This is a genomic window from Mesorhizobium sp. Mes31 (assembly GCF_024519675.1).
Taxonomy (GTDB): domain Bacteria; phylum Pseudomonadota; class Alphaproteobacteria; order Rhizobiales; family Rhizobiaceae; genus Mesorhizobium.
Genome location: NZ_JALJRL010000030.1, coordinates 1 through 54,974, shown reverse-complemented (window position 1 = coordinate 54,974; position 54,974 = coordinate 1). Strand labels below are relative to the sequence as shown.

Below are 54,974 nucleotides of genomic sequence, written 5' to 3'. Positions count from 1 at the left end.
GATGGCCTCCGTCTGCGAAAAACTCCTCGATTGCGTTCAGGTTCCGGCTGCACAAAAGCAGCGCCAACCTCGAATAATTTTGTTGGATCGCATGAGAAATTCAAGCGGGAAAATTCCACGCTCCAACAAAATAGCTGCATGATAACAGTCGGTTGGCACTCCTGATGCGTGAGTGCCAAAATTTTTGCGTCAACCTCTTGAAACCAAAAAAGGGCAAAACTAGCTCGATATGCACGCGCGATGCCTGACCAAGGGTCGCAGCGTTCCGCACCGGTTCGGAATTGCCGGTCCGGTGTGGAGGAACCTCAAAAATCTGTTTGTCCAAGAGGAGAACGAAATGGCGTTCCGTCCATTGCATGACCGTATCCTGGTCCGCCGCATCGAAGCCGAGGAAAAGACCTCCGGCGGCATCATCATCCCCGACACCGCCAAGGAGAAACCGCAGGAAGGCGAAGTGCTCGCCGTCGGTCCCGGCGCGCGAGACGACAGCGGCAAACTGACCGAACTCGACGTGAGGGTCGGCGACCGCATCCTGTTCGGCAAATGGTCCGGCACCGAGATCCGGCTCGACGGCCAGGAACTGCTCATCATGAAGGAAAGCGACGTGATGGGCGTGATCGAACAGGCCGCGCAAGTGAAGAAGGCCGCCTGACGGCTTCTTCGAAATCCAACCAGTCAACGAATGCTGCCTAGATGACGGAGTGATCCAATGGCTGCCAAAGAGGTGAAATTCCATACAGAAGCGCGCGAGAAGATGCTGCGCGGCGTCGACATCCTTGCCAATGCGGTGAAGGTGACGCTCGGCCCCAAGGGCCGCAACGTGGTCATCGACAAGTCGTTCGGCGCGCCGCGTGTTACAAAGGACGGCGTAACCGTCGCCAAGGAAATCGAGCTGGAGGACAAGTTCGAGAACATGGGCGCGCAGATGGTGCGCGAAGTGGCGTCAAGGACCAATGATCTTGCCGGTGACGGCACCACGACGGCGACCGTCCTTGCCCAGGCCATCGTCAAGGAAGGCGCCAAGGCGGTTGCCTCGGGCATGAATCCAATGGACCTGAAGCGCGGCATCGACAAGGCGGTGGAGGCCGTGGTTGCCGAGCTCAAGGCCAGGGCCCGCAAGGTAACCAGGAACGACGAGATCGCACAGGTTGGCACCATCTCGGCCAATGGCGACGCCGAGATCGGCCGCTTCCTCGCCGAGGCGATGGAGAAGGTTGGCAATGAGGGCGTCATCACGGTCGAGGAAGCCAAGACCGCCGAGACGGAACTCGAAGTCGTCGAAGGCATGCAGTTCGATCGCGGCTATCTCTCGCCCTATTTCATCACCAACCAGGACAAGATGCGCGTCGAGCTCGAAGAGCCCTATGTGCTGATCCACGAGAAGAAACTTTCGAACCTGCAGGCGCTGCTTCCGGTGCTCGAAGCCGTGGTGCAATCTAGCAAGCCGCTGCTGATCATCGCCGAGGACGTCGAGGGCGAAGCGCTCGCCACGCTGGTCGTCAACAAGCTGCGCGGCGGGCTGCGGGTCGCGGCCGTCAAGGCGCCGGGCTTCGGGGATCGACGGAAGGCCATGCTGGAGGACATTGCCGTCCTCACCGGCGGCACCGCCATTTCGGAAGATCTCGGCATCAAGCTGGAGAATGTTACGCTGCAGATGCTTGGCCGCGCCAAGAAGGTGGTGATCGAGAAGGAAAACACCACCATCGTCGACGGTGTCGGCCGCAAGGAAGAGATCCAGGGCCGCGTCGCCCAGATCAAGGCCCAGATCGAGGAAACCACCTCGGACTACGACCGCGAGAAGCTCCAGGAACGCCTGGCCAAGCTGGGCGGTGGCGTCGCCGTGATCCGGGTCGGCGGTTCGACCGAGGTCGAGGTCAAGGAGCGCAAGGACCGCGTCGACGATGCCCTTCATGCCACGAGGGCGGCCGTCGAAGAGGGCGTGCTGCCCGGTGGCGGCGTCGCGCTGCTGCGAGCCGCCAAGGCGCTCGATGCCGTGCAGGTCGACAATGCCGACCAGAAGACCGGCGTCGAGATCGTGCGCCGGGCGATCGAAACGCCTGTTCGCCAGATCGCCGAGAATGCCGGCGCCGAGGGTTCGATCATCGTCGGCAAGCTGCGTGAGAAAAGCGAGTTTGGCTGGGGCTGGAACGCCCAGACAAACGAATTCGGCGATCTCTATGGTCAGGGCGTGATCGATCCGGCCAAGGTGGTGCGCACGGCTCTTCAGGATGCGGCATCCGTTGCCGGCCTGCTGGTCACCACCGAGGCGATGGTGGCCGAGAAGCCGAAGAAGGAAGCCGCCCCGGCCATGCCCGCTGGCGCCGGCATGGATTTCTGACGTCTCGACCAGTCCGCCCGCTCCCCGACGGGGAGCGGGCATCAGTTGAAAGAATGGAGGCAAACATGGATGCAAAGGCTGGCTTCCGGCCCTTGCCCGCGCCGACACATGAGGCAAAGGAGTTCATGGCCTACGAAAGCGAATGCCGTAGCGTGATGATGCCGCTACTGACAGAGCTGCTCGAGAGGGCCGTAGCCGCTGGCTGGAACCCGCGCACGGTGGCGTCAACACTGATGTTCCTCTCCGCCCAGCAGGTATCGGCGGCCTCCGAGGCATCCGCTGGTGGCTGAACCGCGAACACTGTTCGACGATCCATTGCCATGTGATGGAAGACATTGTTGTTTTGGAGGTGGAGACATGATCGCGGGCCGGTTGCGCGAATGCCTGAAAATTCTGAGATGGGAGACGGGCGACCTCGCGGCCGAACTTGGTCGCCCGCGAGGCGAGATCGCTGCGTGGCTCGACGGCCGCAGCCCGGCGCCGCTTGCCGTTGCCGCCTGGCTCGAGGCACTGGTGAAGGCGCACAGGGCGTTGCCGGCGCCGGGCCGAAGCGTTCCGGCGCTGCAGCCTGCCAGGATAGAGCCGGACGCGATCAGCATCAGCTACCCGGCGGCTCAGTTTACAGTGCAACGAATTCACTCCCTTTCACCCTATCCGCGGCGGGCCGCGCTCTCTGATGCTCGTTCCGCTCCAGGTCCTGCACAATCGAGAGGAGGCAAAAGCCATGAATCGCAGGCAGTTTGAAGAACCGGTCACCCTCCTGATCGGAATGGGTTTTCCGGCGAGGATCGAGAGCGTGGTGGAGGCATATGCCCTGCTTCAGGATTGGCCGGCCTGCAGCCGCAACGGCGCCCATGCCGTCGCACTCAACGCTTGCAAAGCCGGCATCGCAGGCGAGATCGACCCGGAAACCGTCCGCGCAACCCTGATTGCCTTCGCCCGCCGCCAGGATATCCTCGTTCCGGACATGGTTTCGCTGGCGCCCGCGGCTTTGGCTCGCGGCGCTTCCAGGACAAGCAACACCGTCTGAACGATTGATCATCCGACGCGACCTCGTGCGGAGACCAAGCTGAAAACACAGGAACGTGAGATGACGATAGACACGAAGGCGAAAGAAACCAGGGCGTTCGAGGCGGATGTTTCGCGGCTGCTGCACATGATGGTGCACTCGGTCTATTCCGATAAGGACGTGTTCCTGCGCGAGCTGATTTCGAACGCGGCCGACGCCTGCGAGAAGCTGCGCTTCGAGGCCGTCGGCCGCCCTGAACTGTTGGCCGACGACCCCAAGCCGCGCATCTCGATATCAGCTGACGCGGACAACAAGCAGATCACCGTCGAAGACAACGGTATCGGCATGAGCCGTGACGATATGGCCGAAGCATTGGGCACGATCGCCCGCTCGGGCACGCGCGCCTTCGTCGAACGCGTCGGCGCGGGCGGCACGACCGAGGACACGCAGCTCATCGGCCAGTTCGGTATAGGCTTCTATTCCGCCTTCATGGTCGCCAACCGGGTCGACGTCATCAGCCGGCTGGCGGGAAGCGAGGAGGCCTGGCGCTGGTCATCCGATGGCAAGGGTTCCTACGAGATCGCGCCGACCCCGCTTGAAGCAGCACCCAGGCGCGGCACCCGCGTCGTGCTGCATCTCATGGACGACGCCATCTCCTACACCGGATCCTACCGGCTCGAGCAGTTGGCCAAGTCGCAGTCGGGCCATGTGCCCGTGCCGATAACGTTCATCGAGAAACCCGGCGCCGAGGCGCGCGACATTGCCGACGGCACGGCGCTCTGGGTCAAGCCGAAGAGCGAGATCAAGCCCGAGGAATACACGGACTTCTACCGCAGCGTCGCTGGCCAGTATGACGAGCCGGCCGCCACGATCCATTTCCGCGCCGAAGGAAGGCAGGAATACAGCGTGCTCGCCTTCGTGCCCGGCTCGCGCCCCTTCGATCTGTTCGACCAGGACCGCAAGGGCCGCATGAAGCTCTATGTGCGCCGCGTTTTCATCACTGACGATGCCGACCTTCTGCCACGCTACCTGCGCTTCGTTCGCGGGCTGGTCGATTCCGCCGACCTGCCGCTCAACGTCTCGCGCGAGATGATCCAGGAAAGCCCGCTGCTGGCCTCGATCCGCAGGGGCCTGACCAATCGCGTGCTCGGCGATCTCGGCAAGCTGGCGGAAAACGAAGCCGAGGCCTATGCCAAGATCTGGGAGAATTTCGGCGTTGTCCTCAAGGAAGGACTCTATGAGGACTATGAGCGGCGCGAGCAGTTGCTGAAACTCGCCCGCTTCCGATCGACCGCTTCGGGCGAAGGCTGGCGCGGCCTCGCCGACTATGTCGCCGCGATGAAGGAAGGCCAGAAGGCGATCTTCTTCATGGCCGGCGACGACCGCGCCCGGCTCGAAGCCTCGCCGCAGCTCGAAGGGTTCAAGGCGCGCGGCATCGAGGTGCTGCTGCTCACCGATCCGGTCGACAGTTTCTGGGTGACGATGGCGCCGGACTTCGACGGCAAGCCCTTCAAGTCGGTGACGCAGGGCGTGGCGGAGCTATCGGACATTCCGCTGCTCGACGACACGAAAAAACTGGACACGGCGGCAACGCCTGAGGTCGATGGCTTCCTTGCTTTCGTGAAGTCGGCTCTCGGCGACGCCGTCTCGGACGTCAAGGCCTCCGACCGTCTGACCGAAAGTGCGGTCTGCCTTGTCGCGCCCGAGCATGGTCCCGACCGCCAGTTCGAGCGGCTGATGAACGCCGCCGGCCGCCTCGACAAGGCAGCCAAGCCCATCCTGGAAATCAATCCAGGGCATGAGCGCGTGCTGGCGCTCGCCAGCCTCGGCGAAGACGAGCAGGCCTTCAAGGAGGATGCGGCCCATCTTCTCTACGACGAGGCCCGCGTGCTCGACGGCGACAAGCCAGCGGACGCCAGGGCGTTTTCGCAGCGTCTGGCGCGGCTGATCGCGCGCGGCCTGACCAAGTGATAGTCGCTGCAACCGAAGGAACGTCGCTGCTTCTCGCGAGCGACAGAAACTCAAGTTAGGCCGGGCATCAGTGAGCGCCGAGAGTTCCTCTTGGCCCGAGGAGTGTCTTCGGCCGGGGGCCGCTCCTGTAAGCGCTTCCTACGCTTGTTATGTGTAAGCGTTTCCTATGTTAGTTACTACTTGTAGTAAATAAAGGACACCTAGGAAACGCTTACATATCCTATCCCCCCGCGGCCCATCACGCCACGGCGGCGCGATGTAGGGTTACCGGATAACGCAGGCGGTCCGCAATACGGATGGCATCCGGGCAGGGTCCCGGCTCTTCAATAACCAACGACCACTAGCGCCCGAGCAATCTTATAAGCACAAGAGCGGATTGCCGCTGAAGAAGCCGCGATGCGCGACCAAGCGGTGGCAGAACTTGAGCGAGTGGTGACGAGATCGAAGCGCTCGAAGCGAGCAAGGAACAGCCCGACGCGTTCCTTGGTCTAAACGAAACGTCGCAGAGAGCCGGACATGGGCAGATTCTGCAACTTTGTCTTCGAGCAGTTTCAGAAAGCTCGCGACCTCTATCGTCTGCCGAAGTCAAAGACATGCTCGAAAGGGAGAATCCGGCGATGAAGTTGACGCCTGTCCCAGGGACACTCAGCCGACTGGTAACACAAGGTCGAATGCGAAGAGATGAATTCGGGCGCTATTTGATGGCGTGGACATGCCCAAGCACCTGCGGCGAAACCAACGTCCTTAGTCGTTACGGTCGGGGCGCAAAAAGCCGGGCTCTCACGCTGCGGCAAGAAGATTCTAGCGAGCACCCCGAAGTGCGCTGGGGAGGGCGGGGAGTGCAGTCCGCAGTTCGCAGTCGAGTTTCCTGGTCGATCACAACGTGGTGGCCCTGTCCTCCAACGCCTTGCCCCACGTCAGAATCTTGAAACTCCGAAATTCGGGGTGGTAGTAAGGGTCGTTCTCGACCAGCTTGACAACCTCGTCTCGGCCGTCGGCCTCAACAACCCAGAGCCCGCCTACGAACGGCTCCCCGGGAGCTTTTCTCAAGCCGCCACCGATCAGGATCCTGGCTGAATTGGCCCGCAGGTAGTCGAGGTGCTGCGCTCCGAACTTCCGCCTGACATCGAGCATTTCCAGGTTGTCATCGAAGATCACTACCCATCGGGTCATGCTCAATCTCCTCACTTAAGCTACAGCCCGGCATCCTGGGCCTATCCGATCCGATCGGGCGCGGCCAGACAGCTCTCGCCGGGCGCAGCGGATGGGCGCCGGTCGGTTGTTTCAATTTTCCCTCACGGCCGATGGCACAATGCGCCTGTCTTGGGTGGGGCTCGTCGCCAGTCGGATCCCGGCGCCGGTCAAAACGACCCCTGCAATCAGCGAAACGCCGATTGGTTCGCCGAGAGTCAGGGCAGAGATCAGGATGCCAAGACTCGGGGCCGCCAGCAGCGTCATCGACATTGTGCTCGCCCGAAAATGACGACCGGCTTCCACGACCGCCCAATAAGCGAATGCCGTCGCAACCGGACCAACATAGACAAGCGACGCAACCCCGCTCTTACCGATCGTCGGTGGGGAACCCTCGACCAGAATTGCCAGCGGAAACAGCAACCCCGCTGCGATAAGTGTCTGCCAAGGGGCCAGCGCAAGAGCGGACACTGTGAAGCGATGCGAGCGCACGAAGACGATCGAAATCGCCCATGCGGCAGCCGCACCCATCAGCATGACGTAAGCCAAGACCTGGCCTATTCGATCCGGATGAAGCGAGGGGAGAGCGATCGCCAACACACCCAAAATCCCAAGGCCAACGCCAAACATGGCCAGCCTCGAAACATGCTCATGAAGCCACCATCCCGCGAGCGGGACGACCCAGATTGGCGTCGAAAAGGCCAGGACGGAAGCACGGCCGGGCGGAAGAACCGTCAAGGCAAGACCGGTCAGGGCCGAATAGGCGGCCATCTGTAACGCCCCGGAAACAACGACGAGCGGCCAATCTGGTCGTGGCGGAAAGACAAGTTCACGCCGCGCAGCCACAAGGCCAAAGAGGCAGCAGGCTGCGATGATGTAACGAAAACAGCCATACCAGATCGGCGGGACGGTTGTGACCCCGACCTTGATGACAGGCCAACTTATGGCCCAGGTCAAAACAAGCAAAACCAGGAGCCATCGATGGCCGATACCGCTCGCTTCGGCTCTTTGAGCAACCATGCTTGTCGATTCCTAGAGATGGACATGAGCCTACCGATCAGCGCTTGGGAGATGGTGGCACAGGAAGACGCGATCAGAATTTTTCACCGGCAGGCCGCAAATCAAGCTCGTGTGTCCAGGCGCTACGCTGCTGGCGGTGGAGTTGATAGTAAACTTCCGCGATAGCCGTCGGCGCCAGGCCGTCTCCCGATCCTGCTTCGCCGTCCTCGTTGATCATGCCATCGATAATGACATGGGCTACGTGAACGCCTTTTGGGCCGAGTTCACGCGCCATACTCTGGGCCAGGGCGCGAAGGCCGAACTTGGGAACCGCGAAGGCCGCAAAACCAGCGCCGCCACGGATAGACCCGGTGGCACCGGTAAAAGCAATCGTGCCTCGGCCAAGCAGCAACATCGACGCTGCTGCCGCCCGGCCGACCAGGAATCCGCCAAAGCAACCGGTGCGCCATGCCTCTTCGAAGAGCTTGTCGGAGATGTCCAGAATGCCTGCGCGATCCCACGTTCCGACATTGAACACCACAAGATTGGGTTGACCGAGGTCTTTCGTCACCTGCGCGAACATCGCAGTGACCTGGTCGCCGATCGTGGCGTCACATGCGTAACCGTGAACAAGGTCGCAGTATCCCGGCGCCTCAGGGGTGTGGCTGCCCTTGCGGGTGACCGCGGCCACGCTCATGCCCGCTTCGGCAAAGCGCCGGACCAAAGCGTTCCCAAGTCCCGGCCCGGCTCCAACCACGATGGCGACTTCTCTGTCGGTCATCGATCTTCTCCCTTCGACGTCAAGAACGGTCATTTGTGGGATTTGACGTAGCGAACGAAGCCCGCGACATCGTCGGCGACAAGCCTGCCAATGGCTCCGCTGGAATACACTGCGGTGAGAACCTTGCCGCCTGGATCCAGGACGAAACCGGTGGACTGCAGGTAGCGCGGACTGTCATTGGTGTATGCACCGGTGGCCGCGGCGATTTCGTCCGCATCCGCGCCGTATCCGATCGGAAATCCAAGGCGGTGCTTTTCGACAAGGATCAGAGAGTCGGCCTCGTCATCGACCGACAGGGCAACGACCTTGACGCCGAGTTCGGCGAGCGTGTTGGCGGCGCGCGAAAACGCCGCGAGTTGCGCGTTGCAATATGGGCACCAGGAACCGCGGTAGAACAGCACGACTCCGAAAGACCCCGCAAGATCGCCGGGCAAGGAGATCGTGCCGCCGCCGACGGCATTAATCGCGAGAGCGGGGAAGATATCGCCGTTGGAAAGCACAGGCATGGGTTCTCCTAAAGAGTGGACTAATTAGTCCAGTCCTAGTTGCTAAATCTCCGCCTGTCAATTAGGATACCGATCATGGCAAGCATCGAAATCGGACAGCCTCTGACCGCCCGGGGGAAAGCGACGCGCGCTCGCATCGTCGAGGCAGCGACCGAGCTGGTGCGTGCCCACGGTGTCGCCAACACCAGCCTCGACGCGGTGCTGGCGGCAAGTGACACGAGCAAGTCGCAACTCTATCACTACTTCGCGGATAAGGACGATCTGGTGCTCGCGGTCATCCAGCGTCAGACCGAGTGTGTTCTCGCAACGCACGAGTCTCATCTGCGTAAGTTGCACTCATTGGCGGGACTGCGCCGCTGGCGGGATGCAGTGGTCGAGTTGTCTCGGCAGACCGACTGCGCGGGCGGCTGCCCGCTTGGTTCGTTGGTTTCCGAACTGGCCGAGTCACCGCGCCCTCGCGAACTGCTGGCTGAAAGCTTCGCACGGTGGGAAGCGCTTCTGGTGGCGGGGTTCGGGGCAATACAAGCGCGATCGGGGACGAGGCGGGACTGCGACCTGACCGAACTTGCCACCGTGGTGCTGGCGGCGCTGCAGGGCGGCCTGCTGCTCGCCCAGACCACCCGTTCCACCCGTGCCCTCGAACTCGCCCTCGACATGGCCATCGACCGTGTAGAGGCACAATTGGCCTGACACATTCTAGCCAGCGGCGCGAGAAGGTCGGTGGCGGCGTCTGGATGTTGTGCTGGCGGTCGTCGACAGCGTGACGAGAAGCCGGTTGACTCAGGCCTTGGCAGCTTGGCAGCGCTGGGGATTGCGTGCTCTATCCGGGCATCGCAGGGCTGCGTCGTGCGGTCACAAGATCGGCTCCGGACAGATTGCCTGACCCCAGCATTGGCAGGAGCAGCCCAAAACCAGAAATCGAAAGTATTGACCTGTGTTTCCACCACTTCGATTTTGCCGGCCGATTGCCGCGGCCGCTTTCTTATTCTTGGTTCAGAACGAGGCGCATGGCGCAACGTCGGCTTGCTGGCATTCCGTGTTCGACCTCTCGGCGCAGCACCTGGCGAACCCGCTCTCCCGCTAGCGCATCGTCCAGCATCAGAAACCCCAGCTTCTGGTAGAACGGAGCGTTCCAGATCACATCCCGGAACGTCGTCAGGGTGAGCGCGGCAAGGCGGCGCTCCCTCGCATGCTCTATTGCCTTTTCGAGCAAGGCGCGTCCGATACCGGAGCGCTGGCGATCAAGGCGCACGGCAAGTTCCCAGATGTGTAATGTGTCGTCGTGGAGCTCCGCGCTCAGGAACGCGACGGGCTGGTCGTCATGCTCCACTGCGACCCAGCATGTGCCCTTGGCGATCAACTCGCGGTGGCGCTCAACGGTCTGGTTGTCGTCATCGGCAATCCAGGCCAGCTCTGCAATCCCACGGTAGGCTTCACCTGCCGACTGCTCGATATCGGGCAGTGCTTCGGCGTCAGCTTCTTGCGCAATTCGAATGGTGGTCATGGAGTTGCAGTCTTGGCTTCCAGGGTTCTGCAGAGAATGACGTTGGAGTGTCCCTCGGGCCAATCTGCAAACTCAGCTACGCGCACGAAACCGGCTTTTTCATACATCCCTGGCGCCTGGAAATCATGGCTCTGCACCCAAATCCGCCGAACGCCTCGCATTGCAGCTTCGGCAGCGAAAGCGTTCAACAGCTCTCGCGCATAGCCGCGTCCCCGATACGCCTCATCGATCCACATCTGTTTGAGTTCGGAAGTGCCTGCCCAGGAATATCCTGTCGCAACACCGACGATGCGTCCAACCTCGTCGCGGATCACAAAGCCAAGGCCCTGGGCGTCATCACGCCCTACCGCATCCCGGTTGTAGGCGTAGATCCTGTCCTCGATGGCGTCGATTTCAATCGCCGAAAGGTCGTGCTGGGGTTGGGCAAGGTTGGTCATCTCGGTCGCTCGATTTCCTTGGGTCGAGGCAAGACCGTCTCAAGCGATAAACGGCCAGGACCGCCGACTGCGAGCGTTGCAAGACCGGCCAGGTAGAGCAGGATGATTTCGTAGCCGACGGGGCCGAATCGGACCCCTGCTGACGTCACTTCGGCAAACTTCACCGAGAAAAATCCATATTGGGAATGGACTGTGAACAATGCGGTCAAAAGCACGATCGCCATCGGCACACTGACGAGCGGAATGAATGCGCCCACCAGCACGGCACCGCCGCCGACAAGTTCAACCAGCGTCGTCAGCCATGCCAGCAATTGCGGCACGGGAACTCCCAGCGTCTGAAGCACGACGCCAAAGCTTTCCGGTCCCCTGCTGAGTTTGGCGTAACCATGGGCCAGAAAGCCAAAACCTACGATCAACCTTATCGGCAATGGCGCCCATCCGGCAGCAGCGCTGGATGCGGAGAGTGTGGTTCTCGAGACCAGTCTGCGGAATTGCATTGCCGGCATACCCTCTTCTATGTGCGGTGTGCCTGAAGTTGAGCACCACCTGAAAAAGCCCGACATGACGGACCGAGCGACAGTCTTTTATTCGTCCATGGTGACTGCCTGTTACGGGATCACAGCAACGTTACCGCCATTTGGGGATGGCTCGGCGAGAGCAGAACCGAAATCGCCCGGCCAACCTCACGCGGTAGACCGGGCGTAGCGGTGGAAGCGCGGTTGATCAGGCGGCTTCGGCGGCGCGAACGACGGGAAAGTCGATATCGGTCTCGGCAACATTGTTGATGAGGTTGGTCAGGAAGTTCTCGGCCACGACGGCGACGATCTCGACGACTTGAGCCTCGGTGAAGCCAGCCAGTTTCACGGCGGCAATGTCGGCGTCCTTTACCTTGCCGCGGGTCTCCGCCACTCTGGCCGCGAAACGCACCGCCGCGTCAGCCTTCGCATCGCCCGACGCGCCCTTGCGGTTGAGCGCGATCTCCTCGGCACTGATCTTTGCCAGGTTGAGGCCGAGATAGCTATGAGCAGACAGGCAGTAATCGCAGCCGTTCACCTGGGCAACGGCCAATGCAATGCGCTCTCGGGTCTTTACGTCCAATGCTCTGGTCAGCGCACCGGACAAGCTGGTCATGCCCGCCAGAGCAGCCGGACTTGTCGAAACGAGACGGAAAAGATTGGGAACGACGCCAAGCTGCTTGTTCACGGCGTCGAGAATGGGTTGCGAGGCGACCGGGGCTGCTTCGCGGGTTGGGATGGCAATGCGGGACATTCATATCTCTCCTGTTCGATGATGTCGGTGCGACAGGAAGCTATCTATTATCTTCCAAATGGCGAGAGTATCGGATACCTATAAGATATAACCTCTCAATATCCGGAAGGTAATGCCTCGTGGATCGGCTCGAAGCCATGTCAATTTTGATCGCCGCCGTCGAAACCGGCAGTCTGTCGGCGGCGGGGCGCAAACTCGGAACACCCCTTCCAACCATCAGTCGCAAGGTTGCGGAATTGGAGGCCTATCTCCACACCCGCTTGCTCGTCCGATCGACACGCCGACTTATCCTGACCGATAGCGGAGCCGCCTATGTCGCCGCCTGCAAGCGAATCCTGGAGCAGGTGGGCGAGGCGGAGCGAACCGCATCCGGCGAATACAACGCGCCAAAGGGCGATCTGATCATTGCGGCACCCGTCGTATTCGGACGACTGCATGTGCTGCCGGCGATAAATGATTTCCTCTCGCATTTTCCCGACATCAACGTGCGGTTGGTGCTGTCAGACCGCAATGTGAATCTCATCGACGATCATGTCGATATGGCCGTTCGAATTGGCCCTTTGCCGGACAGCAGCATGGTGGCGACGCGGGTAGGATCCGTTCGCCGTGTTGTTTGCGGCAGTCCGGCCTACTTTGCTGGCCATGGGGTGCCGACGGCGCCGGCCGATCTTTCCGCGGTCTCTTGCGTCACCTTCGATATCCTGGCGTCCGCCACATCCTGGAGTTTTGCCGCGTCAGGCTCGAATGCTGAGCAGACCGTGGCCATCCGCTCGCGCCTTTCAGTGAATACCGCGGAAGCCGCGATCGACGCGGCCGTGGCAGGTGTAGGCGTCACCAGGGTGCTCTCCTATCAAGCTGCAAAAGCGATCGAACAAGGAAAGCTGGTGGCCGTTCTTGAAGAGTTCGAGCCGGAACCCATGCCGGTCAGCCTCCTCCATGCAGGTCAGGGCCTTTTGCCCCTCAAGATGCGATCCTTTCTTGATTTTGTGGCCCCGCGTTTGCGCAAAGCCCTTCTGCCGCCGAAGCATGACGGATGGCCAATCCGTCATTGATGCACAGGTAATCGCCCTGGGGTGAAAGCTCCGCGTTCGAACCGCGGATGTGGCTGATAAGTCCAGTGTGGCCTTGTTCGACACCATTCTAACACCTATTAAAAGGTTACAATTGCCATTGCTGAAATGATTGGAAAAGAGCCGAGGATGGGTGAGCAAGTGATCGGTGAGTTGCGGGACGGAATGCCCTTCGTTGGAGGCAGGCTCTGGATCGACTTCGTCAATTCGGCGACCGCAACAATGGGCGATTTCCTCGAAACGCCCGACGGGTGGCGCCGTTGGATTGCGGCCGCAGACTTGCCGCCAGCGTCAACAGGGGAAGTGCCGGACGTCCGACCAGCGCGTGACCTGCGCACAGCCCTGGCGACCCTGTTGGCGCATCTGATCCGGCAAACCAGACCGCCCCAGCAAGCCATCGACGCCGTCAACCGGCATCTGGGAGAGGTTGCGGTTCGCAAGCAACTCCAGATTCGCGACGGCGTGCTGGCCATTGCTGCCGCGACCACGGGTGGCAATGATGCACTGGCTGCTATCGCGCAGGATTTTGCCGACTTTGCCGCTGATTTCGAACCACATCGTCTGCGCCACTGCAGCGGGCCGGACTGCACGCTGGCTTTCTACGACACCGCCCGCAACGCGACCCGGCGCTGGTGTTCCATGGCCCTGTGTGGCAACCGCCACAAGGTTAAGACGCACCGCGCCAGGAAGCTCGTCTGCGACTAGAGCCTGTTCCATCCCGATGGAATCGGGATGCGGCTCTATCTCTTTGTTTGAGCATGATCTTTCCCGAAAACCGGATTCCACTTTTCGGGATCATGCTCTTCAGGCTGTGAACTGGCTCCGTCAGAGCCATCCGAGAAACAAACGGGCAATCGCGCACCGGTTGACCTGTCACAGTATCGTGACGCGTCCGCTACTGTAACCGTTAAAAATGCAGTTGACAGGTTTCGTCAAGTTCGACACCATTAAAACGTAGAATTAACGGTTACAAAGGTCGCAACATGTTCCAGACTTCCTCTCTCCCGGGTGGTTCCACCCTTTCCCGCTCCTGGCGCGGCTTGACCGGCGCGCTAATCGCTGCTGTGGCTTCAATTCCATCCGTCCTTGCGGCGCAAGCGGCCAACGTCGATACGCTTTCGAAGACGGTGAAGGTGGATGGGCTCGACATCTTCTATCGCGAGGCCGGGCCAAAGGACGCGCCAGTCGTCTTGCTGCTGCACGGCTTTCCCTCTTCCTCGCACATGTATCGCAACCTGATCCCCAGGCTCGCGACACACTACCGGGTCATCGCGCCGGACTATCCAGGTTTTGGCTACAGTTCAGCGCCAACACTTGACCATTTCGCCTATACGTTTGGTGCTGTGACCGACATTGTCGACCACTTTACTCAGGCGGTCGGAGCGAAGAATTATGTGCTCTTCATGCAGGACTATGGTGGCCCCGTCGGCTTTCGACTGGCGGTCAAGCATCCGGAGCGTCTGCGTGGCCTGATCATACAGAACGCAGTCGCAAACGTCGAAGGCTGGAACCCTGACGTGGTGAAGCAGCTTTCGCCTTTCTGGGTGAAGCGCAACGCAGAGACGGAAAAGCCAATCCGCGACATTCTCACGCCCGACGCCACGAAATTCGAATACACGCACGGCACCACGCGACCGGACAAACTATCGCCAGATGCTTGGACCGTCGATCAGGCGGGCCTCGACCGGCCGGGCAATGTCGACATCCAACTCCAGTATTTCCACGACTACCAGACTAACGTCGCTCTCTATCCTGAGTGGGGCAAGTTTCTGAAATCGGCACAGCCGCCACTGCTCATCGTCTGGGGCAGGAACGACCCATATTTCACGCTGAAGGGCGTGGACTATCTCAAGGGGCTGGTTCCGGGCGCAGAGGTGCATCTCTACGACGCCGGTCATTTCGCGCTCGAAACCTATGGTGACGAGATCGCTGCGACCTCGCTCGAGTTCCTATCGCGATTGCCGAAGATCAATTGATCGACTTGAGGCGGCGCTCCGATGAATTTGTCGGAGCGCCGTGCCCCATGTTCTCGACCAAAAAGCGGAGCCGCGGGCGTCCCGACCAGCCGGCCCCCAGGATGGCTTGACGCATAAGAGCGGGACGTGCTGTCCCAGGCCGCCAAAGCTGCCGTGCGGCCCTCTGTCCCGGTCAACTGCACGAGGCTTCATTCACATCGATTTCAAGACATAGGTGTCGTCGAAGTCGGCAAGCTTCGGATACACGATCGTCGGGGCACACAGAAGCTCGAGGACGCGTTCGCGGTAACGAACGAGGCACTGCAGGCGCTCGCTGTCGCTGATGCGAGCTGGTGCATGCACGAGGAATGGCTCGATCACGGTAAAGCCGACAAAGTAGAGCATCCCGTGGTTGATTGGGAACAGGATCTCGGCGATTGGGCCGTTTAGTCCGCGGTCGGAATAGATCGGCGGAGGCCCGCCGATTGTGACGGAACACATAGCGCGCTTTCCTGCCAAGACGCCGCGATCATACCATTTGCCGCCGCCATAGATGCGGCCACCCGACGCGAACACTCGGTCAACCCAGCCCTTGAGGATCGCCGGCAGCCCGAACCACCAGAGCGGAAACTGCAGGATCAAGGCGTCGCACCAGAAAAGCTTGTCCATCTCGGCCTGGATGTCTGGAGCGAATCCGTCGTGGGCAGCCGCATTCGCTTCTTCAGACTGCTGGCGGTAGTAGTTCGCGTCTCGAATGGTCGTGAAGTTGCGCCGATCTGATACCGGATTGAAGCTCATGGCATAGAGATCGGAGATAACGACCTCATGCCCCGCCGCAGACAGTGCATCCTGCGCCGCGCGGGTCAGGGCGCCGTTGAAGCTATTGGGCTCTGGGTGGGCATGAACGATGAAAATGCGCACCATGCTTCCCTTCTGGTCGAGATGTTCATTTTCCCGACGCTGAAAAGGTCCGCTCGGCGACATGGTCGAGCGATAAGACGCCGGCGCCCCGGGTAAGCACGAGCAGCAGCAGCGAGGCCCACAGCAGATGCTCGGCCCAGTTCTCCGGGAAAACGAAGATCTGGATTACCGATACGACACCGAGCAGCATCAGCGCGCCGAGGCGAGAGAAAAGGCCCAGGAAAAGCAGGACCGACCCCGTGATTTCGGCGGTCGTCGCCAGCGGCGCCGCGATCGACGGATCGATGAAGGGCAGATTGTATTCGTTGGCAAACAGCTGCAGCGTGACCGGCCAGGATGCCAGCTTCGTCTGGGCGGACTGCCAGAAGACATGCGATATCGCGATGCGGGCGGCGAGTTGGATCAACGAAAACGGAATGTGCTCGGGTAGCTTGATGACCCGCCTGTAGAGGCCGAAAAGGCCCGGGGCGGACGAGGAATATTCTGGTATAGCAGTCATGACTGTCTCCATCAGTTTGAGTGGGGATGCCTCGTGATCCGCACATCCGTAACGAGCCCGTCGCCGAACAGACGCACGAGCGCGGACACGAGATCGAACGCCGGATCGAGAGCGAGTGCACGGCTTGTGGCGTGTTCCAGGCCGAGGCCGTGCTTGAGTGAATGCCGGAACGCGAAATTCGCACGGTCGAGAAGAACCAGACGAACGCTGTCCCCGTCCCGCCATAACGCCACGCGTTGAGGGCGCCTTGTCCAGGCACTGTGCTGGTCGATCGCCGCCTCTTGCTGGTGCGCCGTCCAAACGGACAGGATCGACCAGTGCGAAACGATCAGCCGCAGAGATGGCTGCAGCAGGATATCGGGCGAAGGTCCGAGATTGGTGCTGTCATATTCGGCGAGGGTCCGCGGCGGCAGGCAAGCCGCGTCGAGCGCCTCGGCAATGGCCCATTCGAGACGTGCCGTTTCGGCCACGATCGGCATGTCGGAAAGCGTGTCGATTGTCTTCAGGAAGCGCGGGAAGCCGGCGCCATAGCGCGCCAGCCGCGACTCCACGGGCGGATGCCGTCGAATGAACTCGCTGGCCACGAAACGGAAGAACCGTTCATCGACGAGGCGAACCGTGACGGGAAACACCGCCATCAGCACCGCGGTGAGCGAACTGCGGGTGTTGTTTTGATAGATACGCAGGCGGGCCAAAGGATCGGCCTTGCCGGCGGTCAACATCTTTGCGGCGACCAATGGCTCGATGGCCAGCACCGAGCGCGCCATGGAGGTCTGCAGGTGTTCAAGCGGCAGCATGATATCCTCCCTCCATCGGCGGCGACACGAGCGGCATGGCCGGACCAGCCTTGGCGGCGGCAAATGCCGCAAGCACGGGCATGCCTCTCCTCTCTTCGCTTTCGAAGGAAACCAGTGTGGACTTTGGCCAGGGTTTGGCCGCCGCCGTTTGTCTCGCGGCCTGCTTGCGGTTGAACATGATCGAAGCGGACAGCATGTCGGCCCACATCGCTTCGCCGAGCAGCACATCGAGAACGGGAACATCGGTGTCCCATTCGATCAGGGTAGGGCGCGGTCCAAGCCGACTTATCGCATGCCGGTAGAGCGTCCAGACGACCGGCGGCACGCGTGAGCCATGGTCGTCGATGAGCACGATGTCGGCCCCGACCTGATTGGTGGCATGTCCGGCAAGATGGATTTCGCCAATAGAATCGGCCGGCAACGTGTCGATGAAGGCTTGTGCATCATATTGGAGGTTGTGCGCGGAGACCTGGACATTGTTGACATCCAACAACAAGCCACAGCCGGTCCGTTCGACGAGTTCGGCGAGGAATTCTGCCTCGTTCATCGAGGAGTCCGCAAAGGCGATATAGGCGGAGAGATTTTCGATCAACACCCGGCGCTTGAGCGTGTCCTGGACAGTTTCGACATTGCGCGCGACGATCGTCAGCGCTTCTTCGTCATAGCGCAGCGGCAGCAGATCGTTCAGGTAGGCGCCGTCAGCGACACTCCAGGCTAGATGCTCCGAAACCAGATCCGGCTGGAAGCGCTCGCAGACCTTGCGCAGCCTTTGGAGATGGCTCTGATCCACGCCTCTTGCACTGCCAAGGGACAGGCCAACGCCGTGAACCGACAGGGGATAGGTTTCGCGCAGCTTTTCCAGCGCATCGACGCCGGCGCCGTCCCCCATGTAGTTCTCGGCATGAACTTCGAGCCAACCTGCGGAAGGCCGCCGCGAGAGCATTTCTTTGATATGCGGCGAGCGAAGACCGATGCCCGCGGTAGCGGGAATCGCAAGGGACTGAAACGCACGGGTCATCGGTCTGCTCCATTCTGGAGGTTGGCTCGAAGTCAGGATTGCTCAGGCTTTCGGCTTGTCGCTGCCGCCGGCGATCTTCGCGCAGCTCCCTGCGGGCACGTAGAGCCACGAATCCGGCTGGTTGTCGGCGGTGGAGGTGCCGGCGCATGAATGCGTCGCGGTCTGGCAGTCGTTCTGGCCAGCCTTGACGACGCCGTAGCACTTCTCGAAGGCGAAGTTGGGCTGCGCGGCCGGGCCGCTATAGGCCGCTGTCGCGGCCAGCGACGTGGCGGCCGCGAGGGCCGATCCGATGAGGGTTCTGGTGTTGATCACGGGCGTGTCTCCTGTTTGGTTTCGAGGGAAAGACTGACCATGCGGCCTGTCTGCAAGCAGTGTCCGCGATCCGACGCCAGAGCTGAAATGCTGTCTCGGCATGGATTTGATACGTGGTCACTATGTTGAAGCCCCTCCCAAGCAAAAGCCCTCCGGCGGGGAACCGGAGGGCTTGGCGCCTGCTTTCGTGAGCGTGGCGAAGCAGGCGCGGCTAGGCGAGAGGAGGCGCCTAGAAGTATCTGTTTTTGCAGTCGGCGGAGGAGCGTTCGTCGAGGCAGAAATGACCAGCCAGAAGCCAGTCCTCTGCCCGTTGCCGCCCTCTGTCGCGCATGTCAGTCAGCTCACCCCAGTCGGTCCAGGGCCTTGTGAACAGCGAGGCGCCGGCCCGGTGCAGACTGTCGAAGATGGTGCGGATCGGCGTGCACCTGATCGCACGATGACTGGCGGGGAGGCGGCGATCGGCGCACGGTGTCATGAACAATGCGGGCTTGCCGGTGACGGCCAGCCGATGGGTAGCTTCAACCGGTCGGGCCGGAGGCAAAGCCGAAAGGTCGCCGTCGCCCCAATAAGTGTCGCCGTCGATCTCTACGGCCGGGAAGAGGAACGGGATTGTGGCCGCCGCCAGGATTGCGTCGATCGACAATTGATCGCCAGTGAAGATCTTGACAGCATCGGTGCGAGCATTCGAAGCGAGGATGCTAATTTTCACTGGGCAGTCCTTCTTGCGGATCTCCGCAATGTCTATCGACTTTTCCAGCATCGATCTCAGGAGACTGGCTGTATCGGCTGCGAACATCGATGCGTGACTGACACGTCGCCAGAAGTTGGTGAGCGCCGTGCGCGCGCCACGCCGACCACCCAGGGCCATGCCATAAGCCAGAACCGCCGCCTCCATCGCGCCGAACCCGGACGCTGTGACGTTGCCGAAGCAGAGGCCGGGCTCATCCAGCATACGGTCGAGCACGCCCCAAACGAAGGCGCCATGTGCGTCGCTTGCCAAGAGAATATCGACGGTTTGCCGGTCGTCCATCGCAGGTCTTGCGTCGGCAATGACGGGTCTGTCGGTTTCGATTCCGGTTTGGATATGCATCTTCTTGGTCTCCATCCCAAAACGCCAGCCAGGCGTTTCATGAAGAGACTGCCGCATCATCCGCTGTTGACGAAATGCCAAGGTGGCATGAACTCCATAGGCAGATTGCATTGGCCGCTATCACGTGTGCGTCGCAAGGTTTTGCCGTCCAGGTGAACCATCGTGGTTGGTCGCTCCGGCCAGCACCACGACTGTCGTCTGGGCAATCGTTCAACAGCCAAAGGAACGCACCATGAGAATACGAACCTTGTATCTGGGGGCGATTGCTCTCGGCTTTCTTGCAGGAGGCGCATCCGCCGACCCCCTCAGCAATCTGGCATCTTTCCCATCGTTCTACACAGATGCCGCGATGAAAACGATGAAGCCGATGGCCGAGTTCAAGAAGGCTTGGCGTGCCACGCCAAAGAAAGATCGGGCTGCAATGAGGAAGGCGTGCAACGACCCGGCGATGAGCAAGGCACATGCGCCGTTCTGCGCAAACGTGTTGGCGCTCGGTGGCGCCAACTAGCCGCAAGTCCAGGCCACCAGTGGCTGGATGCAGAACCGGCATAAACTCCATACGCAGATGGCATTGGCAACTCCCACACCGATTGCAGCAAAGTCCATCTCGGCAAGGAGGAACCGCACAGTTTTAAATTGCTGCCGATAATTAATGCAGTCGTCGATGGGACGATTGCTCAACTCCAGAGAAGGATCATACCATGAATATCAAAGCTATCTGCCTCGGCGCCTTTGCACTTTCCGTTCTCGGCGGCGTTGCGTTCGCCGGCGCGCTGGACGAGCCGTCCAACATGCAGCCCTTCTTCACAGACGCCAGCATGAAGACGATGAAGCCCAAGGCTGAATTCAAGGCCGCCTGGGACGCGATGGCGAAGGACAAGCAGGGCGCAATGATGAAGGAATGCCAGGATGCGGCGATGAGCAAGCCGCACGCCGAATTCTGCGCCAACCTGCAGGCGCTCGGCGGCGCCAACTAACCCGCCCCGCCGCGCCGGACAACACCGGCACAAACATGATGGCGAGCAGCTTGCTCGCCATCATGTTCTTGGCGACGTCCCAGTGCCACGCTGCACACGATGTCCCCAATGCGCGATCCTCGTGACCATGACGGACCGCTATCGACTTTATAGCCGCTGTGCATTGGCGCCGAGACAAGCATTGCTGCAGGCTCCGAAGCTACGAAAAGCCTCGGAATTTGGGACAAATCGGCATGGACATTCATCACATCCGCTACTTCCTTGCCGTGTGCGAGACGCGCAACTTCACGCGCGCTGGCGAAAAGTGCAATGTCACCCAACCGGCACTGTCGCGCGCCATCCAGCAACTCGAGGACGAGGTTGGCGGCCTGCTGTTTCGCCGCGAACGAAACCTGACACATCTGACCGACTTGGGCGTGCTGCTGCGACCGCGTTTCCAGCAGATACTCGACGAGCTGACCGGTGTGCGACAGGAAGCGTCGAGGTTCTTGTGCCTGGAAAACGCCAACCTCAAAGTTGGCGTCATGTGCACCATCGGTCCGCGCCGCTTTACGGGCCTGCTGGCCGACTTCAACCGACGTCAGCAAGGTATCCAGCTTCAACTGGTCGAGGGTGTGCCGGCGTCGCTCTCCCAACTGCTTGAATCAGGGGAAATCGACGTCGCCATCATGGCGTCGAGCAACAGCTTTCCAGACCGGTTCGACGTAACCCCGCTTTATCGCGAACGCTTTGTCCTGGCCTTTCCGAACGGCCATCGGCTGGCTCGCAACGACAACGTCGCCATCTCCGAGCTCGACGGTGAAAACTATCTCAGGCGGCTCAACTGTGAGTATCGCGATCACCTCGCCGGACTGTGCACCGACCGCGGCGTGAAGCTCAGGATCTCCTACGCCAGCGAACGGGAAGACTGGATCCAGAACATGGTTTCAGGCGGATTGGGAATCTGCTTCATCCCGGAATTCAGCGCCGTGATCCCGGGCTTGCAGGTCCGGCCCGTCATCGATCCCGAAGTCTGGCGGGAAGTGTCCCTGGTCGTTGTCGCGGGGCGTAGGTTCTCGCCAGCGGCATCGGCCTTCGTCAACAGCGTCAAGGCGCATGGCTGGCCGGAAAGCGCCATCCCTCAAGCGATCCGCAGGACCGCGGCCTGAAAGCAAAAATCGAAGAAAATCCGGTGTCGCGAGACATATAGTGTCACGCACCCTCGCACAGCTGCAGTGATCCACGATAGTTTTCAGGTATCGATTTGAGAGCCAGTCAGCATTTCTCTTTTCCTGCTGCTCCGATCACTCTCCTTCCCATGCCCCGCCTCCCGCGTTTGGGCACCGACAAAGGAGAAATACAAGATGGCTACCAAGAAACTCAACCTCGCGTTTGCAGTCGGGCTGCTGGCCGCAACTGCCGTATTTTCGGCTGCTCCGGCCTTCGCAGGCGACTGCCCTGCCGGTCAGGCGGCAACGACCGACATCCAGGAACATCCCGGCAAGCCGGTTGGCGTTGTCGACACGGTTCTCTCCGCGATCGATCTGAGCAGCAAGGGCGAAGCGTGGAAAGGCAACATGCTGCGTCTTCGCAAGCTCGTCGTTCAGCCCGGCGGTGTTGTGCCGTGGCATGAACACAACGTTCGCCCGGCCAATATCCTGATCGTCGAAGGATCGATCACCGAATATCGCAGCACCTGCAAGGTCGGCATCGAGCATCCGGCAGGCGACGTCACCGCCGAGTTCGGCCAGCTCGCCCATTGGTGGAAGAACAACGGCAAGGTGCCCGCGGTGCTCTATTCGGCCGACGTCCTGCCGCCGGCAATGCACGACGACCACATGATGTAACCCGCGCTTCGCGGTGAGCAGTCCAGCATCAGCAACTGAAAGTGCGTCCTCAGGCGATCGCCTGGGGACGTGTGACACGGAGCCCCGTCATGACGACCAGTGAGCAGACTGAACCGACGCGGCTCCGCATGGTTGCCGCAGACAGCTGGCGCTTCGGCCTGATTGCCCTGATCGCCTTTCTCACGCTTGTCGATCTGTTCGCCACCCAGGCCATCCTGCCTTCGCTGGTGATCAAATTCGGCGTCAGCCGCGCGACAATGGGCTTTGCCGTCAACGCCAGCACCTTCGGCATGGCGGTGGCGGGGATCGCGGTTGCGCTCTTTGGCAGAAACCTCGATCGCCGCAATGGCATCTGGATCAGCCTTGCGGTGCTGGCGATCCCGACGACGCTTTTATCGCAGACCGACAGTATCTTGGTCTTCGCCTTGCTGCGTGTTGCCCAAGGCTTGTGCATGTCGACGGCATTCACGCTGACGATGGCCTACCTCGCCGAGCATTTTTCCACGCGGCAGACGACGAGTGCGCTTGCGGCCTATGTGACAGGCAATGTCGCCAGCAACTTCTTCGGGCGGCTCATGTCGGCAGCCGTCGCCGATACGTTCGGCATCTCCACCAACTTCCTGACCTTCGCCGCCCTCAATCTGATTGGTGCTGCTCTTGTCTGGTTCACGCTGCAGAAGACATCCGCAATGATGCGCGCCGACGCGGTAGGCGAGTCTGCCCGCGCGGCCTGGAAGGGCCCGCTGGGTAACGCCGAGCTGCGCGCCTGTTTCGCGATAGGCTTCCTGATCCTTTTCGTCTTCATCGGCACTTTCACCTATGTGAACTTCCAGCTCGTCGCCACTCCGCTATCACTGTCGCCGATGGCGCTGGGGCTGGTGTATTTCGTGTTCTTGCCTTCCATGCTGACCACGCCGCTCGCTGGGCGCGTCGCTACGGGCCTCGGCCCAAGGATGGGCATTGGCGCAACGCTTGCGCTCGCGATCCTGGGTTTGCTTTTGCTGCTCACAACCCGTCTTCCCATTGTTCTCGGCGGGATGGCCCTGGTCGCCATTGGCACCTTCCTGGCGCAGGCGATAGCGACAGGACATGTCAGCCGAACTGCCTCGCGAGACCGCGCCGCCGCAAGCGGCATCTACCTTGCGTCCTATTATGCGGGCGGGCTCGCCGGCAGCTTTGTCATCGGACAGGTCTACGACCGGATCAGCTGGACCGCATGTGTGGCAGTGCTCGTCGCGATCCTCGCCGGCGCGATCGTGATCGCCCGTGTGCTGCAAACTCCAAAGGCATGAGACCAAACGACCGAGAATTTAACTATCCAACAAAGGAGACTGAGATGACCAACACCCTGAAAACATTGATCGCCAGCGGCGCCATATTGATGGCGATCGTCCTCCCAGCCGTCGCTTCGGACGGTGTCGTCACCGTGAAGAGCGACTATTCCGTCGCAGAAACCGTCGCCCGCATCAAGAAGGATGTTCTCAAGAAAGGCATCAAGTTCTTTGGCGTCATCGACCAGGCAAGGCTTGGCAAGGATGCAGGCAACGATGTCAGGCCGTCGCGGCTGGTGATGTTTGGCAATCCGGCACTGGGCACGACCTTCATCACGTCAAATCCGGAAGCCGGGCTTGATTGGCCGGTGCGTGTCCTCGTCTACCAGACCGCTGATGGTGCGGTTTTTGCCGCCTATAGCGATTTCGACTGGATCGCCAAGCGACATGGCATCACCGACCGCGAGGCGCAGTTCAAGATGGCGACCGAAGTCATCCAATCCGTCACCTCGACGATCAAAAAGAACTGAGCACGAATGACGTGTCGGAGATCCGCCGTCCAGGTATGCGACGTCGGTCACTCGTCGCGGCAAGCCTACTCGGCGGCGGACAAGGCCTTCGCAAGCTCGCCGAACCACCTTTTCTGCGTGGCTTCGCGCACCAGCGCACCAACCGCTGGCGAATGCCTGCGGCCGCGCACGGTGACGAGATTGACCTCGCGCCAGAACTCCGGGTCGGTGATCGGCAAGGCCACCACTCCCGGATGTTTGGCGGTATGCTCGGGCATGAAACCGAAGCCAAGTCCGGCGGCGATCATCGCGAGCGTCCAATCGTCCCGATCGCTCCAGTAAACAGGGCTGACGGTGACGCCCTGCTCGGAAAGAATGGCATCAGCATAGCCGGCAAATTCACAGTTGTTGCGGTGGATGTAGCTTTCATTGCTCATGTCCTTCACTCGCACACTGCGCTGGTTGGCGAGGCGATGTGTCAGATGGACGGCCATCACCATCTGCTCGCGAAAGAGCGGCAGGGAGTGGACTTCCTCGTCGGGCACGTTCGACGGTAATGCGTAGATGGCTGCCTCCAGATCACCCTCGAGCAGTCGCCGCCGCAAATTCGACGCGTCGGCGTCACAAAGATGAAGCTCCACACCCGGGTGATGGGCGCGGACGGACGAGATGAGCTCGATGATCTCGTCCGGAGCTATCGTGCTCATGATGCCGACCCTGAGCGGGGTCTTCTTCATATGCACATACTGCTCGGCTATCTGCTTTGCCTGGCGAGAGTTCTCGAAAACACCCTCGAGATAGGTCTCGACCATGCGGCCGAGTTCCGTGAGGTGGGTGAAGCGTCGCTCTCGATGAAAAAGCGCCCCGCCAAATTCATCCTCAAGCAGCTTGATGGCGCGTGAAAGCGCTGGCTGCGTGACGTTGCACTCCTCCGCCGCCCGGGTGAAGTTCAATTCCTTCGCGACGGCCAAGAAATATCTGACCTGGCTGATTTCCACTGCACGCTCCCCCAGCGGGCATGCATACGGCACAACCCGCGTTGCGGCGTGATCTTACTAGTTGCCCCAACGTCAAACAAGCCAAGGCGGCCGGTTTGAAGGCTTCGCCGGCCTCGAGCTAATGAATCTGACTGTCGGCTATCGAATCCATGTCTCAACGGCATTTCCGCTGCTTCGAGCCGCCCGCCATACTTGGTCCACAACACGAGACCTGGGCGCGCAAGCCTGTTGCTCACAGCCGTTTGTCGGCCAATTCGGCCCGCGGTCCCAACCGAAGGAAACGACGATGCTCAAAGGGAAGACAGCACTGATTACCGGCTCGACCAGCGGCATCGGCCAAGGCATCGCCGAAGCCTTCGCGGCCAAGGGCTGCAACATCGTTCTAAATGGTTTCGGCGATGCCGATGAGATCGAACAGCTGCGCGCGAAGCTTGCCGCCGACCATAAGGTGACCGTTCGCTACGACAATGCGGACATGAGCAAGGGCGATGCGATCACCGCGATGATGGACAAGGCAATAGCCGAGTTCGGCGCGGTCGACATCCTCGTCAACAATGCCGGCATTCAGCATGTCGCGCCGATCGACGACTTCCCGATTGAGAAATGGGAGGCGGTTGTGGCGATCGATCTGATGTCGTCGTTCTACACGATCCGGCGTGCCTTGCAGGCGATGAAAGCGCGCAAATGGGGTCGCATCATCAACGTCGCCTCAGCCCATGCCCTCGTCGCCTCGCCATACAAGTCCGCCTACGTCGCCGCCAAGCACGGGGTCGCCGGCTTGACCAAGACAGTCGCGCTGGAGGTTGCCGAGCAGGGCATCACCGTCAATGCGGTTTGTCCAGGATATGTGCTGACCCCGCTTGTCGAGAAGCAGATCCCGGACACGGCCAAGGCCCGTGGAATCACCGAACAGCAGGTGATCAAGGATGTGCTCCTGGCTGCCCAACCGACCAAGCAGTTTGTGACTGTTGGCCAGGTCGCGGCGCTCTGCCTGTTCCTGGCTTCAGACGATGCAGCATCGATCACCGGCGCCATCATGCCGATCGAAGGCGGCTGGACAGCCCATTGAATTCGGCAACGAGGAGCAAAAAAGGCCATGAACAAGATCACCCGAAATCACTCAACTTCGGATCCTATGCCAGAGATCGGCCATCAGGCTGATGGTTCGGTCCATCGCCAGACCGTATTGGTGCTGCAGGGTGGTGGCGCCCTTGGAGCCTACCAGGCGGGTGTCTACCAGGCGGTCGTCGAAGGTGGGATTGAACCGGATTGGGTCATCGGCACGTCGATCGGCGCCATCAACGCCGCGCTGATCGCGGGAAACGAGCCGAAGGATCGGTTGCCGAGGCTTCAGGAATTCTGGGACAGCGTCAGCCGGAGCAGCCCACTCGACGAGTTTTTCCGGATGATGGTTCCAAGCAACATCTTTGCCAACATGGGCACGGTGATGCGTGGCATCCCAGGCTTCTTTGAGCCGAACCCAAGCGCCATGTTTGGGGTGAACCGCGAAGTGGGTGTCGAAAACGCCTCCTACTACACCACCGATCCTCTCAAGAGGACGCTGAATGAGCTGATCGACTTCGACTATCTCAACCGGCGCCATACGCGGCTGACAGTCGGGGCGGTCAACGTCAACACCAGCGAACTCAAATACTTCGACACCCGTGAGATGACGCTGTCAGCGGCGCATATCATGGCCTCGGGCGCCTTGCCGCCGGCGTTTCCGGCGGTCTGTATCGACGGCGAGCCCTATTGGGATGGGGGTATCTATTCGAACACGCCAATCGAGGTCGTGCTGGACGCGCGTCCTCGGCGCGACGCGCTGATCTTTGCCGTGAACATGTGGCAGCCCCGCGCCACCGAGCCGAAATCGATCTGGCAGGTCATGGGGCGGCAGAAGGACCTCCAATACGCCAGCCGGGGCCGGAGCCACGTGGCGCGGCAGGAGCAACTGCATCGTCTGCGCCACGTCGTGCGCGAAATGGGAAGGCTGGTTCCCGAGGAGCGGCGCGAGGATCCGATGTTCAAGGAACTTGCGTCCTATGGCTGTCCCTCGGTCATGCACCTCGTTCGACTGCTTTCACCACGCCTCGACGGCGAGGACCACACCAAGGACATCGACTTCACCCGCTCAGGCATCCGCACACGCTGGCAGGCGGGATACGAGCATGGGCAGCGCGTCCTCGCGGAGAAGCCCTGGGAATGCGACGTCGACATGCTGCAGGGCATCGTCATCCACGAATCGCAAGAGTGAATTGTTCGAGCGCGGCGAGGCCGAGCAAACAGACGGAAAATACAGATGCAGATCATCACTCCGGGAATGCGGCTGGTTCCAGAAGCCGTGCTCGCCAACAACGCCGCGCTTTTCCGCGCGATACCGGAAACTCCATCGCATGTGGACAGCTCGCTTCATCGCGTGGTCATTGTCGGTGGCGGCGCGGGCGGACTGGAATTGGCAACGCGCCTCGGCCGGAAGTTCGGCAAACGGCGACTTTCCGTCACGCTCGTCGACCGCAATCGCACCCACATCTGGAAGCCACTTCTGCACGAGGTGGCATCCGGCGCCCTGGGCGCGTCGAGCGATGCGGTGGAATACATCGCTCATGCCAGCCGCCACCACTATCGATATCGCATCGGTGAAGTTGTCGGTCTTGATCGCTCCAGGCGCCAGGTCTTTGTCGCGCCCAGCTTCGACGACGATGGAAGGCAGATCATACCGCCGCGTGTGCTGGGCTATGACACCCTGGTGCTGGCCGTAGGCAGCGTCAGCAACGACTTCGGCACGCCAGGGGCGGCTCGCCACGCAATCGCGCTCGATACGGCCGAACAGGCCGCCCGGTTCAACAAGCGCATGATAGACGCGTGCTTGCGCGCCAATGCGCAATACGAGCAACTGTCGCCGGGTCAGCTCCATTGCGTCATCGTTGGCGCAGGCGCCACCGGCGTCGAACTTGCTGCGGAATTGCATAAGTCGATGCGGGAGATCGCATCGCACAACCTCGACAACATCGATTTTGAAAGGCTGATCCGCATCACCCTCATCGAGGCAGGGCCGCGCATCTTGCCGGCTTTGCCGGAACACCTGGCACGCGCTTCGGCACGTCTGCTTGTTGATCTGGGCGTCCAGATACGGTGCGGGATCAGGGTCACCGAAGTGACCGAGGAAGGCATCAGGCTTGGTGAGAAATTGTTTGTGCCAGCCGAGCTCGTCGTCTGGTCCGCCGGGATCAAGGCCCCGGATTTCCTGAAAAAGCTTGATGGCCTCGAAACGGACCGCATCAACCGTCTGGTCGTGGATGAGACACTGCAAGCCAGAGGGGACGAAAACGTGTTTGCGATCGGCGACTGCGCAAGCTGTGTTCTGCCCGGCTATGACAGCCCATTGCCACCGCGCGCTCAGACGGCCCACCAGCAGGCTGATCACCTCGTCAAGGTGGTAGCAGCGCGTCTCGGGGGACGGGCCGCACCGGCTTTCCGTTACCGCGACTACGGATCCCTTGTTTCACTCGCCGATTACGGCTCGTTTGGCAGCCTGATCGGCGGTCTGAAGATCGAAGGTCTGCTCGCCCGGCTGATGTATCGCTCTCTCTACAAGTTGCATCTCAAGGCGGTGCACGGCCTCGTGAAAACCGCCCTGGACTCGATTGGCGAGATGGTCGCGAGGCGCACCAGGCCTCGGATCAAGCTTCATTGAACATAGACAGGCGGCGCGATGAAAAAGTATGATGTCGTAATCCTCGGCGGCGGCAATGCCGGGATGGGCGTGACGGTTGCTACTCGTGCTGCGGGGCTGTCGGTGGCCATGATCGAGGCACGCGACCTCGGGGGCACTTGCCCCAATCGTGGATGCACACCGAAGAAGGTGCTCGTAGCGGCGGCCCATGCGCTCCACGAGATCGAACGGGCTGATCGGCACGGGATCACGATCGGCAAGCCGAGGCTCGACTGGCGAGCCCTGATCGAGCGCGAAAAAGACATTATCGATGACATTCCGTCCCGGCTGTCCGGATTGATGGCCAAGCGCGGTGTCGATGTCATCGTTGGGGAGGCCGCTTTCATCGGCAGCAATGCCATCAGTGTCGACGGCCGCGAGCTCGAAGCCAGGAACATTGTCATCGCAACCGGTTCGAAGCCGCGTCCACTATCAATTCCTGGCGCCGAGCACCTGACGATTTCCGACGATGTCCTGAATGACCCGGTGCTTCCTCACGCCGTCGTCTTCGTCGGCGGCGGCGTCATTGCCTTCGAACTGGGCCACGTTTATGCGCGCGCCGGCGTAGACGTGACGATTCTCGAAGCATTGCCACATCTGCTGGGAGTATTCGACGCCGATGCCGTGGCCCAGATCCGCAGCGAGAGCGAACGCATAGGCATTCGAGTCCGCACGCTTGCCTGGATCAAGAAGATCGAGAAGGCCGAAGGACGATTGCGCGTCACCTTTGCGGCGGATGGCGTCGAGCACGCATTGGACGCGGACAGGGTTGTGAATTGCGCCGGGCGTGTGGCCAATGTCGAGGGGCTTGATCTTGGTGCCGGCGTTGTCGTGCATCGCGAAGGCCGTATCGAGATCGACGATCATCTACGGTCGCGGTCGAACCCGGACGTCTATGTCTGCGGCGACGCGGTATGGAATTCTCCGCAGCTCTCACCTGTCGCGACTTACGAGGGCGGCATCGTTGGCCGCAATATCGTCGATGGACCGCGACACCGACCGCACTATGGCCAGATACCGGCGGCTCTCTACACGGTCCCCGCCTTGGCCAGCGTCGGGCTGACCGAGGCCAAGGCGAAAGAGCAAGGCGTTGGCGTAAAGGTCCATGTGAACGATATGCTGGGCTGGCTGTCCGCCAGGACGTATGCCGAGACAGTGGCGTGGTCGAAGATCCTCGTCGAGGAAACCACAGACAGGATCGTTGGCGCCCACATGGTGGGCCACGCCGGCGAAGAGCTGATCCATCTGTTCACGCTTGCCATGAAACACGGCATCACGGCATCGCAGTTATCCGACATGGTCTACGGCTTCCCGACCTTCTCTTCGGATATCAGGAACATGATGTAACGAATTGAGGGGAGGCTGCGAACAGAATACGAACCCCGCACGCCTCGATGCATGTTGGGCATCGAAACGATGCAAGGAAAGCATAACCCTAGCAGAGGGGCTGCAATGGTAGGGTGCACGCAATCCATGAAAGTGCAGAGATGGCCGCCGACGACGAGGCAATGACATTTGAACAGTCCGTCCAGGCTGCCATTGAACTTGATGCGTCCCTGAACGAACGGTTGGCAGTGATTGCCGCTGCGGTGCGTCGCCTGAACGCGGATTTCGCCGATGCAGTGGACCGCCTGGTGGCACGTCTGGAGAAACAAGGGGCAGGCGCCATGGCGCCTGAGCCAGGCGACCTCATGCCGGGGTTCCTGCTGCCTGACGACGAGGGCAAGCTGGTCAGTTTGGCCAACGTGTTGGACCGCGGGCCAGCGGTGATCACCTTCCAGCGCGGCCATTGGTGCCCCTATTGCCGGTTGAATGCGGTTGGCATCGTCGAAGCCCAGCACGAGATTGCCGCCCTGGGCGGCCAGGTCGTGGTGATCATGCCCGAGCGGCGCAGATTCGCGATGGCGATGAAGGCTGCAGTGGGAGCGACGTTCCCCTTCCTGACCGATATGGACAATGGCTATGCGCTGTCCCTCAACCTCGCGATCTGGGTCGGAGCGGAGATGGAGCGGCTGATGGGCCTTGGCCTTGATCTCCCCAACTATCAGGGCAACAGCAGCTGGTTCCTCCCAATCCCGGCAACCTTCATCGTTGGAACGAACGGGATAATCACCGATCGCTTCGTCGATCCCGACTACCGCCGGCGCATGGAGATCGACGACCTGATCAATGCGCTCAGACGGGCTCGCTGACGCCAAAAGACGACCAATCCGTCGACCGCAACAGGTTGAGTAGCGTAGTGGCCACGGGCGAACGGTGTCGGCCAGCGACCGCGTAGACGGAGACGACTCGGGAGATATCGACGTCACGAAGCTTGAGTCTGCGGATGTTTGGCGTCCGCGGTGCCGTCACGGAGACGAAGCCCACACCGGCGTTGGCCTCCAGCAGCGCCAGCAGGTCGTGGTCGGTCTCGACTTCATGCGCGGTGCGAGGCGTCAGGCCCTTCGCGGCGAGGCAGCGCGACAGGTCCTCGCTCGTTTCCCAATCGATTCGGCTGAGCACAGGCTCCCCGGCCAACTGGCTCAATGCGACATCGGCCTCGTTGCGACGGGCAAGTGGATGATCGGAATTTACGACAAGCTCAATGCCCTCCTGGAAGAGTGGCCATGTGTCGAGCCGGTCCCAGGCCTGCCCCAGGGGCCCGGCAACGGCAAGCTCCACCTCGCCATTCTTGAGAGCCTCGACGACGGCAGTTGGCGAGCCGCGGTTGATCTTGAGATGGACTCCGGGATAGGCCCGGAAAAGCTCCGTGAACGGTGATACCAGCAGTGCAATGTTGACGCTGTTGGAAATTGTTACGTTGAGAGGCGCCACGTCGCTGCTTTGCACAGCCTTGGCGAGCGACTTGGCGGAAGTGGCGGCATCGTAGCATTGCTGCAGCAGGGGCAGCATGCGCCGCCCGAGTTCGGTCAGGTGTGAGTGCTGGCGTTCGCGCCGAAGGAGCTCTCCACCCAACTCTTCCTCAAGCGTCTTGATCGCGCGCGTCAGGGCAGGTTGGGTGACGTTGCACTCTTCGGCCGCCCTGGTGAAGTTCAGCGTGCTGGACAGGGCCAGAAAATAGCGGACCTGCTGCATTTCCATGAATTTTCGCCCCCTCAGCGAAATCCGATTCGTCAGGCATAGCTAATTTGCGACTATGCTAACGCAACAAGAGGCCGAGGCAAAGGCGGAGGGGTGGTGGCAGCACAAAACCGGGGCACGAGGCCCTCGCGATGCCCGCCGGCTCCAACCGGCGGGTTCGTCAGTGCGGCAACTGTCACATCGCCATTTTTTCACATTCAGCCTGAGCCTTCTTGGTGGACGTGTCGATCATGTAGGCTTTGCCTTTGGCGTCAGTCATCATCATCATGCAGTGCTTTATCGGCTTGGCCATCTTCATCATTTCAGCGCTCATCTTTGCATCCGGCATCATCGTTCCCATGTGCCCATCGGGCATGATTGCCGTCACTTCACCGCCCTTCATCATCGACATTTTGCCCATCGTGTCTTCGGCAAGAGCCTGCGAGGCGGAAAGACCGAGGAGGCCGACAATGGCAACGAGCTTGATCGATTTCATTCACTTACTCCCATTTTGGGCACAATCGCCCTTTTTGAGTTCGCAAATTCTGGCCGTATCGTTACGCCATCACGAACACGTGACCGCCAACGCGCCAGGCAGGACTCGATCTGGCTGGCGGCGGTTCACCGCCCTATTTTCGGGCCAGAAGGGTTCTGGTCATGGTCCGCGAAACAATTTTCGCCATTTCTTTTTGGTTAGTAGCCGGGGCTCAAGGTAGGACCATCGACCAATACAACGCCTTTCAATTTGGCTCCGAGTCGGCAGCGCTGAGCAAATGCCACAGCCTGTGGGTTACAGATCCCGTCGAGTATCTGCGCCTGGCCAACAAATACGAACGCCTTGGTCAAAGTGATCCCCTGTTCAGATACTACCGGCAGGGGGCCGCGGATTTTGACATCAGGTGGAAGCGCACCGGCGAAACGGCCTGTGGTGCTGAGGGCCTACTAAGCAAGTTCCTGGGCACCAGCGGCCGACATTAGGCGAGCATTGCTGACGACAAAAGGCCCCATGAAATATGATCCGGAACATGGAACAATGTGACCGGGTGGGTCGGCACCTCCCATCCCATAGGAATTGCGCGTGCGTGCCAGCCTGGACACAAGCACATGGCCCTTTTTCGCTTAGCTAGAGCTCGACCGGTATTGGAGCCGTGGGCAAACTACCGACTATGATCACGCCTGCTCAACCACCAGTTCGCTTGTCATGGGGATTCCCCTGAGGGCGCCGAGCACCATGTTGTGGGAGATCGCGCGCTCATGAATCTTCTCCAGATCGGCGCGCGGCGCCGAAGAACACACGGTCGCGCTGAGATGAAGGGACACATAGCAATGGCGCGCGTCCGTAGGCGCCTTGAGCCCATCGAGTCCGTCGAACTCGCCGCGCGGGTCGAACACGCCTTCCGCGACGAAATCGACTGAACGCAGATCGACCCCTGCATGCGCTGCCAGCATCGGATAGTCCGAGCCGGCACACACGGCCGCTGCGGCAAAGATCTGCTCCCAGGGAAAGACGGCGGTCGGCGAATTGTCCTTGAGGCTCGCCGGTCGCTCCAGGAGCGGTGTTGTATAAGGGTCGCTCGATTGCGGATCGAAGCGGTAGCGGGCACGATAGGTGCCACGCACCGCGTCGCCGTGTCTCTTTAGAACGGACACGATATCTCTGACTGTGCTGACGGGTTCTCCGAAGACTATTGGCATCTTTACCTCCCTGTAAAATTAGAATTCCACTCACTGTATCGGGTCCGCAGATGGCGACGACAGTTGCGGCCATCTGGCCCTGATCCCGAGAACGTGCCGGTAGGGTTCGCCTACTTGGCAGGCGCGGCCGCCTGGGCGTCGCCACCGAGGTCCTTCTTGAAGGTTTCGAAATCGACCTGCATGCCGTTGAAGATGGTGCTCCAGTGGCGTGACAGAGCGGCGATAGCCACGGCCTCCTCGATCTCGTCCTCCGTTGCGCCCGCCTGTTTTGCGCTCTCGGTGTCCTCCCAGATGCAATATTGGCAAGGAATCTGGGCCGAGACGGCGAGTGAGATCAAAGCCTTGACCTTTGGCGGCAGGGCGGTTTCGCTCGAGAACTGCAGAGCCTTCACCTCGGCCCAGGCGCCCGGCAGCGCTGCTTTCGAAACTTTATGGAGAAAGCTGGGCACCGAGCCGAGCGTCCGCTCGATGTCCTTGTAGGTGGCGTCGACCTCGGCTTGACCGGCCCCGCCTGAGCCCGATGACAACAATGTGGCGCAGACGAGCGTCGATGCGAACGCCGTTTGAAGGAAGCATCGCGACCGGCGCCGTCCGAGCTTGCCGTGGTGCGCGCTGGAAGCAACATGGGGAACTATGAAGGCGGACATGATCTCTCTCCTCTGTGGAACCATTTGAGTCGGCGCCTGTGATGGCCGCGTGCTCTAAGGAGTCACGGACGGGAGAAAAAGTTCGATCAATCATCCTCGTTTCTGGGTGGACGCGGCGAAAGATGAAGATGCAAGCGTCGGGCCTTGCCGTCTCGCTGAAAGATCACCAGGACGACGCCAGGCGGGCAGTGGAATGGGTCTTCGGGCGGATTGATGAACCGCCCCTCGATGACGGTGACGTGGCTGGCGCTGAGAATGCGCTGCGGTTCGAGGCGGACGCCGGCTTCCGTGTCGGAGTCGACTTCCCCAGCAAGGAATGAGCGACCCAACACCGGTTCGCTTGATCCACGCACCAGGTGAAGGTCTTCCGCAAAGTGCCCGAGGAAGCGGTCACGCTCGCCGTGCCGGTTGAGTCCGTTGAAGATTTCGAAATAAAATTGTTGGCGCGAGCGAGACTGCGAGCGAGCGTCTGCGTCGACCAGGCCTGCCGTTTCAAGCAGCATCTCGGCCAGCTTGCGTTTGGCTTCTGACAAGCGGCTGCGAACCGTCCCGATCGGGACGGCCAGAATGGCGGCCAGTTCCTCGTAGGACTGATAGCTGCCGAAATACCGCAACATGGCGGTAGCCTGCAGCGGCTCGGGAAGTTTGCGTAAGGCGTCCCAAACCCATTCGCGAAGCGCGGTCTTCTCCAGCTTTTCCTCGATGCTCGCGCGTTCGTCCGGGCGGTCGGGAATGTCGGCGGTCAAGATCTCGCGTCGTCTTCGACGCAATTGTTGCAGGCAACAGCGGTGCAGCACGGTTCGAAGCCAGCCAGCGACGGCTTGCGGATCCTTGAGTTCACCGATGCGCCTTAGCGCGATCAGGAAAGTCTCATGCACGGCATCTTCGGCGTCCGACCCATAACCGAGCATGTTCAGCGCTGTCGCGTAGAGCCGCGCGCGATGGCGTTCCAGCAGCAGACCGAGGCAACGACAATCGCCACCTTGAGCAGCAAGGGCCAGTTCGGCATCATGCGGCAGGATATGAGTTTCGTAGCCCATGGACTGAAAGATGCATCAACCGGCGAAAAAGTTCGAATGCTGGTTGAGGCTTCGTCAAGATCCGTGTTCCGCCGGCACCAGTTCACCAATGAGCTTTGAGCGGGCTTCGAATTGAGGTTATGCCCCTCAACCGTCGCTCGCCGATCTATGGCGTGCGGTGCGTCGTCACTTCACCTCCGCAACGACCGGCCCTGAAACGGGGTCCGTGAGACCAAGCTCGCCGCCAAGATCTTCAAGCAGATCGCGCATTGTATCCAGAAGGCCGATCATCTGCGGACGAGCCGCCGCGAGACTGTCCATGTCTTTCCACTCACCGATCACGCAGAAAGTGCGCTCGCCAGTCTTGATCAAGGCGCCTTTGATAAATCCCTTGGCCTTGAGGGAGACCTTCTCATGCGCTTCGACAAAAGCCCTTTCTTTGCCGGGCTTGGTTCGAAAGCGAACGACGTTGTAGGCGGTCATTGTTTCCTCCGATCGGTTCAATCAGTGATGAGCCGGCCTTATGGCCGAGCTTCCAGGACCATATTGAAGGGCGTCTCTGTGGCGCGGCGGAAACGGGTGAACCCTCCATTGGCCACAACCTTGCGTAGCTTTGCCTCGCCGGCCTGCGCACCGAGGCCGAGGCCGACCTCCTGCGAAAGGGATGCAGGCGTGCAGATGAAGGTTGAGGCGGCGTAGTAGATGCGGCCGACCGGATTGAGATTTGCCGATAGCTGATCGTTAGCGAAGGGTTCGACGATCATCCACGTGCCATCCGGCTTCAGTGCGTGACGCACATGTTTGGCCGCGCCCGCCGGATCGCCCATATCATGCAGGCAGTCGAAGAACGCGATGAGATCGTAGGTGCCGGGAAAGTCCTTTGCCGTCGCCACCTCGAACCGGGCATTGCCGGCAACGCCGGCCTCTTTGGCCGCCGTCCGCGCCCGCTCGATTGAAGGAGCATGGTAGTCGAAGCCGACAAAATGTGAATTTGGGAATGCTTTGGCCATCAGCACCGTGGATGCGCCATGGCCACATCCGACATCGGCGACGTCGGCCCCTTGCTCCAGCTTCTCGACGACACCGTCGAGAGCGGGGAGCCAGGACCCGATCAGATTGGCGTTGTAACCCGGCCGGAAAAATCGTTCGGTGCCGCGGAACAGGCAGGTGCTATGATCGTGCCAGCCCAATCCCTTGCCCGATCGGAAGGCTTGCCTGACCTTTTCTTCGTCCAGCCATAAAGTCGATACAACCTCGAATGCGCCAGCCATGAAAGCGGGGCTGTCCTCGTTGACGAAGACCTGTTCCTGTTCGGGACTGAGATAGAAGCTGTCCGTGGCTTCGTCATACTCGATATAACCGGCAGCGGCTTGCGCCGAGAGCCATTCCCTCACGAGCCGTTCCTGAGTGTCAGTCTTGGCGGCGAGCTGCGCGGCGGTCATTTTTCCGCCCTGGCTCATCGCTGAAAACAGGCCTAGCCTGTCGCCCAGCAGCACCGCCGCCCCGGTTGTGATCGCACCGAGATCGCCGACCATCCTTCCCAGCAACGCGTCCAGCTTCTCCTGATTTGGCTCCGACATCGGCATCCTCCTCTGCCCAGATCCCTGTCGCTGAACCGATGGCAAATCTCCCGATACCAGCAGGTTCGATTTCACCATGGCCAGTTGGGGAAGTTTACCTAAGGATAGGATCAGCCGATAATGCCTAGTTTTCATCGCAACGATCAAAACCAGGCATCGACGGGGGCACTCATGGAGATGCATGAAATCCGATACTTTCTGGCCGCTTGCCAGACGCTCAACTTCCATCGTGCGGCCGAGCTGGTGCATGTCGGCCAACCAGCCTTGACGCGCGCTATTCAGAAGTTGGAGGGGGACCTCGGCGGTTACCTTTTCCATCGCGAGAAAGGGCACGTCCAACTGACGGATTTCGGCTGCCTGATGCGGACCCATCTTGAGGATGTATTCAAGCGATCCGAAAGTGCAAAGCGCACTGCAAAGAGCTTTCTAACGCTTGAAGAGGCGCCTCTGACCCTCGGCGTCATGTGCACAATTGGCCCTATGCGCTTCATAGGCTTTTTGAATGCATTCCGAGACCTTCATCCTGGGATCGCAGTAACGGTGATCGAGGGGGCGGCAAACGAACTGGGACAGCTTCTGCTGGATGGTAAGCTGGACGTTGCGTTGGTCGCTCGTCCTGAACCGTTCGATCGCAAGCTGAAAGTGCAACCCGTGTATACGGAGCGTTTCGGTCTCGCGTTTTCGACAGGTCACCCATTTGAAATGCGCAACACGCTTCACCTTTCTGACGTCCAGGGGCAGGCCTACCTCGACCGCATCAACTGCGAATATAGCGATCACATTGACGAGCTTTGCAGAAGCCTCGGCGTAGTGATCGAAAGCGCATATAGAAGTGAGCGCGAGGATTGGATTCTGGCAATGGTTGCGGCGGGAATGGGGGTCTGTTTCATGGCAGAATTCTCTGCCAGCCAGCCGGGCGTTTGTCACCGGCCCGTGGTTGACCCTGAAATCGTCCGCGAAGTGTCCTTGGTTTCCGTCGCGGGGCGGTCACACTCGCCGGCGATCGATGCGTTTGCCAATGCAGTCCGGGACTATGATTGGAAAACCTCACTGTCCTAGCAGCAGGCGCCCTTGGAGAGATCGCTCGGGTCGCTGACGCCCGATCCATGCACACGTTGTCGTGATGCTCAACCACGCCCGTCCAAAAGCCGGGAGGTAGCCTTGATCGATCTAAGGACTGTGTTAGGTCGACGACATCCCCATCCCCTGCATGAGGCGGACATGGCCGGCACATCGCGAAAACATCCCATGCTGCGGCGTTCGCGCGCCATGTGGGCCTCGCGGCGCGTCTGGCAGCCGCGGCTGGTGTTCTGGGCCGGTGCGGTCTCGATCGGTGTCATCAGCGTGCTGTTCGCGGTGCTGGCCGACAAGGCGCAGGCGCTGTTCCACATCATGATCGGCGATGATGGCGGCCGGCGCTTCTATCTGCCGCTCATCGTCACGCCGCTCGGCTTCGTGCTATGCGCCTGGCTGGCCCATGCCTTCTTTCCCGGCTCGCAAGGCAGCGGCATTCCGCAGGCTATCGCCGCCCGCCACCTGCGCGACGATGACGACCGGAGCCATATCCTGTCGCTGCGGCTCGTGATGGGCAAGATCGCGCTCACCGTCATCGGCCTGTTCTGTGGCGCTTCCATCGGCCGCGAGGGGCCGACCGTGCAGGTCGGCGCATCGCTGATGCTGCAGGCGGCGCGCTGGGGTGGCATGGCGCAGGCGCGCGGATTGATCCTGGCAGGCTCGGCCGCGGGCATCGCTGCCGCCTTCAACACACCGCTGGCCGGCATCGTCTTTGCCATCGAGGAGATGGGCCGCACCTACGAGGCGCGCACCAACGGGCTGGTGCTGACGGCGGTAATCCTGGCCGGTCTCGCCTCGCTCGGCCTGCTTGGTAACTACACCTATTTCGGTGTCTCGAAGGAAACGATCTCGTTTGCAGCCGAGTGGCCGCTGGTGATTGCCTGCGGTGTCATTGGCGGCGGTTTCGGTGCTATGTTTTCGCTGCTGGCTTTGAAGGCGACGCGGTGGATCCGGCGCTGGCACACGCACCAGCCGTTGCAGCGCGCTTTGCTGGTGGCAGCCTTGTGCGGGCTTGCCGTGGCGGTGATCGGCATCGCGTCGGGCGGGCTGACCTTCGGCACAGGTTACGTGCAGGCACGCGGCGCGGTCGAAGGCACGCCACTGCCGTGGTTCTTTTTTGCCGAAAAGTTCCTGGCCGGGCTGCTGTCGATGGTCTCGGGCATTCCCGGCGGCATCTTCGCGCCTTCGCTGGCGGTTGGCGCGGGCATCGGCAGTTCGCTTGGCCTGATCTTCGGCGCCAGCACAGGCGCGGCCGCGCTGCTTGGCATGGCCGGCTATTTCGCCGGCGTGGTGCAGGCGCCAATGACGGCCTTCGTCATCATCCTGGAAATGACCGGCAATCACGACAACGTCATCGCGCTGATGCTGGCCTCGATGCTGGGCTACGGCACCGCTCGAATGATCTCGCACGAGCCGCTCTACCACGCACTGTCGCGAGTGTTTATCGCAGAAGCGATCAGGCGGCGCAGGGCAGAGGCCGTTCCGAAATGATTGAGGCAGGGATCATTCCGGCGGTCGACACAATGTTACAAAATATCAACTAAGCGATTGATTTTATCAATGTAACTCAGAGTTACGGCGCCTCCTCGACGTGAAGCCTAGCCCACCGACCGATTCTAATCTGGTGCGGCACTGTTCTCGAATAGTTGCGGGAGCTTGGCAGGGCGGGTTTGTCCTCCGCCCTAGCGTAGCGGGCGAATTCGAAAACAGACCGGGGATGCTCGGCGGCTTCAGCGGACCGTCCTTAGAAAGCCGCGCACCCGGAGTCGTTGACGACCCTCGCTGGCCGGAATCTCTCGTTTGCCTCAAACAACCCGAACGGCGATTGCTATAGTAATAGCTACATCAAACAGAAGGACCTCCGCATGACAATCACTGTCGGCCTCATACACCCTCTCTCCCCAGATGTCCGCCGTGGCTACGATCGCAAGGAAGCAGCATCCTACGTCGGTGTCAGCCCGACGCACTTCGACAAGCTCGCGCGCATCGGGAAAATGCCGAAACCCGTCCAGCTTCTTGGCCGCAAAATCTGGGACCGCAGGGTGCTCGAAAACCTGCTGTAAAACTGGCTCTCGGCCAAGGGTGCCGGATCAACCTCGAACCCTTGTAGGGTAAGCTGGAGCGGGTAGCGGGAATCGAACCCGCGCGTTCAGCTTGGGAAGCTGACAGGCTACCATTACATCATACCCGCGTGAGCCCTCGTTATCATGTCAGCATGCCTCGGGGCAATCGCCAAAGCGGGCCTCGAGCCGGCGCGGCCAGATCAGGCGCCGGGCAGGTAGATCACCGCGTAATCGTCCGAATAGGCGCGCTTCCAGCCCAGTTCGTCGAAGAAGGGAATGCGGCTGTCGCCGGTCGACAACAGCGCCCAGCGTATGGCGTATTTCTTCAGCTGGGCCTCGAGCAGCGGCTTGCCGTTGCTGTGCCCCATCTCGTCATCGGTCTTCGTGAAGCCGCCCAGGAACAGCTGGTCCGTCCGTCCGTCGATGAAGGTTTTGATCCCGTGGAAGATCAGCGTGCCGCCGAAATTGTAGGAATTCAGCACGTTGCCGGACAGATGATGGCTTTCGGCGAATGCCAGCGCGCCGCTGGCCGACGTCTTCTGGCTCGGCGCGACCTGATACACGCCGTCAAGCGCCAAGGCCGCACCGACCAGCAGAACGGTTGCCGCGCCGCAGATCGGGTAGAACCGCCGGGCGAAGAATTTTTCCAGCCGGTCGCGCTTTTCCGCCAGCCATGCGGGAGCTGAAAGCGAAGGGTATTGCCGCGCGACCTCGGCCGCGATCACGAGCGGAGCCAGCAGGAAGAACAGATACACGAAGCGCATGTGGCCGAGGAACATATGCAAGGTGAAGATGATGAACAGGGCCTTGGGCCAGCCAATTCGCAACCGCGATACCAAAAGCCCGAAAAGCGCCGCCAGCATCGCGACTTCCTGGAGAGGCTGTTCCTGAGCATTGAAGGGCCGCCACTCGAGGATCAGTGGCACGGCCTCATTGCCATAGGCGACGGTGAGCGTGGCCAGGATGGATTTCACGCCATAGGGATGGATCAGGCTGACCAGTGGCAAGAGCAGGCCGAACGCGACCCATTTCGTCAGGAGGACGGGTTTAGACAGGCCGATGCGGGCCAGCAGATCGAGACCGGCAAAGGCGGCGATGACGAAGCCCAGGGTGAACGTGGCGTGCAGGTTCGCCCACAGCACGACAAGCACAAGCAGCCACCATTGCGGGGTTTTCTCCTCTTGCGCCGCACGAAACAGCATCGCCGTCCAGGTGACGATGATCGGCAAGGTGAAGACGTGCGGGCGCGCCGTATAGATCGGGTCGATCAGGAAGGCCACGACGAACGCCAGCGCTATCGCCAATATCGGCTTCAGCCAGCCGCTGAGAAACCATCCCATCAGGAAGACCGTCAGGCCGACCGTGGCGATGATCAGCGTGACCACCCCGTTCCAGCCTCCCGCCTGGTAGGCAAGCGCCAGCAGGACTTGCCCAAGCCATTCCTTGGCGATCCATGGCTGGCCGGCAAAAGTGTGGGAGTAGGGGTCGGCCGTCGGAAATGTCCGGCTTGCCAGGAAATCCAGTCCGACCTTCACTTGCCACCAATTGTCGGGATCCTGCAGCAGGGCGCCGGCAAAGGCAGCCAGCACCGCCGCTATGACGCAGGCAACCAACAGGCAGAATATCAACCTGGCCCGCTGTGCGTCCTCGAGCGCGGGCGTTGCCGGCACGATTGCTGCCGCCTGGCTCATATAACGGCTCCAGGCCATTTCGCGTCCACTCCGGTCGAGCAATCGGGATCATCCGCACCGCCGACGAACACGAAACGGGCCGAGACCGCGCCAGGGCGAAAGCCACGGCTGAAGGTCCATTGGCGGTTGGGGAAGAAGCCGAGGGGAAGGCCAGCGGCATTGGAAATGATGTCGCCAAGGCCCAGCGCAAGCCCGGCCAGGATGAAGATGACGGCGTATCCCAGCGCCATGTTCAACAAACCGACGGCGCCAAATCGCAGCATCCTCGGATCGTCAAACGGCAGGCTTGACCGCATGCGCAAAATACTGGGCTCCGACAGGAATCTTGGTGAGGAAGCGCTCGAACGGCCTCAGCCTGGCAAGCAGCCGGGGAAAGAAAATCCGGTAGATGATCCGGGTGTTGGAAAGACCCGCCGCGGCCATCCGCTTGCGCATATCGCGGGAGTTGATCAAGACCGCGTTCTCGTCGAAAGCGCAATTTCTCACCGCGTGGGTGGTCAGCGGGTTCCACGGATTGTGTTCGAAAAGAAAGAAGCTGCCGCCATCGGCCAGCACCCTGCCGATCTCCGCGAGCAATCCGACCTGCAGGTCCTCGGGAATGTGGTGGAAGACGCAAGCCGCGAAGGCCAGGTCGAAGCTGCCGTCGGCGAACGGAATTGTCTTGCCGTCGAAATGCGTGAACGAGGCCTGGCCGGGAAGGCGCTTGCGGGCGATGTCGAGCGATTCCCGCGAAGGATCGAGCAAGACGATCTGGCTGTCTGGAAACGCTTTGCGCATAGGGCCGAGCGAATTGCCGACGCCGGCGCCGAAGTCGAGTATCCGCCGCGGTTTCACACCGGCCCGCCGCAGCGTCGCGGCAACGTCGTCGATCTTGTACTTGGCGAAGAAGTCCGGCGTTTCGCCGCTCAGCCTTATGCTCGCGGCATGCTGTTCCTGATACTCGCGCGCAAACTGGTCGAATTCCGCCTCAAGCACGAGCGGCCCTCTTTGCCATCTCCTGCAGGCGATGGACAGGCAGGTCCTTGTCCTCGGCTGCCTGGCTGCGCGAAACGATCTCGTTGACGAAGTAGAGCGGCCGCCGCTTTGTCTCCATGTACATGCGCCCGAGATACTCGCCGAAGATGCCAAGCACCATGAGCTGGACGCTGCCGAGGATCAGCATGATCGCGGCAAGGCTCGTCCAGCCGGGCAGCACGTTTCCGGCGGTCCATTCGAACAGGGTGTAGCCGAGCACGACCAGCCCCAGAACTCCGAACATCATGCCGAGCAGCGAGGCGAACCGTAGCGGCGCGATGGAGAAGCTGGTCATCGCGTCGATCGCCAGGAGAACCATCTTCTTCAACGGATAGTGTGTGGTGCCGGCAAAGCGCCGGTGTCTTTCATAGGGGAAAGCCGCCTGTTTGAGCCCGATCCAGCTCACCATGCCGCGAATGAACCTGTAGCGTTCAGGCATCGCGTTGAGATGGTCCAACGCGCGGCGGCTCATCAGCCGGAAATCGCCGGAATTCGGCGCTATGTCGACGTCGACCATCCGGCCCAACAGGCGATAGAACATCGAGGCGGAGGCCAGCTTGAACCAGCTTTCACCGTCGCGCGTCAGCCGCTGGCCATAAACGACATCGAAGCCTTCGTTCATCTTCGCCATCATCGCGCCGAGCAGTTCCGGCGGATCCTGCAGGTCGGCATCGAGAATGAGAATGCGCTGGCCGCGACAGAATTCGAGCCCCGCGCTCAACGCGATCTGGTGGCCGTAGTTGCGGGCAAGGTCGATGGCGACGACATGGTCGTCCTTTTCGGCCAGCTGGAAAATGGCTTCGCGCGTGCCGTCGGTCGCGCCATCGATGACCAGGACGATCTCGTAGGAAGGGCCGTGTTCCAAGCATGCGGCCGTCACCCGCCGGTGAAGTTCGGCCACCCCGTCCAGTTCATTGTAGCATGGGACGACCACCGACAACATGACGGCGCGTCGCGTGGTGATGTTCTCCGTCTCCACCAAAAGCCTGGCTCCCGCTATTTGATTGGGAATAGCGGCAATTGGTTAGAAAACAGATAAGCCAGCGGAATCGACCGCAGCCGTTGGCTGGCCGCCTTTTCCGCCATGCGTCGTGACGCCGCAAGCCCCGTCACGAACCAACCGGCAGCTCCATGCGGATGCGGCGCCACGCCATGACCTCGCCAATTGCGCGCCTGCCGCGGATCGGCGTCCCGACGCGGAGACCGCGCCGGCTTGATGGACGGCCGGCGAGTGCGTATCTCTGGGTCTGCCCCGAATCGGGGCGACCGAAGCTGGAGACAGGCCTTGTCCGCACTGACACGCTTCCTCGGCGACTCGCCGCTCAGGGTGATCCTGAAGCTGCTGGTGGTGTCGTTCCTCGTCGGCCTGGTCATGAACGCCTTCGGCTGGTCGCCGATGGACGTGCTCTACGGCATCCAGAAGTTCTTCATCGACCTATGGAACCTGGGCTTCCACGCGATCGACCGTTTCCTTGGCTATATCCTGCTGGGTGCGGCAATCGTCGTGCCGGCCTTCATCCTGCTCAGGATCGCCAGCTACCGCAAATGAACCGTCAGGCATAATCCGAAGCCACCTCGAACAGGATGGCGTGCCGCGCTGCCAGCGCCGCCACATCGGTCGAATAGCCGCCGCCGATGACGCCGCAGACAGGAATGCCGAGCAAGCGAAAGTGGCGGATAACCGCCTCGTCGCGGGCGCGCAGACCGTCATCCGACAGCGACAGCCTGCCCAGCCGGTCCTCGGCATGGACGTCGACGCCGGCATTGTAGAACACGATATCCCAGCGTGCTTTGGCGGTCAGCTCCGGCAGGATGCCGCCAAGCCTCTCGAGATAGGCGGCGTCACCCGTGCCGTCGGGCAGTGCGATGTCGAGGTCGGAAGCGATCTTGCGCACGGGGTAGTTGCGGTCGCCATGCATGGAAAAAGTGAATGCGCGCGGATCGCCCGCTAGAATGTCGGCCGTGCCGTCGCCCTGATGCACGTCGAGATCGACGACCAGGATTTTTTGTGCCGTGCCTTCGGCCAGCAACATCAAGGCGGCGACGGCGACATCGTTGAAGGTGCAGAAGCCGGCGCCTTGCGCGCGCCGCGCATGATGGCTGCCGCCGGCGGTGTTGCAGGCGATGCCGTGCCGCAAGGCGAGCCGCGCCGCCAGCACCGTGCCGCCGGTGGCAAGCTGCGCGCGCAGCGAGACGCGGGGGCCGACCGGAAAACCGATCTCACGCTCGATTTTTTCGGGTACCGTGCAGGCGAGCACCTGATCGACATAGTCCGCCGCGTGGGCAAGCTTCAGCCATGACGCCGGCGCTGGCTCGGCGGTGTTGAGCGCGTTGGGGCCGGCCAGTCCGCGTGCCCGCAGCGCGTCCATCAGCAACGGGTACTTGCTCATGGGAAAGCGATGGTTGACGGCGAAGCCGGCGTCATAGTCGGGATGATGGACGATCTGCAGAGGCATCAGGGCTCGCGCCAGGGTCAGGGAATCGATTGGCCGTTATCGGATGAATGATTGCGCGATGCGAGCAAAGTGGGGCACATCGGGTGCTCGATCAAGCCGCAAACAGCAAGGCAGAAGACCTTTGGACGAGGGTGCAATCCCAGCCGACGCGAGATCCTTTGTCGTCACCAACCGTTCCGTGCTCGCCATCGCTGTGCCGATGACGCTTGCCTATCTGACGACGCCGCTGCTCGGCCTGGTCGATACGGCGGTGGTCGGACAGTTCGGCGACGCCGCCTTGCTCGGCGGCCTGGCGGCCGGGGCGCTTGTTTTCGACGTCGTCTTTACCACCTTCAATTTCCTGCGTTCGGGAACCACCGGCCTCGTCGCGCAGGCTTTCGGGCGTGGTGACGCCCTGGAGGAGCAGGCTGTCTTCTGGCGCGCCGTGCTGATCGCGGTCGTCGCTGGCATTATCCTCGCCGCGCTTGCTCCTTTGGTCGCCATCGCCGGGCAAAAATTCATGGGTGCCGAACCGCGCGTCAGCGAGGCGATGGCCGTCTACATCCGCATCAGGCTGCTCGCCGCACCCTTCTCGCTGATCAACTATGCCATCCTCGGCTATGTCTTGGGGCGTGGCGAAGGCGGGCTCGGACTGGTCCTGCAATTGGTCCTCAACGGCATCAACATCGCGCTCTGCTTCCTGCTTGGTCTGAAACTCGGCTGGGGTGTCGCCGGCGTCGCCTGGGCGACCGTCACCGGTGAATTCCTTGCCATGCTGCTCGGTCTCGCCATCGTTGTCAGGCGCTTCCGGGCGACGCCGCCCTTGCCGCGCCATCGCCTGCTCGATATGGCCGCCTTCCTGCGCATGCTGTCGCTCAACCGCGACATCATGATCCGCTCGTTCTCGCTGCTTGCTGCCTTCGCGCTGTTCACCCGCCAGGGTGCGCAGTTCGGCACGGTGACGCTTGCCGCCAATGCCGTGCTGATGAATTTCTTCCTCGTCGCCGGCTATTTCCTCGACGGTTTTGCCACGGCCGCCGAACAGCTTGCCGGCCGTGCCGTCGGCGCGCGTGCGGCCCTCCCTTTCCGTCAGGCCGTCAGGCTGACCCTGTTCTGGGGGTTCGGGCTGGCCGGGACGGCGACCCTCGTGCTGCTGATGGCCGGGGCCAATCTGGTCGCCCTCGTCACGACGTCGGAGGAGGTCCGTTCAGTGGCCGACATCTACCTGCCGTGGGCGGCGTTCACCGCGCTGAGCGGTGTGCTGGCGTTCCAGATGGATGGCGTCTTCATCGGCGCGACCTGGTCGCGCGACATGCGCAACATGATGCTGCTGTCGTTCCTGGTTTTCGTAGCCGCGCTGCTCACCCTGGCGCCCGCCTTCGGCAATCATGGCCTGTGGGCGGCGCTGCATGTCTTCCTGCTCGCGCGCGGCTTCAGCCTGCTGGCCATTCTGCGGCTGCGGGTGCGGACGGTGTTCAGCTGAGTGGCTTCGTCGCCCATTGGTCGAGATGGCCGTCGCGCAATTCGCGAATGGACTTGAGCCGCGACGTTTCGACAAAGCGTGCCATCCCGGCGACGATCATGCCCGGCAGTGCGGGGCCGGCATAGATCATGCTGGTGTAGAGCTGGACGAGATCGGCTCCGGCAAGGATTTTTTCAAGCGCCGTATCGGCGGAATCGACGCCACCGACGCCGATGATGGCAAGCTCGGGTCCGAGCAATTTGCGCATCCTGGCCAGTACGATGGTCGAGCGTTCGAATAATGGCTTGCCGGACAGCCCGCCGGTCTCGCGCGCGATGCCGCCGCTGCGCAACGCGGGCCGGGAGATGGTGGTGTTGGAGACGATGACGCCGTCGATCCGCTTCTCGGTAACCTCCGCGGCGATGTCCTCCAGTTCGGCCTCGACCAGGTCCGGCGCGATCTTGAGGAAGACCGGCGGCTGCGCTGTTGCCGAGGCGCGTGCGGCCATGACGCGCGACAGCAGCTCGCCGAGCTGCTCGCGCGCCTGCATGTTGCGCAGGCCGGGCGTATTGGGCGAGGAGATGTTGACCGTCAGATAGCTGGCGTAAGGTGCAAGGCGGGCGACGCCGCGCTCATAGTCGCCGATGCGGTCGATGCTGTCCTTGTTGGCGCCGATGTTGACGCCGACAATGCCGGAACGTCCCTTGCGCGCGGCAAGGCGTCTTTCGGCGGCCGCGTGACCTTCATTGTTGAAGCCCAGCCGGTTGATGACCGCTTCATCCGCCGTCAGCCGGAAGATGCGCGGCTTCGGGTTGCCGGCCTGCGCCAGCGGCGTGACCGTGCCGACCTCTGCAAAACCGAAGCCGAGGCCAAGCAGTGCGTCGGGCACCTCGGCGTTCTTGTCGTAGCCGGCCGCCATGCCGAGCGGATTGGGGAAGTCGATGCCGCAGACGCTGACCTTCAGCCTGTCGTCTTTCGGCGGCCGCCCGGTCACCGGCAGGCCGCATCGCAGCGCCGCGATGGACAGGCCATGCGCGGTTTCCGGATCGAATGTGAACAGCAGCTTCTGGCCGAGCCGGTCGAGCACGCTCATTCGCCCTCCAGGGCCGGGAACTGGTGCGCGCCGTCGGCGCCCAGCGGCAGTGGTCGGACCCACAGCACGGCTTTCAGGTCCAGCACGCCGTAAAGATGCGGAAACAGCGCGCCGCCGCGCGAAACCTCGTATTTCAGCGCAGCGCCTAGGCTGGCGCCGTCGATGGCGACCAGCAGAAGGCCGGTCTGGCCGGCGAAATGCTTTGCCGCCGTTTCCCTGACCTGCGCCGCCGTGGAGAAATGGATGAAGCCGTCGGCGACGTCGATCGGGGCGCCGGTGAAGCGGCCATTTGTTTCGGCCTCGCGCCAGGGCGCTTCCGGGGCTATCTTGTAGATAATCTGAGACATGGTTGCGCTATAGTCCGAACCAGCCACGCGGGAAAGGCCACGCCAAGGGTCTTCCCCATTTCCGGCGCAAACATGCGATATTTCAGGCCTTGGCCATGGAGGAACAACATGCGTCCGCAGCACATCTTGATCCCCGCCGCACTCGTTTCGCTGGTCGCGGCATCCGCCTTTTCCGAAGAAACCGACCGCTACCGGCTGGAAAAGTCTGATAACGGCTATGTCCGCATGGACACGCAGACCGGCGCCATGTCGATCTGCGAGGAGCGCTCCGGCCAACTCGTCTGCAAGATGGCGGCCGACGAACGCGCCGCTTTCCAGGACGAGGTCGATCGCCTGCAGACCTCGATGAAGGCGATGGACGAGCGTGTCACCAAGCTCGAGCACTCGCTCTCGGCCCGCCTCGAATCGAAACTGCCGAGCGAGGAGGATTTCAATAAGACCATGAGCTACATGGAGCGCTTCCTGCGCGGCTTCATGGGCATCGTCAAGGATATGGACAAGGACAATGGCGGCGGCGCCCAGCTCAACTCGCAGAAGACATGAGCGTCCAAAGGAGGGAAAACGCGGCGCGCTGGCTTTGCCGCTTGAAAACAGCGCGCAGCCCCTCATAATCGTTCATCTGATCCCGGAAAAAGCAGAAAATCATCGGGGGATTCGGGGAGGAACATTTGCCGTCAGGCTATTCTTTCGTCATCGCCGACGATCACCCGCTGTTTCGCGGTGCGTTGCGTGAAGCGCTTGCCGGCATCGGCGACGTCGCCGCGATCCACGAGGCCGGTGATTTCGAGAGCGCCAAGGCGCTGCTCGTGGCCAACGAGGATGTCGACCTGGTGCTGCTCGACCTGTCGATGCCGGGCGCCAGCGGCCTCTCCGGCCTGATCTCGCTGCGCGGCATCCATCCGGCGGTGCCGCTGGTCGTGGTCTCGGCGCATGACGATCCGGCGACTATCAGGCGCGCGCTCGATCTCGGCGCGTCCGGTTTCATCTCCAAATCGGCCAGCATGGAAGAAATCCGCGATGCCGTGCAGTCAGTGCTTGCCGGTGACATCGCGGCACCCGTCGGTGTCGACCTCGGCGTCGAGCGCGATCCAGAGATTTCCGACCTGATCAAGCGGCTGCAGGCACTGACCCCGCAACAGACCCGCGTGCTCGGCATGCTGGCAGAGGGCCTGCTCAACAAGCAGATCGCCTATGAACTCGGTGTCTCCGAGGCGACCATCAAGGCGCATGTCTCCGCCATCCTGCAGAAGCTCGGCGTCGACAGCCGCACCCAGGCGGTGATCCTGCTGTCCAAGATCGGCAGCGACCCGCTGCAGGCAACCAGCTGACTATTCGGCTGCCGAAGCCAGCGGCCTGACCCTGGCCATCATCGAACGCAGCACGGCCGGCTTCAGCGGCTTGTTGATCACCGGTATCTCGAGCCCGCCCGCGGCCGCGCGCACCTCGTTGGAGCGGTCGGCCGTGACCAGCACGGCCGGCAGGTCGGCGCCATGGATCGCGCGCAGCTTCATGATGATGTCGAGACCGGTTTCGCCGTCGAGATGATAATCGGCAAGGACGATGTCGGGGCGGTGTATGGCGGCTCCGTCCAGATCCCTTGAGCCGGACACCGTGTCGACTTTGCACCCCCAGCCTTCGAGCAGCAGCCGCATGCCTTCGAGGATGCGGCCGTCGTTGTCGATGCACAGCACGTGCAGCCCAGCCAGCGAAGCTGTCGCACGCGCAGGGGCTCTGGTCTCGATCTCGCGGCGCGGCTCCTGCACTTCCGCCACGGGCAGGATGACGGAAAACCGTGTGCCCTTGCCCGGATTTGAAAAGATCCGGATTTCCAGGCGCAGAACCCGGGCGATGCGGTCGACGATGGAGAGGCCAAGGCCGAGCCCCTCGGCTTCGCGGGCACCTTCGTCCAGCCGGGTGAATTCGTGGAAGACGGTGTTCAGCTTGTCGCCGGCGATGCCGATGCCGGTGTCGATCACCTGGATCTCGGCCAGTTCGCCACGCCGTCGCACACCGACCAGCACACGGCCGTGGCGCGTGTATTTGATGGCGTTGGAGACGAGGTTCTGGATCAGGCGGCGCAACAGGTTGCGGTCCGTCATCACCGTCACCGACGATGGCATGATCGTCAGGCCGAGCTTTTTCTCCGCGGCCATCGGCCGAAAATCGTTGCCGATCTGGCGCAGCAATCCGTCGAGGTTGAAGGCTGTATCGTCCGGCTTCATCGCGCCGGCATCGAGGCGGGAGATGTCGAGCACGGCGCCGAGAATGGTCTCGACCGATTCCAGCGAGGATTCGATGTTGACCGCCGCCTTGCCGGCAGGCCCCTTGCCGGCCTTTTCGATCAGCGACGAGCAATAGAGCCGGGCGGCGTTCAGCGGCTGCAGGATATCGTGGCCGGCGGCGGCGAGGAAGCGCGTCTTGCCGAGATTGGCCTCCTCGGCCAGCATCTGCGCCTGCGCCAGTTCCTCGTTGACCCGGGTCAACTCGATGGTGCGGGTCTTGACGCGCTGCTCGAGCGATTCATTGGCGCGCTTCAGCGCCAGATCCTGTTCGACGCGCCCGGAAATGTCGGCATAGGTGGCAACGATGCCGCCGTCCGGCATCGGGTTGGACCGCAGTTCCAGAATGCGGCCACTGGTCTTCAGCTCCATCTGCCATGGGCTGACGAAACTGGTCAGCCGGTTGAGCATGGCCACGCGCTGATCGGCGGGAATGTCGCCGCGCTCGGCGAGATGGCGCAGGATGCGGTCGAGCGAGACGCCGACCTGGCCCATCTCGTCGGGCAGGTCGAACAGCGCCCGGTACTGGCGGTTCCAGCAGATCAGGCGGAAATCGCGGTCGAAGACGGTGATGCCTTGCTCCATCTGGTCGAGCGCGATCTGCAGGAGGTCGCGGTTGTGCTGGAGCGCTTCGGTGGCGTCGTCGAGCAGGCGGAAGGCATCCCGTGATTCGCGGTCGTGGCGCCGGAACAACAGCGACAGGATCAGCCGTGCCGAGGAAGAGCCGACGGCGCTGGCCAGCAGCTGCTCGGAGAAGCGGATGACGTCCATGCTCGCCTGTTCGTTGCCGAGCAGCGACGTGCCGTTGGTCTTCTCGAACGACTGGAAGGAGCGCTCGGTGCGTTCGACCCCGAGATAGCGCGCTATCGTGTCCTTGAGGTCGTTGACGGTGATGGCGGTGCGGAAGCGGCGCAGACTGGGCATCGGGCCTGCATCGCGCGGCACGAAGATCGACGCCTGGATGCGTTCCAGCGGCACCGACGCGCGCGAGAGGGAGCCCAGAACGAAGAACACCGCGTTGATCGACAGGCTCCACAGCACGCCGTGGTTCAACGGTTCTGCGACGGTGCCGAACAGCGCCTGCGGCCGCAGCGCCTCGAAGCCGAACAGCCCCTGCAGGATGATGTCGGTATCGGGCGCGACGAGAGAGGGCAGCAGCAGTGTGTAGCCCCAGACGAGGACACCGGCGATCATGCCAAGTGCTGCACCCCTGCCGTTTGCGCCGCGCCAGATCAGCCCGCCGATCAGCGCCGGTGCGAACTGGGCGATGGCCGCGAAGGACATCAGGCCGATCGACGACAGGCGCGCGCTGTTGGTGCTCTGGCGGTAGTAGAGGAAGGCGATGAACAGCAGGATGAAGATCGCCCCGCGCCGCACATTGAGGATGAGCGTCGACCAGTCTTCGGTCTCGGAGGTAGAGGTCTTGAGCAGACGGCGCACGAACAGCGGAATGACGAGGTCGTTGGAGATCATGATCGACAGCGCCACGCTTTCGACGATCACCATCGCCGTTGCCGCCGACAGGCCGCCGATGAAAGCCGCCATCGCCAGCACGTCGTGGCCGCTGAACAGGGGCAGCGACAGCACGTAGAGATCGCTGCTGGTTCCGGTGCCGACCAGCGACAGGCCGGCAAAGGCGATCGGCAGCACGAACAGGTTGATCGCCACGAGGTAGAGTGGAAACACCCATGTCGCGGTGCGCAGCTCGGCCTCGCCGCGGTTCTCGACGATGGTGACGTAGAACTGCCGCGGCAGCATGATGATGGCAAAGCCGCTGAGGCCCGTCAGAACCAGCCAGGTGGCAAGCGAGGTGTTGTAGCTCATCGCTTGCCGGACCTGCGCGTTCTGGGCGAGTTTGTCGAACATGTCGCCGGGCCCGCCGAAGATCAGGAAGGTGACCATCAGGCCGATCGCCAGGAAGGCGGCGAGCTTGACCACGGTTTCGACCGCCACCGCCAGCACCAGCCCATCCTGGTGTTCGGTGGCGTCGGCGTGGCGGGTGCCGAACAGCACCGCAAACAGCGCCAGCAGCATGGCGACGACCAGCGAGATGTCGCTGACGAACGGATCGAAGGAGGGCGGCGAGCCGGTATAGTGCTCGACCATCAGGCTGACCGAGCCGGAAATCGCCTTCAACTGCAGCGCGATATAGGGCACCGCGCCGATCGTGGCGATCAGCGTGGCGATCGCCGAGACGGCAAAGCTCTTGCCATAGCGGGCGCCGAGGAAGTCGGCGATCGAGGTGATCTTCTCGGTCTTGGCCAGCCGAACGATGCGGTTGAGCAGCGGAAAGCCGAACACGAACACCAGCACCGGGCCGGTATAGATGCCGAGGAATTCGAGGCCGCGTTCTGAGGAGAGGCCGACCGAACCGAAGAAGGTCCAGGACGTGCAGTAGATGGCAAGGCTGAGCGCGTAGATGAAGGGCCGGGCCCGGCCGGGCCCGGATATCGCCGAGCGGCGGTCGCCCAGGCTGGCAATGACGAACAGCAGCGTCACATAGGCGATCGCGATGAAGACGATGAACAAGCCCTGCACGCCTGCAATTTCCTCCCTTTGCCGTCTTTTTATCCGGCTTGCCCGGACGCAATCACAGCTTGGCGTCCGAGTCCATTGCGGCTTTGGAAGCATGACCGCTGTTGCGACATTCGGACAACACAACCAAGGTGCGGGGAAGGGAGGAAAAAGCGGTTGTTTTCTCGCTTTTGCCCATGTTGCAACCTCAGGTTTTTGTTATGTTGTCTCCGGGTCGATGCCGCATGGATGGGACATGGTGCGGACGGCCATGGCAAGGAGGGTCGAATGCTGAAGGAATTCCAGGAATTCATTTCCAAGGGTAACGTGATGGACTTGGCCGTCGGCGTCATCATCGGCGCGGCCTTCGGCAAGATCGTCACGTCGCTGGTGGAAGACATCATCATGCCGATCGTCGGCGCGATCTTCGGTGGGCTGGACTTCAACAACTATTTCTTCGGACTCTCCTCTGCCGTTAATGCGACATCATTGGCAGATGCCAAGAAGCAAGGCGCAGTCTTCGCCTATGGCAGCTTCATTACCGCGGTATTGAACTTCCTTATCCTAGCCTTCATCATCTTCCTGATGGTCAAGGCGGTGAACAATATGCGCAGGCGGCTGGAGCGCGAGAAGCCGGCAGCTCCCGCTGCGCCGCCGCCCGCCGACGTCGCCTTGCTTACCGAAATCCGCGACCTGCTCGCAAAGAGATAGACAGTTCAGGTTCTTCTGGACCAAAACCCCGGTCGTTCGCGGCCGGGGTTTTCTGTTTTCGCATCTGTTAAGGAGCGCTAGCTAACGCCTGAGACCGGAACGGACCCATCCATGACCTTGATCGAAAGTTTGCGCGCCGAAGCCCGCGCGGCGCCAGAAAGCGGCATTGTCGCCGTCGTCAACCACGGCCGTCTGCGCGAGGGCCTGATCCCGCTCTGGGCCGGTGAGGGCGACCTGCCGACGCCCGCCTTCATCAGCGACGCCGCCGCCCGGGGACTGGCCAGCGGCGAGACATTCTACACCTGGCAGAAAGGCATTCCGGAGCTCAGGCAAGCGCTCGCCCGCTATTATGCAAGGCACTTCGGCAAGACCTTCCCTGAAGAGGAATTCATCGTCACCGGATCGGGCATGCACGCCATCCAGCTGGCGCTCGACGCGGTCGCCGGCGCCGGTGACGAAGTTGTCTATCTGTCGCCGGCCTGGCCGAATTTCGATGCCGCCGCGGCGATCGCGGGAGCTGTGCCTGTACCGGTAAGGCTCGACCAGTCCGGCAATGGCTGGTCCTGCGATGTCGAGAAGATCACGGCTTCGATCACGCCGCGCACAAAGGCACTGTTCATCAACACACCGTCGAACCCAACCGGCTGGACAGCCGATCATGAGACCTTGCAGGCGATCCTCGATCTTGCCCGCGCGAAGGACCTTTGGATCATCGCCGACGAAATCTATTCCCTGTTTCACTATGGCCATGGTCGTGCGCCGTCCTTCCTCGACATCGCGACGGCGGAAGATCGCATCCTGTTCGTCAACAGCTTTTCCAAGAACTGGGCGATGACTGGCTGGCGTGTCGGCTGGATCAAGACCCATCCCGCCCTGCAGCAGGTGTTCGAGAACCTGATCCAGTATTCGAACTCCGGCGTCGCCCAGTTCATGCAGCGCGGTGCGATCGCCGCCCTCGATGGGGGCGATGCCTTCATTGCCGAACAGGTGGAGCGGGCGCGTGCGGGACGTGACCTGGTCTGCGGCATCCTCGGTGCCACCGGCCGCGCCCGGTTCACCGTGCCGCAAGGCGCGTTCTATTTGTTCTTCACGGTCGACGGCATTACCGATTCACGCGCCGCCGCTTTCGAGATCGTCGACAAGGCCAATGTCGGCCTGGCGCCCGGCACAGCCTTCGGCCCAGGCGGCGAAGCCTTCCTCAGGCTGTGCTTCCACCGCCGCCTCGACCAGGTCGAGGAAGCGGCGCACCGGCTGGCGAAATGGATGAAGACCGTCTAAAGCGTGTCGCGTTTTAAGGGATTCAGGATTCCCATTGATTTGAGTTCGTGAT

General features: G+C 61.5%; 61 protein-coding genes and 1 tRNA gene. 31 read left to right on the top strand and 31 right to left on the bottom strand.

The window, feature by feature from the left end; all coding sequences use genetic code 11:
* The first annotated feature begins 337 nt into the window (after positions 1 to 337).
* The 6 genes from NR193_RS31425 (at position 338) to htpG (ending at position 5,318) form a co-directional block, all read left to right on the top strand.
* Positions 338 to 652 carry a co-chaperone GroES gene (locus tag NR193_RS31425; protein WP_256754552.1) on the top strand — a complete coding sequence of 105 codons (315 nt, stop codon included), beginning with the start codon at positions 338 to 340 and terminating at the stop codon, positions 650 to 652.
* Between the two features lie 57 nt (positions 653 to 709).
* Positions 710 to 2,338: a chaperonin GroEL gene (gene groL / locus NR193_RS31420; protein WP_256754551.1), complete on the top strand. Its 1,629-nt coding sequence runs from the start codon at positions 710 to 712 to the stop codon at positions 2,336 to 2,338.
* Between the two features lie 65 nt (positions 2,339 to 2,403).
* Entirely contained in the window at positions 2,404 to 2,628 is a 225-nt protein-coding gene (locus tag NR193_RS31415; RefSeq protein ID WP_256754550.1) for a hypothetical protein, read from the top strand.
* Positions 2,629 to 2,695: 67 nt separating this feature from the next.
* Entirely contained in the window at positions 2,696 to 3,082 is a 387-nt protein-coding gene (locus tag NR193_RS31410) for a hypothetical protein (protein ID WP_256754549.1), read from the top strand.
* Entirely contained in the window at positions 3,063 to 3,368 is a 306-nt protein-coding gene (locus NR193_RS31405) for a DUF982 domain-containing protein (RefSeq protein WP_256754548.1), read from the top strand. Before NR193_RS31410 ends, NR193_RS31405 begins: the two co-directional genes overlap by 20 nt.
* 60 nt (positions 3,369 to 3,428) lie before the next feature.
* Positions 3,429 to 5,318, top strand: a complete 1,890-nt coding sequence (gene htpG, locus NR193_RS31400) for a molecular chaperone HtpG (RefSeq protein ID WP_256754547.1) — start codon at positions 3,429 to 3,431, stop codon at positions 5,316 to 5,318.
* 876 nt (positions 5,319 to 6,194) lie between these two features.
* Here the strand turns inward: htpG and NR193_RS31395 are convergent.
* From NR193_RS31395 to NR193_RS31380, 4 genes are all read right to left on the bottom strand, one after another.
* On the bottom strand, positions 6,195 to 6,491 hold the full coding sequence (locus NR193_RS31395) for a YciI family protein (protein ID WP_256754546.1): 297 nt from the start codon (positions 6,489 to 6,491) through the stop codon (positions 6,195 to 6,197).
* Positions 6,492 to 6,602: 111 nt separating this feature from the next.
* Complete coding sequence (locus tag NR193_RS31390; protein WP_256754545.1) at positions 6,603 to 7,529, bottom strand: DMT family transporter; 927 nt, start codon at positions 7,527 to 7,529, stop codon at positions 6,603 to 6,605.
* A gap of 73 nt (positions 7,530 to 7,602) precedes the next feature.
* The gene (locus NR193_RS31385) at positions 7,603 to 8,289 is read right to left on the bottom strand and encodes an SDR family NAD(P)-dependent oxidoreductase (RefSeq protein ID WP_256754544.1); all 687 of its coding nucleotides are present in this window, start codon (positions 8,287 to 8,289) and stop codon (positions 7,603 to 7,605) included.
* 29 nt (positions 8,290 to 8,318) lie between these two features.
* Entirely contained in the window at positions 8,319 to 8,795 is a 477-nt protein-coding gene (locus tag NR193_RS31380) for a peroxiredoxin family protein (RefSeq protein WP_256754543.1), read from the bottom strand.
* Between the two features lie 75 nt (positions 8,796 to 8,870).
* Here NR193_RS31380 and NR193_RS31375 point away from each other — a divergent pair, with 75 nt between their 5' ends.
* A complete protein-coding gene (locus NR193_RS31375; protein ID WP_256754542.1) occupies positions 8,871 to 9,485 on the top strand; it encodes a TetR/AcrR family transcriptional regulator in 615 nt (204 codons plus the stop codon).
* Between the two features lie 292 nt (positions 9,486 to 9,777).
* On the opposite strand, the gene NR193_RS31370 is transcribed toward NR193_RS31375, so the two are convergent.
* The 4 genes from NR193_RS31370 to NR193_RS31355 form a co-directional block, all read right to left on the bottom strand.
* On the bottom strand, positions 9,778 to 10,299 hold the full coding sequence (locus NR193_RS31370) for a GNAT family N-acetyltransferase (protein ID WP_256754541.1): 522 nt from the start codon (positions 10,297 to 10,299) through the stop codon (positions 9,778 to 9,780).
* On the bottom strand, positions 10,296 to 10,736 hold the full coding sequence (locus NR193_RS31365; RefSeq protein WP_256754540.1) for a GNAT family N-acetyltransferase: 441 nt from the start codon (positions 10,734 to 10,736) through the stop codon (positions 10,296 to 10,298). The genes NR193_RS31370 and NR193_RS31365 overlap by 4 nt, the downstream gene beginning before the upstream one ends.
* Positions 10,733 to 11,233, bottom strand: a complete 501-nt coding sequence (locus tag NR193_RS31360) for a DoxX family protein (protein ID WP_256754539.1) — start codon at positions 11,231 to 11,233, stop codon at positions 10,733 to 10,735. Before NR193_RS31360 ends, NR193_RS31365 begins: the two co-directional genes overlap by 4 nt.
* Before the next feature lie 226 nt (positions 11,234 to 11,459).
* Positions 11,460 to 12,005 (bottom strand): carboxymuconolactone decarboxylase family protein, encoded by a 546-nt coding sequence (locus NR193_RS31355; protein ID WP_256754538.1) that lies wholly within the window; start codon positions 12,003 to 12,005, stop codon positions 11,460 to 11,462.
* Positions 12,006 to 12,124: 119 nt separating this feature from the next.
* Here NR193_RS31355 and NR193_RS31350 point away from each other — a divergent pair, with 119 nt between their 5' ends.
* From NR193_RS31350 to NR193_RS31340, 3 genes are all read left to right on the top strand, one after another.
* Positions 12,125 to 13,057 carry a LysR family transcriptional regulator gene (locus tag NR193_RS31350; protein ID WP_256754537.1) on the top strand — a complete coding sequence of 311 codons (933 nt, stop codon included), beginning with the start codon at positions 12,125 to 12,127 and terminating at the stop codon, positions 13,055 to 13,057.
* A gap of 147 nt (positions 13,058 to 13,204) precedes the next feature.
* The gene (locus NR193_RS31345; RefSeq protein ID WP_256754536.1) at positions 13,205 to 13,780 is read left to right on the top strand and encodes a CGNR zinc finger domain-containing protein; all 576 of its coding nucleotides are present in this window, start codon (positions 13,205 to 13,207) and stop codon (positions 13,778 to 13,780) included.
* A 359-nt stretch (positions 13,781 to 14,139) separates the two neighbouring features.
* Complete coding sequence (locus tag NR193_RS31340) at positions 14,140 to 15,051, top strand: alpha/beta hydrolase (protein ID WP_256754535.1); 912 nt, start codon at positions 14,140 to 14,142, stop codon at positions 15,049 to 15,051.
* A 192-nt stretch (positions 15,052 to 15,243) separates the two neighbouring features.
* On the opposite strand, the gene NR193_RS31335 is transcribed toward NR193_RS31340, so the two are convergent.
* The 6 genes from NR193_RS31335 to NR193_RS31310 form a co-directional block, all read right to left on the bottom strand.
* On the bottom strand, positions 15,244 to 15,954 hold the full coding sequence (locus NR193_RS31335; protein ID WP_256754534.1) for an NAD(P)H-dependent oxidoreductase: 711 nt from the start codon (positions 15,952 to 15,954) through the stop codon (positions 15,244 to 15,246).
* A 22-nt stretch (positions 15,955 to 15,976) separates the two neighbouring features.
* The gene (locus tag NR193_RS31330) at positions 15,977 to 16,450 is read right to left on the bottom strand and encodes a DoxX family protein (protein ID WP_256754533.1); all 474 of its coding nucleotides are present in this window, start codon (positions 16,448 to 16,450) and stop codon (positions 15,977 to 15,979) included.
* An 11-nt stretch (positions 16,451 to 16,461) separates the two neighbouring features.
* Entirely contained in the window at positions 16,462 to 17,247 is a 786-nt protein-coding gene (locus tag NR193_RS31325; protein WP_256754532.1) for a DNA-binding domain-containing protein, read from the bottom strand.
* Positions 17,234 to 18,265, bottom strand: a complete 1,032-nt coding sequence (locus tag NR193_RS31320) for a DUF692 domain-containing protein (RefSeq protein WP_256754531.1) — start codon at positions 18,263 to 18,265, stop codon at positions 17,234 to 17,236. The genes NR193_RS31325 and NR193_RS31320 overlap by 14 nt, the downstream gene beginning before the upstream one ends.
* A gap of 42 nt (positions 18,266 to 18,307) precedes the next feature.
* The gene (locus tag NR193_RS31315) at positions 18,308 to 18,577 is read right to left on the bottom strand and encodes a DUF2282 domain-containing protein (protein WP_091579966.1); all 270 of its coding nucleotides are present in this window, start codon (positions 18,575 to 18,577) and stop codon (positions 18,308 to 18,310) included.
* A gap of 229 nt (positions 18,578 to 18,806) precedes the next feature.
* Positions 18,807 to 19,778: a patatin-like phospholipase family protein gene (locus NR193_RS31310; RefSeq protein ID WP_256754530.1), complete on the bottom strand. Its 972-nt coding sequence runs from the start codon at positions 19,776 to 19,778 to the stop codon at positions 18,807 to 18,809.
* A gap of 121 nt (positions 19,779 to 19,899) precedes the next feature.
* On the opposite strand from NR193_RS31310, the gene NR193_RS31305 reads away from it, so the two are divergent.
* The 6 genes from NR193_RS31305 (at position 19,900) to NR193_RS31280 (ending at position 24,271) form a co-directional block, all read left to right on the top strand.
* Positions 19,900 to 20,175, top strand: a complete 276-nt coding sequence (locus NR193_RS31305; protein ID WP_256754529.1) for a hypothetical protein — start codon at positions 19,900 to 19,902, stop codon at positions 20,173 to 20,175.
* Positions 20,176 to 20,368: 193 nt separating this feature from the next.
* Positions 20,369 to 20,644 carry a hypothetical protein gene (locus NR193_RS31300; RefSeq protein ID WP_091579974.1) on the top strand — a complete coding sequence of 92 codons (276 nt, stop codon included), beginning with the start codon at positions 20,369 to 20,371 and terminating at the stop codon, positions 20,642 to 20,644.
* Positions 20,645 to 20,877: 233 nt separating this feature from the next.
* On the top strand, positions 20,878 to 21,792 hold the full coding sequence (locus tag NR193_RS31295) for a LysR family transcriptional regulator (RefSeq protein WP_256754528.1): 915 nt from the start codon (positions 20,878 to 20,880) through the stop codon (positions 21,790 to 21,792).
* Between the two features lie 195 nt (positions 21,793 to 21,987).
* Entirely contained in the window at positions 21,988 to 22,470 is a 483-nt protein-coding gene (locus NR193_RS31290; protein WP_256754527.1) for a cupin, read from the top strand.
* Positions 22,471 to 22,559: 89 nt separating this feature from the next.
* Entirely contained in the window at positions 22,560 to 23,762 is a 1,203-nt protein-coding gene (locus NR193_RS31285; protein WP_256754526.1) for an MFS transporter, read from the top strand.
* Positions 23,763 to 23,806: 44 nt separating this feature from the next.
* Positions 23,807 to 24,271 (top strand): DUF302 domain-containing protein, encoded by a 465-nt coding sequence (locus NR193_RS31280; RefSeq protein WP_256754525.1) that lies wholly within the window; start codon positions 23,807 to 23,809, stop codon positions 24,269 to 24,271.
* 65 nt (positions 24,272 to 24,336) lie between these two features.
* Here the strand turns inward: NR193_RS31280 and NR193_RS31275 are convergent, their stop codons facing one another.
* The gene (locus NR193_RS31275) at positions 24,337 to 25,248 is read right to left on the bottom strand and encodes a LysR family transcriptional regulator (RefSeq protein ID WP_256754524.1); all 912 of its coding nucleotides are present in this window, start codon (positions 25,246 to 25,248) and stop codon (positions 24,337 to 24,339) included.
* 286 nt (positions 25,249 to 25,534) lie between these two features.
* Here NR193_RS31275 and NR193_RS31270 point away from each other — a divergent pair, with 286 nt between their 5' ends.
* The 5 genes from NR193_RS31270 (at position 25,535) to NR193_RS31250 (ending at position 31,152) form a co-directional block, all read left to right on the top strand.
* The gene (locus tag NR193_RS31270) at positions 25,535 to 26,317 is read left to right on the top strand and encodes a 3-hydroxybutyrate dehydrogenase (RefSeq protein ID WP_256754523.1); all 783 of its coding nucleotides are present in this window, start codon (positions 25,535 to 25,537) and stop codon (positions 26,315 to 26,317) included.
* Between the two features lie 27 nt (positions 26,318 to 26,344).
* On the top strand, positions 26,345 to 27,502 hold the full coding sequence (locus tag NR193_RS31265) for a patatin-like phospholipase family protein (RefSeq protein WP_256754522.1): 1,158 nt from the start codon (positions 26,345 to 26,347) through the stop codon (positions 27,500 to 27,502).
* A gap of 45 nt (positions 27,503 to 27,547) precedes the next feature.
* Positions 27,548 to 28,942 carry an NAD(P)/FAD-dependent oxidoreductase gene (locus NR193_RS31260; RefSeq protein WP_256754521.1) on the top strand — a complete coding sequence of 465 codons (1,395 nt, stop codon included), beginning with the start codon at positions 27,548 to 27,550 and terminating at the stop codon, positions 28,940 to 28,942.
* An 18-nt stretch (positions 28,943 to 28,960) separates the two neighbouring features.
* Complete coding sequence (locus NR193_RS31255) at positions 28,961 to 30,307, top strand: NAD(P)/FAD-dependent oxidoreductase (RefSeq protein ID WP_256754520.1); 1,347 nt, start codon at positions 28,961 to 28,963, stop codon at positions 30,305 to 30,307.
* Positions 30,308 to 30,447: 140 nt separating this feature from the next.
* A complete protein-coding gene (locus NR193_RS31250; protein WP_256754519.1) occupies positions 30,448 to 31,152 on the top strand; it encodes a peroxiredoxin-like family protein in 705 nt (234 codons plus the stop codon).
* Here NR193_RS31250 and NR193_RS31245 read toward each other — a convergent pair.
* On the bottom strand, positions 31,136 to 32,041 hold the full coding sequence (locus tag NR193_RS31245; RefSeq protein ID WP_256754518.1) for a LysR family transcriptional regulator: 906 nt from the start codon (positions 32,039 to 32,041) through the stop codon (positions 31,136 to 31,138). The two genes, NR193_RS31250 and NR193_RS31245, sit on opposite strands and share 17 nt — an antisense overlap.
* 175 nt (positions 32,042 to 32,216) lie before the next feature.
* Positions 32,217 to 32,516: a hypothetical protein gene (locus NR193_RS31240; RefSeq protein WP_256754517.1), complete on the bottom strand. Its 300-nt coding sequence runs from the start codon at positions 32,514 to 32,516 to the stop codon at positions 32,217 to 32,219.
* Between the two features lie 161 nt (positions 32,517 to 32,677).
* Here NR193_RS31240 and NR193_RS31235 point away from each other — a divergent pair, with 161 nt between their 5' ends.
* Positions 32,678 to 32,998: a hypothetical protein gene (locus NR193_RS31235; RefSeq protein WP_256754516.1), complete on the top strand. Its 321-nt coding sequence runs from the start codon at positions 32,678 to 32,680 to the stop codon at positions 32,996 to 32,998.
* A gap of 192 nt (positions 32,999 to 33,190) precedes the next feature.
* Here the strand turns inward: NR193_RS31235 and NR193_RS31230 are convergent, their stop codons facing one another.
* The 5 genes from NR193_RS31230 to NR193_RS31210 all read right to left on the bottom strand — a co-directional run bounded on the left by NR193_RS31230 (position 33,191) and on the right by NR193_RS31210 (position 36,961).
* The gene (locus NR193_RS31230; RefSeq protein ID WP_256754515.1) at positions 33,191 to 33,715 is read right to left on the bottom strand and encodes an OsmC family protein; all 525 of its coding nucleotides are present in this window, start codon (positions 33,713 to 33,715) and stop codon (positions 33,191 to 33,193) included.
* Positions 33,716 to 33,825: 110 nt separating this feature from the next.
* On the bottom strand, positions 33,826 to 34,362 hold the full coding sequence (locus NR193_RS31225; RefSeq protein ID WP_256754514.1) for a carboxymuconolactone decarboxylase family protein: 537 nt from the start codon (positions 34,360 to 34,362) through the stop codon (positions 33,826 to 33,828).
* An 86-nt stretch (positions 34,363 to 34,448) separates the two neighbouring features.
* Positions 34,449 to 35,402 carry an RNA polymerase sigma factor gene (locus tag NR193_RS31220; protein ID WP_256754513.1) on the bottom strand — a complete coding sequence of 318 codons (954 nt, stop codon included), beginning with the start codon at positions 35,400 to 35,402 and terminating at the stop codon, positions 34,449 to 34,451.
* A 165-nt stretch (positions 35,403 to 35,567) separates the two neighbouring features.
* Positions 35,568 to 35,864 carry a putative quinol monooxygenase gene (locus NR193_RS31215; protein ID WP_256754512.1) on the bottom strand — a complete coding sequence of 99 codons (297 nt, stop codon included), beginning with the start codon at positions 35,862 to 35,864 and terminating at the stop codon, positions 35,568 to 35,570.
* A gap of 38 nt (positions 35,865 to 35,902) precedes the next feature.
* Positions 35,903 to 36,961 carry a class I SAM-dependent methyltransferase gene (locus NR193_RS31210; protein WP_256754557.1) on the bottom strand — a complete coding sequence of 353 codons (1,059 nt, stop codon included), beginning with the start codon at positions 36,959 to 36,961 and terminating at the stop codon, positions 35,903 to 35,905.
* Between the two features lie 120 nt (positions 36,962 to 37,081).
* Between NR193_RS31210 and NR193_RS31205 the strand changes: the two genes are divergently transcribed.
* From NR193_RS31205 to NR193_RS31195, 3 genes are all read left to right on the top strand, one after another.
* Positions 37,082 to 38,020 (top strand): LysR family transcriptional regulator, encoded by a 939-nt coding sequence (locus NR193_RS31205; RefSeq protein WP_256754511.1) that lies wholly within the window; start codon positions 37,082 to 37,084, stop codon positions 38,018 to 38,020.
* Positions 38,021 to 38,182: 162 nt separating this feature from the next.
* Entirely contained in the window at positions 38,183 to 39,526 is a 1,344-nt protein-coding gene (locus tag NR193_RS31200) for a chloride channel protein (RefSeq protein WP_256754510.1), read from the top strand.
* A gap of 374 nt (positions 39,527 to 39,900) precedes the next feature.
* A complete protein-coding gene (locus NR193_RS31195; protein WP_256754509.1) occupies positions 39,901 to 40,098 on the top strand; it encodes an AlpA family transcriptional regulator in 198 nt (65 codons plus the stop codon).
* A 54-nt stretch (positions 40,099 to 40,152) separates the two neighbouring features.
* Here the strand turns inward: NR193_RS31195 and NR193_RS31190 are convergent.
* From NR193_RS31190 to NR193_RS31170, 5 genes are all read right to left on the bottom strand, one after another.
* A tRNA-Gly gene (locus NR193_RS31190) sits at positions 40,153 to 40,226 on the bottom strand.
* Between the two features lie 72 nt (positions 40,227 to 40,298).
* A complete protein-coding gene (locus tag NR193_RS31185) occupies positions 40,299 to 41,789 on the bottom strand; it encodes a hypothetical protein (RefSeq protein ID WP_256754508.1) in 1,491 nt (496 codons plus the stop codon).
* Positions 41,786 to 42,052, bottom strand: coding sequence for a GtrA family protein (locus NR193_RS31180; RefSeq protein WP_256754507.1), 267 nt, complete (start codon positions 42,050 to 42,052; stop codon positions 41,786 to 41,788). Before NR193_RS31180 ends, NR193_RS31185 begins: the two co-directional genes overlap by 4 nt.
* Positions 42,053 to 42,062: 10 nt before the next feature.
* On the bottom strand, positions 42,063 to 42,764 hold the full coding sequence (locus NR193_RS31175) for a class I SAM-dependent methyltransferase (protein ID WP_256754506.1): 702 nt from the start codon (positions 42,762 to 42,764) through the stop codon (positions 42,063 to 42,065).
* Positions 42,757 to 43,746 (bottom strand): glycosyltransferase family 2 protein, encoded by a 990-nt coding sequence (locus tag NR193_RS31170; RefSeq protein ID WP_256754556.1) that lies wholly within the window; start codon positions 43,744 to 43,746, stop codon positions 42,757 to 42,759. Before NR193_RS31170 ends, NR193_RS31175 begins: the two co-directional genes overlap by 8 nt.
* 342 nt (positions 43,747 to 44,088) lie before the next feature.
* Between NR193_RS31170 and NR193_RS31165 the strand changes: the two genes are divergently transcribed.
* Positions 44,089 to 44,352, top strand: a complete 264-nt coding sequence (locus tag NR193_RS31165) for a DUF6460 domain-containing protein (protein ID WP_256754505.1) — start codon at positions 44,089 to 44,091, stop codon at positions 44,350 to 44,352.
* 4 nt (positions 44,353 to 44,356) lie between these two features.
* On the opposite strand, the gene NR193_RS31160 is transcribed toward NR193_RS31165, so the two are convergent.
* Entirely contained in the window at positions 44,357 to 45,259 is a 903-nt protein-coding gene (locus NR193_RS31160) for a histone deacetylase (protein ID WP_256754504.1), read from the bottom strand.
* Between the two features lie 121 nt (positions 45,260 to 45,380).
* Between NR193_RS31160 and NR193_RS31155 the strand changes: the two genes are divergently transcribed.
* A complete protein-coding gene (locus tag NR193_RS31155) occupies positions 45,381 to 46,721 on the top strand; it encodes an MATE family efflux transporter (RefSeq protein WP_256754503.1) in 1,341 nt (446 codons plus the stop codon).
* Here NR193_RS31155 and NR193_RS31150 read toward each other — a convergent pair.
* Both NR193_RS31150 and NR193_RS31145 read right to left on the bottom strand, forming a co-directional pair.
* Positions 46,714 to 47,793, bottom strand: coding sequence for a quinone-dependent dihydroorotate dehydrogenase (locus NR193_RS31150; RefSeq protein WP_256754502.1), 1,080 nt, complete (start codon positions 47,791 to 47,793; stop codon positions 46,714 to 46,716). The two genes, NR193_RS31155 and NR193_RS31150, sit on opposite strands and share 8 nt — an antisense overlap.
* Positions 47,790 to 48,140: a DUF952 domain-containing protein gene (locus NR193_RS31145; RefSeq protein ID WP_256754501.1), complete on the bottom strand. Its 351-nt coding sequence runs from the start codon at positions 48,138 to 48,140 to the stop codon at positions 47,790 to 47,792. The genes NR193_RS31150 and NR193_RS31145 overlap by 4 nt, the downstream gene beginning before the upstream one ends.
* A 108-nt stretch (positions 48,141 to 48,248) precedes the next feature.
* Between NR193_RS31145 and NR193_RS31140 the strand changes: the two genes are divergently transcribed.
* Together NR193_RS31140 and NR193_RS31135 are read left to right on the top strand one after the other, a co-directional pair.
* Positions 48,249 to 48,683, top strand: coding sequence for a hypothetical protein (locus NR193_RS31140; protein WP_256754500.1), 435 nt, complete (start codon positions 48,249 to 48,251; stop codon positions 48,681 to 48,683).
* Between the two features lie 125 nt (positions 48,684 to 48,808).
* Positions 48,809 to 49,468: a response regulator transcription factor gene (locus NR193_RS31135; protein ID WP_091579815.1), complete on the top strand. Its 660-nt coding sequence runs from the start codon at positions 48,809 to 48,811 to the stop codon at positions 49,466 to 49,468.
* Here the strand turns inward: NR193_RS31135 and NR193_RS31130 are convergent, their stop codons facing one another.
* Positions 49,469 to 52,957, bottom strand: a complete 3,489-nt coding sequence (locus NR193_RS31130; RefSeq protein ID WP_256754499.1) for a NahK/ErcS family hybrid sensor histidine kinase/response regulator — start codon at positions 52,955 to 52,957, stop codon at positions 49,469 to 49,471.
* A gap of 264 nt (positions 52,958 to 53,221) precedes the next feature.
* On the opposite strand from NR193_RS31130, the gene mscL reads away from it, so the two are divergent.
* Entirely contained in the window at positions 53,222 to 53,644 is a 423-nt protein-coding gene (gene mscL, locus NR193_RS31125) for a large conductance mechanosensitive channel protein MscL (RefSeq protein WP_256754498.1), read from the top strand.
* Between the two features lie 111 nt (positions 53,645 to 53,755).
* Positions 53,756 to 54,922, top strand: a complete 1,167-nt coding sequence (locus tag NR193_RS31120; protein ID WP_256754497.1) for a pyridoxal phosphate-dependent aminotransferase — start codon at positions 53,756 to 53,758, stop codon at positions 54,920 to 54,922.
* Positions 54,923 to 54,974 lie beyond the last annotated feature (52 nt).

Coding starts and splice junctions, on each gene's coding strand:
- NR193_RS31425 (WP_256754552.1), top strand. CDS start 338: ATGGCGTTCCGTCCATTGCATGACCGTATCCTGGTCCGCCGCATCGAA.
- NR193_RS31230 (WP_256754515.1), bottom strand. CDS start 33,715: ATGCCAATAGTCTTCGGAGAACCCGTCAGCACAGTCAGAGATATCGTG.
- mscL (WP_256754498.1), top strand. CDS start 53,222: ATGCTGAAGGAATTCCAGGAATTCATTTCCAAGGGTAACGTGATGGAC.
- NR193_RS31355 (WP_256754538.1), bottom strand. CDS start 12,005: ATGTCCCGCATTGCCATCCCAACCCGCGAAGCAGCCCCGGTCGCCTCG.
- NR193_RS31360 (WP_256754539.1), bottom strand. CDS start 11,233: ATGCAATTCCGCAGACTGGTCTCGAGAACCACACTCTCCGCATCCAGC.
- groL (WP_256754551.1), top strand. CDS start 710: ATGGCTGCCAAAGAGGTGAAATTCCATACAGAAGCGCGCGAGAAGATG.
- NR193_RS31215 (WP_256754512.1), bottom strand. CDS start 35,864: ATGACCGCCTACAACGTCGTTCGCTTTCGAACCAAGCCCGGCAAAGAA.
- NR193_RS31385 (WP_256754544.1), bottom strand. CDS start 8,289: ATGACCGACAGAGAAGTCGCCATCGTGGTTGGAGCCGGGCCGGGACTT.
- NR193_RS31160 (WP_256754504.1), bottom strand. CDS start 45,259: ATGCCTCTGCAGATCGTCCATCATCCCGACTATGACGCCGGCTTCGCC.
- NR193_RS31210 (WP_256754557.1), bottom strand. CDS start 36,961: ATGTCGGAGCCAAATCAGGAGAAGCTGGACGCGTTGCTGGGAAGGATG.
- NR193_RS31150 (WP_256754502.1), bottom strand. CDS start 47,793: ATGAGCGTGCTCGACCGGCTCGGCCAGAAGCTGCTGTTCACATTCGAT.
- NR193_RS31290 (WP_256754527.1), top strand. CDS start 21,988: ATGGCTACCAAGAAACTCAACCTCGCGTTTGCAGTCGGGCTGCTGGCC.
- NR193_RS31375 (WP_256754542.1), top strand. CDS start 8,871: ATGGCAAGCATCGAAATCGGACAGCCTCTGACCGCCCGGGGGAAAGCG.
- htpG (WP_256754547.1), top strand. CDS start 3,429: ATGACGATAGACACGAAGGCGAAAGAAACCAGGGCGTTCGAGGCGGAT.
- NR193_RS31185 (WP_256754508.1), bottom strand. CDS start 41,789: ATGAGCCAGGCGGCAGCAATCGTGCCGGCAACGCCCGCGCTCGAGGAC.
- NR193_RS31225 (WP_256754514.1), bottom strand. CDS start 34,362: ATGTCCGCCTTCATAGTTCCCCATGTTGCTTCCAGCGCGCACCACGGC.
- NR193_RS31205 (WP_256754511.1), top strand. CDS start 37,082: ATGCCTAGTTTTCATCGCAACGATCAAAACCAGGCATCGACGGGGGCA.
- NR193_RS31320 (WP_256754531.1), bottom strand. CDS start 18,265: ATGACCCGTGCGTTTCAGTCCCTTGCGATTCCCGCTACCGCGGGCATC.
- NR193_RS31255 (WP_256754520.1), top strand. CDS start 28,961: ATGAAAAAGTATGATGTCGTAATCCTCGGCGGCGGCAATGCCGGGATG.
- NR193_RS31395 (WP_256754546.1), bottom strand. CDS start 6,491: ATGACCCGATGGGTAGTGATCTTCGATGACAACCTGGAAATGCTCGAT.
- NR193_RS31250 (WP_256754519.1), top strand. CDS start 30,448: ATGGCCGCCGACGACGAGGCAATGACATTTGAACAGTCCGTCCAGGCT.
- NR193_RS31325 (WP_256754532.1), bottom strand. CDS start 17,247: ATGCTGCCGCTTGAACACCTGCAGACCTCCATGGCGCGCTCGGTGCTG.
- NR193_RS31285 (WP_256754526.1), top strand. CDS start 22,560: ATGACGACCAGTGAGCAGACTGAACCGACGCGGCTCCGCATGGTTGCC.
- NR193_RS31270 (WP_256754523.1), top strand. CDS start 25,535: ATGCTCAAAGGGAAGACAGCACTGATTACCGGCTCGACCAGCGGCATC.
- NR193_RS31415 (WP_256754550.1), top strand. CDS start 2,404: ATGGATGCAAAGGCTGGCTTCCGGCCCTTGCCCGCGCCGACACATGAG.
- NR193_RS31220 (WP_256754513.1), bottom strand. CDS start 35,402: ATGGGCTACGAAACTCATATCCTGCCGCATGATGCCGAACTGGCCCTT.
- NR193_RS31405 (WP_256754548.1), top strand. CDS start 3,063: ATGAATCGCAGGCAGTTTGAAGAACCGGTCACCCTCCTGATCGGAATG.
- NR193_RS31195 (WP_256754509.1), top strand. CDS start 39,901: ATGACAATCACTGTCGGCCTCATACACCCTCTCTCCCCAGATGTCCGC.
- NR193_RS31235 (WP_256754516.1), top strand. CDS start 32,678: ATGGTCCGCGAAACAATTTTCGCCATTTCTTTTTGGTTAGTAGCCGGG.
- NR193_RS31180 (WP_256754507.1), bottom strand. CDS start 42,052: ATGCTGCGATTTGGCGCCGTCGGTTTGTTGAACATGGCGCTGGGATAC.
- NR193_RS31310 (WP_256754530.1), bottom strand. CDS start 19,778: ATGCAATCTGCCTATGGAGTTCATGCCACCTTGGCATTTCGTCAACAG.
- NR193_RS31265 (WP_256754522.1), top strand. CDS start 26,345: ATGAACAAGATCACCCGAAATCACTCAACTTCGGATCCTATGCCAGAG.
- NR193_RS31295 (WP_256754528.1), top strand. CDS start 20,878: ATGGACATTCATCACATCCGCTACTTCCTTGCCGTGTGCGAGACGCGC.
- NR193_RS31240 (WP_256754517.1), bottom strand. CDS start 32,516: ATGAAATCGATCAAGCTCGTTGCCATTGTCGGCCTCCTCGGTCTTTCC.
- NR193_RS31390 (WP_256754545.1), bottom strand. CDS start 7,529: ATGGTTGCTCAAAGAGCCGAAGCGAGCGGTATCGGCCATCGATGGCTC.
- NR193_RS31330 (WP_256754533.1), bottom strand. CDS start 16,450: ATGACTGCTATACCAGAATATTCCTCGTCCGCCCCGGGCCTTTTCGGC.
- NR193_RS31120 (WP_256754497.1), top strand. CDS start 53,756: ATGACCTTGATCGAAAGTTTGCGCGCCGAAGCCCGCGCGGCGCCAGAA.
- NR193_RS31300 (WP_091579974.1), top strand. CDS start 20,369: ATGAATATCAAAGCTATCTGCCTCGGCGCCTTTGCACTTTCCGTTCTC.
- NR193_RS31260 (WP_256754521.1), top strand. CDS start 27,548: ATGCAGATCATCACTCCGGGAATGCGGCTGGTTCCAGAAGCCGTGCTC.
- NR193_RS31345 (WP_256754536.1), top strand. CDS start 13,205: ATGGGTGAGCAAGTGATCGGTGAGTTGCGGGACGGAATGCCCTTCGTT.
- NR193_RS31305 (WP_256754529.1), top strand. CDS start 19,900: ATGAGAATACGAACCTTGTATCTGGGGGCGATTGCTCTCGGCTTTCTT.
- NR193_RS31200 (WP_256754510.1), top strand. CDS start 38,183: ATGGCCGGCACATCGCGAAAACATCCCATGCTGCGGCGTTCGCGCGCC.
- NR193_RS31380 (WP_256754543.1), bottom strand. CDS start 8,795: ATGCCTGTGCTTTCCAACGGCGATATCTTCCCCGCTCTCGCGATTAAT.
- NR193_RS31370 (WP_256754541.1), bottom strand. CDS start 10,299: ATGACCACCATTCGAATTGCGCAAGAAGCTGACGCCGAAGCACTGCCC.
- NR193_RS31145 (WP_256754501.1), bottom strand. CDS start 48,140: ATGTCTCAGATTATCTACAAGATAGCCCCGGAAGCGCCCTGGCGCGAG.
- NR193_RS31140 (WP_256754500.1), top strand. CDS start 48,249: ATGCGTCCGCAGCACATCTTGATCCCCGCCGCACTCGTTTCGCTGGTC.
- NR193_RS31170 (WP_256754556.1), bottom strand. CDS start 43,746: ATGTTGTCGGTGGTCGTCCCATGCTACAATGAACTGGACGGGGTGGCC.
- NR193_RS31410 (WP_256754549.1), top strand. CDS start 2,696: ATGATCGCGGGCCGGTTGCGCGAATGCCTGAAAATTCTGAGATGGGAG.
- NR193_RS31365 (WP_256754540.1), bottom strand. CDS start 10,736: ATGACCAACCTTGCCCAACCCCAGCACGACCTTTCGGCGATTGAAATC.
- NR193_RS31245 (WP_256754518.1), bottom strand. CDS start 32,041: ATGGAAATGCAGCAGGTCCGCTATTTTCTGGCCCTGTCCAGCACGCTG.
- NR193_RS31335 (WP_256754534.1), bottom strand. CDS start 15,954: ATGGTGCGCATTTTCATCGTTCATGCCCACCCAGAGCCCAATAGCTTC.
- NR193_RS31280 (WP_256754525.1), top strand. CDS start 23,807: ATGACCAACACCCTGAAAACATTGATCGCCAGCGGCGCCATATTGATG.